Genomic DNA, 57,671 nt, shown 5'->3' with positions numbered 1-57,671 from the left:
CTGAACCATGAAAGTATCTCATCATGCATGGAGCTGTCCGCAGTAAAAGGAGCCTTAAGCGTGATATGAGGAACCACACTCAGGGATTTAGAACTTTCAAATTTGCCGGCTATGTATTGTTGAACGGCTCTCACCTTCTCGCTTACATGCCCGGGTAAAACGATAGCTATGAAGTAAAGATTGTTAATATTCGCCATATCCGTAGTCCATCATCACAGAAACTGAACCTACTATCTGTACTTCCTTTACCAATTTTACTTCATAGTATGCGGTCATCAAAAAATTTACTTGCTAGCCCCAAAAGCCATAAATCTGGCACGAAGCTTATTGGCCTCTTCTTTTGCTACCTTCTTAACAGATAGCACCTTTACCCCGCAAACATCATAAACATGCTCAAACTGCCTTTTCGCAACCTCAGTCGATAATATGGACTCTTCGGTCCACATTATAAAAGAAGATTCCTCCGTATACTTGGCAAAAGGACTTGTAGTTACCAGAAAGAAATTCATATGGGATAGAGGTATGTAGTGTTAATTGCCTCCAAGTTACAATAGAGCTTAGATTCGTATTACTAAAACCTCCATTTTTTTTCAAAAAAGTTATTAAACGGTTACATATTAGCAAATGCTGAGTACCCAGGAACTTTTTCGTAGCCTTGGAGGATGCCATTACCATTCTGTTTTCGCCGATTATTTGCCATTGATTATTCAACTAGTACCAGCAGGAAAAGTTTAACAAATCCTTAATCGCTAATGTCCCCTTTTAGATTATTTCTGAGCCAGCTTTGTATTTTCATTATTCAAGTAGCCAACAACCAGCCTGGTAGCAAGTCCTGACCATGTTCCGGTTGTCATTTAAGTATTCATGAGATCAATATTCTACTTAGGTATTTTCCTTACCGCTTGTCTTCCATCCTTTTCACAACAAATTTCCAGGTCTTTACCTGAGGCGCATTCTCACAATGATTACGAACAGAACATACCATTCTGGCGTGCCTATTATCAGAATTTCGGATCAATAGAGGCCGATATTATCCTTAGAAATGACACTTTGTTTACAGCCCATGACTTGCACGGAATCAGTCCGGCAAGAACATTTGAACAGCTGTACCTCAACCCGATCGTAGGACAAACTGTAAAACACGGCGGATCTGTCTATCCTGAAAAGCAACGCCAATTACAGTTATTGATTGATCTTAAAACTTCCGCCAAAGAAACCCTGACTGTTTTAATTCGCAAGCTTGATCCTTACAAGCAAATTCTTTTCCCAAGGGGCTCCGTTAAAATTGTCATCAGCGGGAACATGCCCGAACCAGGTGATTTCGATAAATATCCTGATTATATTTTTTTTGACGGCCGTCCTGAAATCCAATATACGACTGCCGAACTGGCACGTGTTGGTTTGATCAGCCAGGGGTTTTATACCTATTCCCGTTGGAACGGAAAGGGAATTCTCACGGAAAAAGAACAGGATGCTATTGATAAAGTAGTTTCAGAAACACACAGAAAAGGTAAAAAGCTTAGATTGTGGGCAACTCCTGATCATATCAACGCATGGAAGATGCTGCTCAACTACGGTGTTGATTACCTGAATACGGACCATGTTGAAGAGCTGGGCAACTATTTGAAAAACAGAAATCGCGCTGAGTATCAAGCTAATGATTTCCACATACCTTACAAACCGACTTACCGAAATAATGACAGCCGTTCGAAAGTTAAAAATGTGATTCTCCTTATCGGTGATGGAATGGGTCTTGCCCAGATTTACGCAGGGCTCACCGCCAACCGTGGAGAGCTGAATCTAACTCAGTTTCTCAACATCGGTTTTTCAAAAACAGCTGCATCAGATAGCTACATAACGGATTCGGCAGCAGGTGGTACAGCTATGGCTACTGGCAAAAAAACAAGAAACAGGGCCATCGGCGTGGATAGCAATCTGGTGGCCATTCCGAATCTGCCTGACAGACTTAAACCGCTGGGGATTCGCTCCGGTCTGATTTCTGCGGGAAGCATTACTGATGCTACCCCTGCTGCATTCTACGCTCACCAACCCGACCGAAGTTTTGAAACAGATATTGCTGGTGACTTTTTGACTTCACCGGTTGAGATTCTCATCGGAGGCGGCATTGACCACTTCAGGAAAAGTAAAGCAATTGATACACTTCAATCAAGAGGATTCCGGACTTCTGCCAAATGGGAAGATCTTGCCACCCTGAAAGCGCCGTTTATCTTGCTTGACGACAGTAAAACAGGCTCTGTTTTGAAAGGCCGTGGAAACTTTCTTACGGAAGCGTTCAATAAAACCATAACAGAACTGAACACGCCAAAAACCGGAATGTTTGTGATGGCAGAAGGGGCTCAGATTGATTATGGCGGACATGCTAACGAAGTGGCCTATGTCGCATCGGAAATGCAGGATTTTGATAAGCTGATCGGGGATGCCATGCGTTTTGCAGACGCTAATGGAGAAACACTTGTCATTGTCACTGCTGATCACGAAACAGGTGGACTTACCCTGCTGGATGGAAATCTGAAAACAGGATACGTTGACGGGCACTTCAGCACCAACGATCATACTGCTGTGATGGTACCCGTTTTTGCCTATGGTCCTCACTCTCTGGATTTCCGTGGAACGTTCGAAAACACAGCAATTTTTGAGAAAATTTACAATATCCTCAGTCTGTATAACAAAGATCAGTCAAAGGTTAAACCGGTAAAACGTTGATTTAAAAGTATACCGAATTTTAAAATGTCGGTATCGATTACAGATTAAACTAAATTACCAAACTTGGCTTACTTTTGCAGATTACCAATTTCCTTAACCAAATTATGAAGAGAATACTTTTTTATCTCATGCTTAGCTGTGGCATTGTTCAGGGTGTGAGCGCGCAAAAAAATGCAACCTTTAATGTTGCCAGCTACAACCTCAGATACAACAATCAGGGAGATGGGGTCAACGCATGGCCAAACCGCAAGGAAAATGTAAAGGCGCTGATCAAATACCACGAATTCGACATCTTCGGTGTACAGGAAGCATTGGCCGGACAATTGAAAGATGTTGCTGAACTGACTGAATTCGGCTATTTCGGCAAAGGACGTGACGACGGAAAAGAAGGCGGCGAGCATTCGGCCATTTTCTATAAAAAAGACCGTTTCAAACTTGTACAGTCCGGTGATTTCTGGCTGAGCGAAACTCCTGAAAAACCAGGCAAAGGATGGGATGCGACCTGCTGTAACAGAATTTGTTCATGGGGGAAATTCACTGATCTCCTCACCAAGAAAGATTTTTACTTCTTCAATGTACACTTTGATCATCAGGGAGTGGAAGCGCGTAAGCAATCGGGTATTTTAATGGTGAAAAAAATCAAAGAGATAGCCGGTAACTCCACTACATTCCTGACAGGGGATTTCAACTCAACACCCGATACTGAGCAGATCAAAATGGTCCAGACCCTGCTGAATGATTCGCATGCAACATCAAAGCAGGCGCCATACGGACCTGAAGGTACATTTAATGCCTTTAAATTTGATGCGCCTATGGACAGCAGAATAGATTACATCTTTACAAGTAAAAACGTGGATGTACTTAAATATGGCGTTTTGACCGACGCCAAAGAGCAGCGTTATCCTTCCGATCACCAGCCTGTTGTGATCAAAGCACAAATCAAATAATTCAGCAGTAAATGAGAAGGAAGATACGTGAACGGTGGATGTACTGTTCACGGATCTTTTTGTGTATAGCGTGCTATTGCGCTAAATATCCGCCGTCTACGGGGTAGTAAGACCCGGTGATGAAAGACGCTTTTTCTGAGCTCAGAAATAGAACAAGCTCAGCTACCTCTTCCGGTTTACCCAATCTTCCGACAGGATGTTTTGATTCAAGATATTTCATTGTCGCTTCGTCAAAATCTTTCAGCAACGGTGTAACTATAAACGCAGGGCCTACTGAATTTGCACGGATATTTTGGGTTCCGTATTCAAGTGCTACATTTTTGGTCATCCCTACCACACCATGTTTTGCAGCTACATAAGCTGCGCTGTTCGCAAAACCTACACTGCCAAGAATGGAAGCCATATTTACAATTGCCCCTCCTCCCGAGCCCAGCATGGCAGGAATCTGATAACGCATTCCATAAAAAACGCCTGACAAATTAACCGCTATTACTTTATCCCAACCCTCTACAGGATACTCTCCCACAGGTGCGGCCGGGCCGCCAATTCCGGCATTGTTACAAGCAATGTGAAGCGCTCCAAACTTAGCTACCGTGGCTTCTACCAGCCTTTCATTATCCGCAGCAATAGAAGAATCGGCCTTTATAAAGAAAGCATCTCCGCCCGCTGCCAGTATCAGGTCTACCGTTTCGGAACCCTGTGTTTCATTGATGTCGGAAACAACTACTTTCGCACCCTCGCGTGCATATATTTCTGCAACACTCCGACCAATGCCAGATCCTGCCCCCGTTACAATCGCTACCTTCCCTTCCAGTATTCCCATGATCAAATTTGTTTTAAGTTGAACATAAACACAGTAGTAAAATTGGCAACTTCAACAACGTTTGGAAATGACCCGTGTCAGCATTTAACATGACGTTGCAACCGACGGCTACAAATCAGCTATGTATTTCTGACCGCCCAATGCACGCATTTGCCTCGATATCTGACCGGTCCGTTTCACGACATAAGCCGAGGGATTTTTGATCGAAAAACGTATCGGATTTGGCAAAACCGCTGCAATACGGGCTGCCTCCGCTCTCCCCAGATTCTTCGCAGACTTATTGTAATAGCGCAGAGAAGCTGCCTCTACCCCAAAAGTCATTTTACCCATTTCTGCCACATTGAGGTATACTTCCAGAATTCGCTGTTTGCCCCAGACGATTTCAATAAGGACAGTAAAATAAGCTTCCAACCCCTTACGGATAAAGCTACGTCCATGCCACAGAAAAACATTCTTTGCCACTTGCTGGGATATGGTACTTGCTCCACGGGCACGTTTGCGGTCCTCGGTCATCGCATCGTAAATCTCGTTGAAATCAAACCCCCAGTGATTAGGAAAATTCTGATCTTCTGAAGCCACTACAGCTAGCGCAACTTCTTTCGAGATATTCTCATAAGGTTCCCAGTCGTGGTGTATTTCGGTATCCTCGTCAGCTTTAAAAGCATCAATTTTACAGGAGAGCATATAGGGCGTAAACCAGACCGGCAAAAACTTCAGGATAACTACCCAGACAATAGAGATTCCAAAAAACAGTATAAAGATTCTTAACGCGACGAACGATAAAAGGCGGAGCATAAATATTTTTTCTTCCTTACAGATACTTAAAGCATGAAACAGCGTACAAAGAACTGAAACTAATCAGGTTTAGACAAAGAAATATTAAGCAATATCTGTCCTATTTTTTCTTCTTACTCAGTGTCAGGTACTATGAATGAAGAAATACTTAGTTTTATCTGGCGCTATCAGTATTTTGAGCGCTCCGATCTGCGAACTGACGACGGATTACCTCTTACGATTATCCGGCCAGGCCTCAAAAATCTTCATTCCGGGCCCGATTTCTCCGGTGCCCGTATTACTATTGAAGGCGTAGAGTGGGCCGGCACCATTGAAATTCATACACAATCCTCTCATTGGTTAAAGCATCGCCACGAGAATGATCCGGTCTACCGAAGTGTGATTCTGCATGTGGTGTGGGAAAATGATATTCCGATGAAACATCAGGAAGGCTCTGTCATTCCAACACTGACGCTGAAAAGTCTGGTAAAATTGTCGGTATTGCAACGATACACCAGCCTGATAGAAGACAAGCATCCGATAGCCTGTTGCCAACAATTTTCTGAGGTGGATAAAATATATAAAATCACCATGCTGGACCGTGCTTTACTGAGCCGTATGGAATCCAAAGCCACACAAATCCTTACGCTGGCGGAAGAGAATCAGCAGGATTGGGCACAAACCGGTTATCAGTGGATCACAAAACATTTTGGTTTCAAACTTAATGATCCGGTATTTTTCAGACTTAGTCAGCTCCTGCCTCTCAAAACGCTACTCAAACACAGAAGCAACATTTTTCAGGTCGAGTCCCTTCTTTTCGGTTGCGCAGGTCTGATACCATCGGAAAGTGATGCACCGGCATCTGACGGAGCAGACGTATATGTAACAGCACTTCGCAGCGAATATCGCTTCTTAAAGGCGAAATATAATCTTGGTCAAATTCAGCCTCATGAGTGGAAGTTCATGAGACTTCGGCCTTCAGGGTTTCCTACAGTCCGGCTGGCGCAACTTGCCGCATTAATTTTTAATACAGGTAGTATTTTCTCTCAGTTGCTGGAATGCGATCACATTACTGAACTGCAACAGGTTTTTCATCTGAAACAGTCAGACTACTGGAGGCATCATTACACCTTTCACAAAAAGTCTGAAAAGACGGTACCGTTCATGGGAATGGATGCAGCTAATCTACTCATCATCAATGCAGTCATACCACTTCTGACAGCCTATGCCCGCCAAAGAGAAAAGCAGGATCTTTTCGACAAAGCGCTTGACTGGCTGTCAGATATTCCGTCAGAAGACAACCATATTATCAGAGAATGGAAATCGCTGGGAATCAACGTTCAGACTTCGGCTGACTCACAGGCTCTTATTCAACAATACAATGTATTCTGCCTGCAAAAGCAATGTTTGAACTGCGCCGTCGGAATGGAGTTAGTCCGAAAAAATTAAGACCGGCTTATCAGATTGACACCTGTAAGCAGAAATACCGAACCTACCAGAAAGGGAACTACTGACTCCCATTTGCTTACCGTCAGTCCCAGCACAGGTTTATCGGATAAAAAGGCAACGCATGAAAACAGTAATACTGCTATGCCAAGCAATGTAAGAAGAGCACCAAAAAAACGTCTGAAACGTGTAGCTTCCATGAGGGATAAAATGTGTCCGGTTAACTTTAAGGCTGCAAAAGTAAACAATCAGAGCTATCCGAACAACGGTGTTGGATTCTGATACAAATCAAACTACCGGGACCAGTCCCATTTTTTTCCCTTCTTCTATCATCAGAGCGAATGCTGGCTCGTATTCGTTGGGTACAATACCTTCCAATATTGCCTCTCTCACACTTTCTTTGATAATACCCACTTCCTTGGAGGGCTTAATTCCAAATGCCTCAATAATGATCTCTCCGGTAATAACAGGTTGAAAATTGCGCAGCGCATCCCTTTCTTCAAGGTCTTTCAACTTTTGCTCCACAATATCAAAGTTGTGCAGGAAACGTTTTACTTTTTCAGGATTCTTCGAAGTTATATCTGCTCTACAAAGTTTCATCAATGCCTCTATATCCTCTCCTGCTTCAACAAGAAGGCGCCGCATAGCAGAATCTGTGATTTCTTCTTTGGAAAGAACGATGGGTCTCAGGTGGAGTCTGACAAGCTTCTTCACAAACTTCATCTTCTCGTTCAGAGGCAGTTTCATTCTTCTGAAAATAGATGGGACCATTCTTGCCCCGATCTCTTCATGGTTATGAAACGACCAGCCTACTTTTTTGTCAAACTTTTTAGTCGCAGGCTTGGCGATGTCATGCAAAATAGCCGCCCACCGTAACCATAAATCATCTGTATGTTCCGAAACATTATCCAGAACCTGCAAAGTATGGTAAAAATTATCTTTGTGTCCCTTTCCGTCTCTGGTCTCCACACCTTGCAGTTCTACCAATTCAGGAAAAATAATGGAGAGAATACCCGCGTGATAGAGTAATTTAAATCCATAGGAAGGTGTCGGCGACAGGATTATCTTATTGAGCTCATCTGACACCCTTTCCATAGAAACAATGCTGATGCGGTCCTTCATGGCAATGATGGCATCAAATGTATCCGGCTCAATGTCAAAGTTGAGTTGGGAAGCAAAACGAATGGCCCTCATCATACGCAGAGGATCATCAGAAAAAGTAATATCAGGAGCTAGGGGCGTGCGGATGATTCTTTTACGCAGGCTTTTTACTCCTTCAAAAGGATCTACCAAATCTCCGAAAGTACTTTTATTCAGACTGATACCCATCGCATTGATGGTAAAATCACGCCTGTTCTGATCGTCCTGTAGTGTTCCGTCTTCAACAGCAGGCTTTCTGGAATCGGAACGATAAGATTCTTTTCTGGCACCTACAAACTCTACTTCCAGCTCTCCCTGCCTGATCTGGGCAGTTCCGAAAGTTTTATAAATACTGACGTGAACATCAGGCCCCAGTTCGGACGCCACCAGTTCAGCCAACTCGATTCCACTACCAACAGCTACAATATCAATATCCTTACTTCCCCGTTTCAATATCAGATCACGCACGAAACCTCCGATGATATAAACGTCAACACCAAGCCGTGATGCGGCCTGCGCTACTACTTCCAGTATGGGATATTGGACTAACTGTTCTTTAAAATTCATACGCGCAAAGGTATACATTTCTTAACCTTTACGGAATTGTTAAGCCATGATGCGATCGTAAAAATCCGTCAGCAATTGACAATATCAAGCGAAACCGCTCAATATCTGATATTTTGAGGCTGCCATATATGAGAGGACAACATCATCAGTATCTGAAAAGGAGCAAGAAGAATAGCTGTGAGGATCGCTGCGACAACCCAGATCAAACCCACTACAGCACGCAACAAGTAAACGATAAAATCATTCATCATAGCTTTTATTATCATATTTAATGACAAAATTATCATATTAGACCGACATACGTTTCATTTGTAACTTTAGATCATTAAAAAAATATTTTTTTGGAGGGAATAAGAGTCGGGGACAGGAAGAATTTTGTCCCCGGAAAGATCAGATCAGCTGTTGACCATGAAGAAAGCTGTTCTTGGGAAACGGTCGAACAACTCATCTTTTAATTCTTTTTCGATAGGCAACTCTCCCACTGCCGCAGACATACATTGCAGCCAGGCCACTGCGTCATCTTCGGTAATGGTATGTGGCATGTGCCGCGCCCGCATCATCGGATGACCGTGTACTTCTGAATAGAGTTGAGGACCTCCTAAAAACTGAGTGAGAAAAAGTCGCTGTTTTTCCTTAATTTCTTCTTTATCGCTTTTGAATAACCTTGATATCAGTTCGTGTTCAAAAACCAGATCATAAAAACGGTCTGTCAGCAATCTCAAGGCAGCTTCTCCACCGATCCGTTCGTAGAGTGTCAGATGTTCCATGTATTATTCAAAACGAAGGTGTTTAACTGATTCACCCGACTTGCGCAGTTCGGTAAGTGCTTCAATTCCGATTTCCAAATGTGTTTTCACATAATCATTGGTTACCTTCTTATCGCTTTCTTCCGTTTTTACGCCTTCCGGCACGAGAGGATTATCGGACACGAGCAATAAAGCCCCGTGAGGAATTGAATTTGCAAATCCGACAATAAAAATAGTCGCCGTTTCCATGTCTATGGCCATGGCACGGATCTGACGAAGGTATTCCTTAAAGGTGTCGTCGTGCTCCCAGATGCGCCTGTTGGTTGTATATACCGTGCCCGTCCAGTAATCCATTTTATGCTTGGCTATACTGGCTGAAACCGTGCTCTGCAAACGGAATGAGGGTAAGGCCGGTATCTCAGCCGGCATGTAATCGTCGCCGGTTCCTTCGCCTCTTATCGCCGCAATCGGAAGAATCAAATCACCGATCTGCGTCTTTTTGAGTCCACCACATTTTCCCAAAAACAAAACAGCCTTAGGACTTATAGCTGATAGCAAATCCATCACTGTAGCCGCCATAGGGCTACCCATGCCAAAGTTGATAATTGTTATATCATGCGCTGTAGCAGTTTGCATGGCACGTCCCTGCCCTTTCACCTCCACATCAAACTTCTCTGCAAACATGGTCACATAGTTGACAAAGTTGGTAAGCAGTATATAGCTTCCAAACTCTTCTATAGGAGTACCGGTATATCTGGGAAGCCAGTTCTCTACAATCTGTTCTTTCGTAGTCATGTATCCAAATGGTATAGTTTGTTGGCGCGGCACGCCCGGACCAATCATCCGTCATGTCAGTTCAATTCCGTTTCGCAGTCATACACTATATTTGTGCATGGAACCATTGAACCTTCCCGCATTCGAGTACAAAGTTAAACAGGTAAACGGGAAACCTCATATTTTTGACATAATCCGACGAAAATTCGTCCAACTTACACCCGAAGAATGGGTGCGTCAGCATTTCATACATTTGCTTATTAATCAGTATGGTTATCCCAAATCTCTGTTCGCCATTGAAACCGGAATGAAGTACAATAAACTGGCCAAGCGTACAGATATCATGATTTTATCGCAGGAAGGTACTCCGTTTTTACTCGTGGAATGTAAGGCTCCGTTTGTAAAGATAGGTGAAGCAACACTTGCTCAGATAGGACGTTACAATTTTACACTCAGGCCTACCTATCTGGCCACTACCAACGGCTTTTCACACTATTGCTTCCAGGCCGTTGACGGCCAGATCCATTATATGGACGATTTCCCGACTTACCGCAACCTGAATTCTGAATAATAAAAAATGGTTTGCCGGCACATATCCGACAAACCATTCCGTCTTACTTACTACTCTAAATTATTTGGTAGCAACCAATTTCACGTCGATAGAGAAATTGTCATCAATCACTTTATCACCCAGGTTATCAAAGAATGATTTTGAGCTGTATTTAATGTCATATTTTGAACGGTCAACAACCAATTTACCTGTTGCTTCTGCACCAGTAGCAGTTGATTTTACAGTTACAGGGAAAGTTACAGGCTTGGTAATTCCTTTGATAGTCAGGTTACCAGTAACATCATAAGCATCTGCACCTTTTGCAACAGCCTTGGTTACAACGAATGTAGCAGTAGGGTGTTTTTCAACAGAAAAGAAATCATCAGATCTAAGGTGACCGATCAGTTTACCATTGTATTCTTTGTCAGCGATATCAGTACAAGTGATTGTGTTCAGATCTGCAACGAATTTTCCTCCGGTCAATTTAGAACCATCCAGTGTCAATGTTCCTTCTTTCAGGCTGATTTTACCTGTGTGCTCACCAGCTACTTTTTTACCCAACCAGGTAAGTTCACTTTTTGCAGTGTTTACTTTCAGATTAGCTGCTTTTGCTTTTCCGCCGTCAGCTGCAGATACATTAGAAGATACAAAAAGGGCAACTGCAACTGATGCTACGAATGCTTTTACTGATTTCATTGTGGTTTTAATTTAAAAATTGAATTGATTGTTATTTACTCTTATTGGTTTTTATTGTTTGAATCTGATTCTCTCATTTTATCAAGCAGACTGCTTACCAGTTCAGCCTCCTCTTCTGTAATAGATGCGCTCAACCCATTCTCCCACTCTTCCAGAATAGGATCGATGCGTGAAAGCAGCTCCAGTCCTGTTTCCGTTATGACCACGTCTACAGCGCGGCGGTCACTTGGACAAGACGTTCTTTTTGCAAATCCCTTCACCAGCAATTTGTCGATCAGCCTGGACGTATTCGAGTTTTTATCCAGCATTCTGTCGGCAATATCACTTACCTTAATCGGATTGGACTGCTGTCCCCTCAAAATCCTCAGCACATTATATTGTTGCGAAGTAATATCGTGTTCCTTGAAGAGTTCCAGCTGCTTATAGCCCAACCAATTGCTTGTATAAGTAAGGTTAATGGCAAGACGTTGAAACGCACTTCGAAATTTTTTCTGCTTTATATCAGTTTCAATAGACATAGCCTGGTCGTTTATAAGATTCAATACCCATGTATGTACATTTAATGTAGTAACATGTATTTATCTCAAAATCGTTCATGCCCTGCAGAAATATTTTCGTATATTTTCACTATTCTCAGACAGATGACCTCACAATCAACTGACACACAATACATTGATTGAATAATTATTTTTAAATATTTTTATGTTTAAGCTGAACACGCCATTGGTTCTCGCATCCAATTCACCGAGAAGAAAACAATTACTACAGGAAGCCGGATTCGATTTTGAGGTAGAAGTAAGGTCTACCGACGAAACGTATCCTGCCGACACAAAGCCTGATCAGGTGGCCGCCTATATAGCTCAGCAAAAAGCAGAAGTATTCAGAGCTGATAAATACGACAAACTCATCCTGACTGCAGATACTGTAGTGGTATTTGAAGACCGTATATTAGGTAAACCGGCTGACCGCGAAGAGGCTTACACCATGCTTCAGGCATTATCCGGCAATACACATCAGGTGGTCACGGCCATTTCTCTTTTGGCACACGGCAAGCTTACCACTTACTCCGACATTGCTACAGTTTCCTTCAAAATATTGGAAGATTTCGAGATTAACTACTATATTGACCATTACAATCCATTTGACAAGGCAGGTTCCTATGGCATACAGGAATGGATTGGTATGATAGGCATAGATAGAATCCAGGGCTCGTTTTATACGATTATGGGTCTGCCGGTGCATCTGGTATATCAGATACTGAAGCCTTATCTGCTCCTTCCGGCCGAAAGCAAATGAAGATCTGCAGTCCATTTTAACAATCATATTAAAGAAGATCAAATTATCCCTCCATGATCACAGACCATCCCGAAAAAATTCCAGGAGTTTGTTACGAGATATTTGTCAGATCTTTTTGTGATTCAAATGGAGACGGTATTGGTGATATCAATGGCATCATTTCAAAGCTTGACTATCTGGCAGACCTGGGTATTGAAGCCATATGGCTCACCCCGATACACCCCTCGCCTAGTTATCATAAGTATGATGTTATTGATTTTTACGAAGTCGATCCGGAATATGGCAGTCTCGACGATTTCAGAGAGCTTCTCCGACAAGCGCATCAGAGAAACATAGCGGTATATCTTGATCTGATTGTCAACCACATCAGTACACTTCATCCCTGGTTTGTAGAAGCCAGCAAAGGCCCGGACAATCCTTACCGGGAATTTTTCTGGTGGATGACTCCCGAGAAAATTGAAGCAATGGGAATCGAAAAAAGGGAAACATCAGCCGATTCCGATGAGGTATATCCCTGGCACGAAAATCCCGGAGACGAAGAACTCTTTTATGGGATGTTCTGGAAAGGAATGCCTGATCTGAACTATGATTCAGAAAATCTTCGATTCGAACTTTCTAAAATTATTTACTTCTGGCTGATTGACATCGGTGTAGACGGATTCCGACTGGACGCTGCCCGCCACATTTATCCGCCCTGGGTTGAGTTCAATAACCAGAACTTCTGGTGGTATTTCGACTATTTCGTCAGGAACATTAAACCGGAAGCCTATACAGTAGGCGAAATATGGGCAACTACAGAAGAAGTCGCGCCCTATTTCAAAAACCTGAATGCAGCTTTCAACTTCGATCTCAGCTTCGCACTTCAGCGCATGCTGATCAATGAAAAAAATGAAGATCTGACCGCAAAACTCATAGCGAGTTATACTTTGTTTGAAAAGTACAATCCCAGGTTTATGGACGCCATTATGCTCACCAACCATGATCAAAGCCGTATTGGCAGTGTTGTTGGTGGAAATCCGGAAAAAATAAAGCTGGCCGCATCTATCCTGTTGACCCTGCCCGGCCAACCTTATATATACTATGGTGAGGAAATCGGCATGCTGGGCATGAAGCCGGATCCTAATATAAGGGAACCTTTTATGTGGAGTGAACGCTTTGCGGATCCCGAAAAAACCAATTGGATTGATCCTGTATTCTCCACGGCAGAAACCGTCGTGCCACTTTCCCGGCAACAGCATCATCCGGACTCGGTCTTCACGCATTATAAATCCTTGATCGCGCTAAGAAAAAGTCAGCCAGCATTGTCCCGTATACTTCATCCTAATATTGAAGAAGTAAGTATTACAGATAACAGACTACTGGCATTTTTACGTGATGATCCTCAGCATCCCGTGTTGGTTATTCATAATCTGAGCGAGACAGCTGTCAGTATAACACTTCCTGAGAAAGAAACAGGATTCACTACAGTGCTGTTTGCAACCAATATTCCTTCCGAACGTATTGAAAAGCAGTTTGTTCTTCCCGCATGGTCGTCCATTGTACTCGCTTCGCAGGACAGAATAAGTAAGTAGTCTGCTTACGTATCCTTTATTAGCAAATGACTCTTTTAAAACCACTATGAAAATAAATTTCCTTCTATGTACGGCATTATTTTCCTGCACATTAAACCTCAGTGCAATGGCTCAAAAAGTATATCCCACTATGGGGAAAGTAATTTATGAAGATGCTGAGTTTGAAAAGCTCTTACCAAAATCGTCCTCGGTTGAAGTCATAGCATCCGGTTTTACCTGGTCGGAAGGGCCTGTATGGAACCGTTCCGGAAACTATCTTCTGTTCTCCGATGTACCAGAAAACAAGATTTATAAATGGGACCAGAAATCTGGTTTATCTGTATTTCTTACTCCATCGGGATATACGGGTTTGGGTGAATACAGCGACGAACGGGGCAGCAATGGCCTGATCATTGATAACCAGGGAAGACTTATTTCATGTGAGCACGGTGACCGCAGAATATCGGCGATGCCGCTCACTACCGGTGGTAAAATCACTCTGAGTGCCGGGTATAACGGAAAAAGATTCAATAGCCCCAACGATATCGTGCAACATGCAGGCAATAGCGACTACTATTTCACCGATCCACCTTATGGACTACCTAAAAAACAGGATGATCCCTCTCGGGAACTGAAGGAATTTGGAGTTTACCGTATTGATAAAGCAGGAAAAACAAGTCTGCAAATTGCCGACCTGACCAGACCAAACGGCCTTGCTTTCTCCCCTGATGGTAAAACGCTGTACGTTGCCCAATCCGATCCTGATAGAGCAATCTGGATGTCTTATCCGGTAGACGACAAAGGGAATATCGGAAAAGGCACTTTACTTTTTGATGGAACGCCTATGGTGAAAGCCGGAAAAGCGGGCCTGCCGGATGGGTTAAAAGTTGACAAACAAGGTAATATCTGGTCTTCGGGGCCTGGTGGATTATTGGTCTTCTCTCCGAAGGGAAAATTACTGGGAAGAATTGAGATGGGTGAACTCACTTCCAACTGCGCCTGGGGCGACGACGGCTCGGTTCTTTATATGACCGTAAATGGTTACATCTGCAGAATTAAAACAGCAGTAACCGGCGCTGGCTGGTAAAAAGAAAGGGAGCAGATTTTAATCGTTTGCTCCCCTTTTAATGCTTTACAATTACTTATCTGTGACTCCCCTCAACCGCAATAATGTGCGGTCAACTTCAGCCTTTACCTTTGGCCAGTCCGCTTTGCCTTGTTTATAAATACTTACATAAGACTTATACAGAGTGGTCTGGTTGGTACTAAGCTTATCAAGTTCAGCGGAAATTGCTTCTCTGTCAGATGCACTGGCTGTCTTGAAATCTGAGAGAAGCTTATTATACCGTCTCTCAGTTATATCTATCTCATACAAAACCACATCAGCCAGTTTATCCATATCTTCATATAGCTTTACCAACTGACTGGTCTGCCCGGCACCTTCATTTGACAAAGCAGGCGACTTGTCTGATGCTCCATTAGTCAGTTTCGCATAGTCTTTTCTATATTCACTGTCCGATTTCCGAACATCTCCTGTACGGCTTGCTGCCAGAGCAGATGCTGTATCCGTCCGCGTTTGAGAAATATAGTTGGCATGTCTTGTATCTGAAGATGTTGCCTGGGTGTGACCATCCGACTTATTAAGTGTACTGGACATATTTTTCACACCAGTACACGACGAAATCACAAGAACGGCGAGAAACGCATAGCACGGTAAAATTTTATTTCTCATCAGGATTAGAGGTTAAAAGTTATGTCTTAAACCAATGTTCAGATTGGGATTGAAATAAAATATTTTTGGCAGTAGCTCAATGTACGCACCGGTTTCTACAAAAAATGAAGTGGGCTTATTGGCGAAGAAAAACTCCAGACCACCCGTTGCTGAAGGCCCGGTAGAGATATTGGTCGTATGAACACTCTTTACATTACGATCAGGATAATAACGACGGGAATTAAGCTGAACGCCCACCCCACCGTAAGCGATCATGCGCTCATTGAACATCGGTACATACCAGAGATAGGTTCCGTTGAAAGAAATCCCGATGGCTCCCAGATCATCATTCGAAGTTTTGTAGGTGGTCTTATTTTTTAAAAGCCCCGTATACGTCCCAACTGAAATATCCAATCCGTTGCGATCCCCATATTTACGAAGACTGACACCCGTTGGCTCTCCAAGTTTGAAGCCCAAAGCCCACTTTTGCGTTTGTGCATTTGCTGATAATACACTTAAAATCAATAAAGAAGCGAAATAGTACTTTTTCATAACTGATCATTTTTAACCAGGAGCAACAACTCCTGTCATTTCAATAACTGATAACCGGAATTCCGCAAACCTAAGAAAGATTTATTCAAACACAGTCAACGGCATTCATGATATTTTAAGACTTATAAGTAGCAATATGGTCACATCTAAATTTTTGTTCCAGAGAAACCACTTGCTCAACTTATCTTCAATAAATTGTTTCAGTACCATTTTATCTTTAATATTGCGCCAGAAACGCAATGTCACATACTAATTTTCCAAAACAGTGTCGGAAGGTAAAAAGAGCCAGATTTTCAATTCAAAAGACTTAATTGCCTATTTCCTCGTTGCAGGTACCGGCGCTGCAGTTCAGCTACTTTGCAGCAGTTTATTTCAGGATTGGTTCGGACTTACCTTTCAGGAATCCATCATGCCTGCCTATGCGGCCTCCTTCATTGTCGGCTTTGCTCTTACCAAACTTTTCGCCTTCGACGCACGCAAAACCAACCAGACACGCCGTGAAATGGTGAAATTTTTGATGGTTGCAGTGTTCTCCGGCTTTGTAACCTACATCTTTTCCAACGCTGCCTATTACATTTCGAACAACTATTTTGAAACATACCAATTCCTGCTTCCTTATTCAGAGAAAATGGTCAATTTCAATGAAATGGTCTGCTACACAGTAGGTATGGGATTCAGCTTTATCAGCAACTATATTCTGCACAAAACCTTTACATTTAAAAGCACAGGTTTCTACAACCGGTTGAAGGTATTGATCCGCTAATTTTACAGTTTTTCAATAATCACGGCTGAAGCTCCACCTCCCCCGTTACAAATCGAGGCAAGACCATAACGCCCACCTTTCTGTTGCAAGACAGACAACAGCGTAGTGATGATCCGCGCGCCTGAAGCACCAAGCGGATGACCCAGTGAAACGGCTCCGCCAAATACATTTACCTTATCCTGACTCAAATTCAGCTCGGAGATATAGGCGAGTGCGACAACAGCAAACGCTTCATTCACTTCAAAGTAATCAATATCAGAGACAGACAATCCTGCTTTTTTAAGTACCTTTTTGGTTGCCAGAACCGGGGTTGTCGTAAACCATGCAGGCTCCTGCTCAGCATCGGCATAAGCCACGATACGTGCAACAGGTTTCAAATTTTGCGACTGCACAACTTCTCCGGAGGCGACTATCAATGCAGCTGCACCATCATTGATAGTGGAAGCATTGGCAGCTGTTACCGTACCATCCTTTGAAAACACGGGCTTTAAAAAAGGGATCTTCTCAAATTTGACACGCTTGTATTCTTCGTCCTCATTGATAAAGGTACTTTCCGCTCCCTTTATCCCGGGTACTTCAACTGCCGTTATCTCATTTTTGAAATAATCATTTTCTGTGGCAAATGCACTTCTCTGATAGGATTGAATAGCAAATGCATCCTGCTGCTCCCTGGTAATCTGATATTTAACGGCTGTATTATCGCCACAAACACCCATCCCAACCTGATCGTACACATCTGTTAAACCGTCTTTGACCAAGCCATCCAGCATTTCGCCATGACCATAACCTTGTCCGTAACGCGCTTTGGGAAGATAATAGGGTATCTGCGACATATTCTCCATTCCACCGGCCACGATCACCGACGCATCTGCCAATTGAATGGACTGAGCCGCAAGTGTGACAGCTTTCATGCCCGAAGCACAAACTTTATTGACGGTTGTACATATTACGTCAGGTTTCAAACCTGCATAAATAGCCGCCTGCCGGGCAGGAGCCTGGCCGAGATTAGCCGAAATGGCATTTCCCATATATACCTCATCCACCAGCTCAGCCGCCAGATCCGTCTTAGACAATGCACCTTTAATGGCCGCAGCACCGAGATGAGCCGCATGGATGCCCGACAAACTTCCTCCAAAACTTCCGATTGGTGTACGTGCTGCTGACAGAATAAATACGTCTTGCTTCATGGTTTCCGATTTGATGATACTCAAAAATAGAAACTATTCTGAAAGTAACATCCTACAGGTACCGACAAGCACTGGAAAACTTATTTCAGTTCATCCGAAGTCGTTGGTAACTTATCATATTCTCCTTTGAAGCTGTAAAGTCCGAAAATGACAAGACCTGCACAAATCGGGATAAAAATCAGGATAATAATTCCCCATTGCAGGGAAGTGTTCAAACGGTCAATATCTGACTCCGCCACGCCTATTTTATCAATAGCCTGAGATATTAAAAACAGGATAATAACCGGGCCCAACACAATCCAGACAGCACCCAGTATTTTTTTTAATGCGTTCATAATTTAAGATCTTTTATAGATGACTTGTATTAATCCATGACATTCTCATCGCCCCTGTTATTGATATAGACAGCTCCTATCACAAAGGACAATGCGGCTACTCCTATGGGATACCACAATCCTGAAAGCGGTGTAGAACCCGGATAAGATGCAACCAGCGTGGCTATAAAAGGTACCAATCCGCCGAACACTCCATTGCCTATATGGTAAGGTAATGACATGGACGTATACCTGATCTGAGTCGGGAACAATTCTACTAAAAAAGCTGCTATCGGTCCGTACACCATCGTTACCAGTAATATTTGAAAAAATACCAGCGCTATAAAAACCAGGTAGGTATCTGACGGCAGGGTTACATCTGCAATGGTCGTTTTTGTTTCGATGGGCGCCAGCACATCATCCGGCACAACTCGGGTATTGATCTCGTTGAAAGACATTCCATTCTTCAATGTTTTATGAACAGCTACCGAAATCAACGAATCTTTTCCGCCGTTAACCATAGACGTTTTCACCGATGGTTCAGATGTTTTTTCGAGCTGAGATTGCTGAAGCTCCTTTACATTTGTTGCATCAAGAAAATACTGATAGATAGGCCTGTAGAAGACAATTCCAAGAAGCATGCCAGTGAGCATAATCCATTTACGACCCACCCTATCGCTCCAGGATCCGAAAACGACAAAGAAAGGCGTTGCCAATGCAATAGCCCAAAGCAGTATGTAACGTGACTCGTTGAAATCCAGTTTACAGGTGTTCTCCAAAAATGACTGCGCATAGAACTGCCCGGTGTACCAAATGACCCCCTGTCCCATTGTAGCTCCAAACAGGGCAAGTAGTACCATTTTAAAATTGGCCTTTTTCTGAAAGCTCTCTTTTAAAGGATTGGCAGAGACCTTGCCTTCTGCTTTCAGCTTTGTAAAAACGGGGGATTCGTGCATCTTCATTCTAATGTAAATAGATACACCAACCAAAAGAATAGATAAAAGAAATGGTATACGCCATCCCCAGTCAGCAAACTGATCGGCACCTATGATATTTTTTGTGAGTACAATAATGCCAAGTGACAAAAACAGTCCCAACGTGGCTGTGGTCTGAATCCAGCTGGTAAAAAAACCTCTCCGCCCTACAGGAGCATGTTCAGCCACGTACGTAGCCGCGCCGCCATATTCTCCTCCCAAAGCAAGTCCCTGCACGAGGCGTAGAATAAGCACGAGAATCGGAGCAGCATAACCAATCGTTTCATAGGAAGGTATCAGACCGATCAGAAAAGTGGAGCCTCCCATCAAAACCAGTGTAAGCAGAAAAGTATATTTTCTCCCGATCAAATCTCCCAAACGTCCAAATACCAAAGCTCCGAATGGGCGAACGATAAAGCCCGCAGCGAAAATAGCCAGTGTATTGATTAAAGCGGAAGCGCCGGCGTCACTGGGAAAAAGCTGTTGACCGATGATTACGGCAAGACTACCGAAGATGTAGAAATCATACCACTCAATGAGTGTACCCAAAGAAGAGGCGGCAATGACCTGAGTGATACTTTGTGTAACACTGTTTTTGTTTGAACTCATTAGCAAATTAAGATAGATGTAGAAGCAGATTCAGCTTTGATTCACACGGCTATTAAAACCCGGAATAATAAACTAATTTCTACGAAAGTCACAATCCACACTTCATTACTCATACTACCCTACAAAAACATGCATTTTCATGCTGCTGTAATCTGCTCAAAAGGTAATCTGCTTAGAATCAGGCCCTGATTGGTAATCCTAAACTCATCGCTGGAATCGATATTTGGTAATCTGCAGAAACCTCTGGAAATTGACCTTGCAGTCAGAAGTATCCTTTAACAACTATGCATAAAATACTTACGCTACTCTTACTTACAATTTGCCTTGTCTGTTTAAAAGCCCAGTCTCAGCCATTGCAAACGGACTCATCCATAGTTATCAAAAAAACTACAGATTTCGAGGTGGACGGTGAAGGAACAGCAGCGAACTGGTCTGCAACTGAATGGCTGAACCTTACTTTACAAAATGCTCCTCATCAAAAACAGCCAGACAGGCGCTATACTACCAGAACGAAGGTACTTTACTCCGAAAACGGAATCTATTTCCTCTTCGATTGTGAAGACAAAAGGCTTACTTCTACCTTGCTGGAAGATTTCGCGCCGCTATACAAGGAAGATGTAGTTGAGGTTTTTCTTTGGCCGGATACTGCAGTTCCTATCTATTTCGAATACGAAATTTCGCCACTCAATCATGAATTGGTACTCATTGTTCCTAACCTGAAGGGCGGAATGCAAGGCTGGTTGCCCTGGAATTACAAAGGTGACACGCGTGTGAGGCATGCTACGAGCGCGGTAGGTCCACAGAAAAAAAGTATGGCCGCAGTGGAAGGTTGGAAAGCTGAATTTTTCATTCCATTTAGTTTGATGAACCCTATGATTCCGCAAATCCCGGTATCAGGCACAAAGTGGAGGGGGAATTTTTACCGTATAGATTATGATCAGGATCCAGCCTATTATTCATGGAAAAAAACCAGCGGCAGCTTCCATGAGTTTCAGAAATTCGGTACTCTGATATTTGAGTAATTATCAAATCAGGTGGCTTTAACAAAAATAATCCCCGGCCGTGTGGCTCGGGGATTATACTCATAAGACTTTCCTGAGACAGTCCTATATCAGCCTTAATCCAGATCTTGCTCCTCTTCGTCTTTCGACTCATCCTCACTTTTCCGCAGTAAATCCGGATCATCGGCTGGTTTCCTTGTTGGCTGTGTATTCGTTGGCACATCCGGAAATACCGGTGGCTCTCCAATTGCTTTGCTTCTTTCTAATATTGCTGGTTCTCCTCGTTGACGTGCCATAATGATTGAAATTTAGTTAGTGATTACTACTTAATTACAGCTATTAAAGTCAAAGAATCATTCCAACATTGCTGACAAGTAAAATCTCTGAAAAATCGTAGACGAATAGCCCGGGGTGTTTCTTTTCTGACACCGTATAGTATTAATCTTCCTCCAGTATCAATTGCATAAACACCGCATCAAGCCACTGATCGAATTTAAATCCTACCTCCCGCAGATAGCCTTTTTCAATAAATCCGAATTTTTTGTGAAACTCGATACTTCCTCTGTTGGACGCGTCAATTACTCCTATCATGGTATGTATACCCGACTCACCTGCCCGCTGAATAAGGCTTTTTAACAATCTGCCTCCCACGCCCAATCCTCTCGACTTTTCATCAAGATATATCGAATGTTCGACACTGAATCTGTATCCGATTTTCGGTTTAAATATATTATAAGAGCCATAACCGATTACTTTCTTGTCATGCTCAGCAACGATTACAGGCATACCATCCTCGATCATTTTTTCGAACCATGCTGTCTGCTCCTCCAGCGTCCTGGCTTCGTAGTCGTAGATAGCGGTAGTGGTTAGAATCGCCTGATTGATGATGTCGAGAATAACGGGAAGGTCCTTTGGAGAGGCATTTCTTATGATCAGATCCATCAAAACTATATACTGTTGTTTTCGTGGTGTTAAAATTCAAAGTTAGTTCAAAATCCTAAAAGTCAAATTATTCGGACTGTCTGCACAGGAAGTTTGTACAATTTATTTTCTATTCCTGAATTTTTCCAATAGCTTTGTCCAAACTTTAGGGGTGTCCCGTATGCGGACTGAGATAATACCCTTTGAACCTGATGCAGTTAGTACTGCCGATAGGGAAAAGTCAGAGATACTATCACGGTATCCTTATGAATCTTTCGCAAGGTCCATTCCTGAAGTTTTATATACAAAACGTTATTCAGAATGGAAATCAGCATTAACCAGCAGCTTACGGAAATTGCAGAAAATGTATCAGTTCAAAAACTGTTGTCATCTCTGTTTAGCAATCCGTCAAAAGGAATTGCAATAGCGATCAATCAGAGCATTATTCCCAAATCTCAATGGGAAGAGCGTATCCTGCTACCTGACGATAAAGTCACATTGATCAGAGCTACCCAGGGTGGCTAGCATCTGGTTTACCCCAATATCCGCTTTTATTAATCAATCCTGCCAGCGCATCCGCGACCGGCTTTACAGCACATATCCATGAAAACAGAGAAAACACCGGGAGAAGGCGTTATCACACGAGTTCCATTTCCGGCTTCAAAGAAGATTTATGTAAAAGGAACGCTTCATAATATCGAAGTGGCTATGCGGGAAATCGAGCTTACGGACACGCGCATATATGGCAAAACCGGCATGACAGAGAGCAATGCTCCGGTTACTGTATATGATACGAGCGGTCCTTACACAGACCCAAATATTGAAATAGACGTAAGAAAAGGACTCAATCCGCTGAGAAAATCATGGATTGTGAATCGTGGTGACGTGGAGCAGCTTGATGTAATTTCTTCTGATTATGGCCTTCAAAGGCAGCTCGATAAGAGCCTGGATGCGTTGAGATTTACTTGCAACAACAAACCCTTCCGTGCGAAGAAAGGACAAAACGTTTCTCAACTGCACTATGCAAAAAAGGGCATTGTTACAGCTGAAATGGAATACATCGCGATTCGGGAAAATCAGCGGATTGCAGAGCAGATTGAACAACTTGATAGCAAGAACCGCTTTCTGGCACACCAGCATGCAGGTGAAAGTTTCGGAGCAAATACACCCAAAACCTGGATTACACCGGAGTTTGTGCGCGAAGAAGTTGCATCAGGAAGAGCAGTAATCCCGTCCAACATCAACCATCCGGAGAGCGAACCGATGATTATCGGTCGGAATTTTCTGGTAAAAATCAATGCAAACATCGGCAACTCTGCCGTCACTTCTAGCATTGAAGAAGAAGTTGAAAAGGCGGTTTGGGCGTGCCGGTGGGGTGCGGACACAATTATGGATCTTTCCACAGGAAAAAACATACATGAAACCCGCGAGTGGATTATCCGCAACTCCCCTGTTCCGATAGGCACTGTGCCCATTTATCAGGCACTCGAAAAGGTAAACGGTAAGGCTGAGGATCTGACCTGGGAATTGTTCCGGGATACATTGATTGAGCAAGCTGAACAGGGTGTCGATTATTTCACAATACATGCAGGAGTACTTCTCAGATACATTCCCCTTACTGCAAAACGCGTGACCGGAATTGTTTCCCGCGGAGGGTCCATCATGGCAAAATGGTGCCTTGCGCATCACAAGGAAAATTTTCTATACACACACTTTGAAGAAATATGTGAAATTATGAAGGCCTATGATGTGGCATTTTCACTGGGCGACGGTCTGCGCCCGGGTTCCATAGCCGATGCAAACGACGCGGCTCAATTTTCCGAACTCGAAACACTGGGCGAGCTGACAAAAATTGCATGGAAACATGATGTGCAAACCATTATTGAAGGTCCCGGACACGTGCCTATGCATATGATTAAGGACAATATGGAAAAGCAGCTGAAGCACTGTCATGAAGCTCCGTTTTATACACTCGGCCCATTAACGATGGATATTGCACCCGGATATGATCACATCACCTCGGCTATAGGCGCAGCCATGATCGGTTGGTTTGGAACGGCTATGCTTTGTTATGTTACCCCTAAAGAGCATTTAGGACTGCCCAACAAAAAGGATGTAAAAGATGGGGTGATTACTTATAAAATAGCTGCCCATGCGGCTGATTTGGCCAAAGGACATCCGGGAGCACAATACCGTGACAATGCGCTAAGCAAAGCACGCTTTGAGTTCCGCTGGGAAGATCAGTTTAATCTTGCTCTGGATCCGGATACCGCCAAAGAATTTCATGACGAAACCCTTCCAGCAGAGGGGGCCAAAGTTGCTCACTTCTGCTCTATGTGCGGGCCTAACTTCTGTTCGATGAAAATTACCCAGGATGTACGCAATTATGCTGAAGAAAACGGACTCTTGGAGCAGGATGTATTGCATGAAGGCATGCAGAAGAAAGCGCTTGAGTTCGCAGACAAAGGAAGCGAAATCTATTTATAATGAAACTATTAGCCATATCCAGCCCCGATTATATCCCTGACGAAGCCCGGATCATCAACGGACTTTTCAGGGAGGGGCTGGAATATATGCATATCAGAAAACCCGGAAGCAATGCAGATCAGTTGAAGACTTTACTTTCCGGAATAGAGGAAGAATTTGTCAGCCGGATTGCCATTCACCAACATCATGAGCTGGCATCTGGTTTTGGAATAAGAAGGCTGCATCTAACCGAATCAGCGCGAAAAACAATAGATCATTATGAACTTGAAAGTATGAAGAATCAGGGTATTGTCTTAAGCACTTCCATTCATCATCTGGATGAAATCGCAGATTTAAGCAGTCATTTTAGTTATACATTTTTCGGACCTGTATTTGACAGCATTTCAAAGCAAGGTTATAAAAGTGAGCTGAATCAGGATTTTTTTCTCGAAAAGAAATACAAAAGAATACCGGTAATGGCGCTTGGAGGAATTGACATTTCGAATATTCAACGGGTTAGAAACATGAATTTCGACGGAGCTGCGCTTCTGGGAACCTTATGGCACAATCCTTCGAAGGCAATCGGAGTTTTTAAATCGTTTAACACCATGGTTAATCATCCCATTCAAATGTAGACCCCACCAGACAGAATACAAATGAACACAATAGACAAATTACAATTTATATCCAATCAGTCGGGTGATCTGAGCCATCTCGACAGTATCCGCCTCGCACTGGACGCAGGATGCAGATGGATTCAGCTTAGAATGAAAGATGAGTCTGATGAAATCGTCGTACTGACAGCTACCGAAGCAAAGCAATTATGTGATCAATATGACGCTAAGTTGATAATAAACGACTTTGCTCATATTGCAGGACTGATAGACGCCTATGGCCTGCACCTTGGGCTGAACGACATGTCAATTACTGAAGCAAGAAAATTAACGGGATCAAAAATCATCATCGGCGGAACGGCCAACACTTTAGCAGACGTCCAAAAACGAATTGAGGAAGGAGCAGATTATATCGGACTTGGCCCTTACCGCTTCACGAATACAAAGCAAAATCTGAGTCCGATTCTGGGATTGAGAGGTTACCGAAATATTGTGGAAAATCTGGACCAGGAAGCCAGGCAAATTCCAATTATCGCCATTGGGGGTATTCAGGTTGACGACGTAGCCGATTTGGCCGAAATCGGAATACATGGTATTGCAGTTTCGAGTCTGGTTATCCAATCCAAGAATCCAAAGGAGCTCGTTTCACAAATTCAAAAAACATTATGTTAAAAATCGCAGATAAAACATTTTCTTCAAGATTATTCACGGGCACAGGTAAATTCAGTTCCTCGATCCTGATGGAAGAAGCGCTGATCGCATCAGGGTCTGAGCTCGTAACTGTAGCATTGCGAAGAGTAGACATGCACGACCGCCAGGATGATATTCTCAGTCATCTTAAAAATCCGGATATGCATCTGCTTCCCAATACATCTGGCGTGAGGACAGCTAAGGAAGCCGTTTTCGCTGCACAGCTCGCACGTGAGGCGCTTGAAACCAACTGGCTCAAACTGGAGATACATCCCGACCCAAAGTATCTGATGCCTGATCCCATAGAAACACTGATCGCTACCGAGGAACTGGCCAAACTTGGATTTGTAATACTTCCCTACATCCACGCTGACCCTGTTCTCTGTAAACGATTAGAAAATGCAGGCGCGGCAGCTGTTATGCCATTGGGCTCTCCTATTGGCAGCAATAAGGGTTTGAAAACGATCGATTTTTTAGAGATCATTATTGAACAAAGCCATATTCCGGTGATTGTGGATGCCGGCATAGGCGCTCCCTCGGATGCGGCAAAAGCCATGGAAATAGGTGCAGATGCTGTGCTTGTCAATACGGCTATTGCCGTAGCCGGTGATCCGGTACAAATGGCAATTGCGTTTAAACTGGCCGTAGAAGCCGGACGAATCGCATTTGAATCCCGCCTGGCCAGCCGGGGAAATTATGCCATTGCAAGCAGCCCTTTAACCGCATTTTTAGATGAGTAGTTTTAAAGACATATTCGAAACCTATGATTGGGATCTGGTTAAAGGCAGCATTTATTCGAAAACTAAGTCGGATGTTGAACATGCTTTAGCTACGACCAGACGCACGCTGGAAGATTTTAAAGCACTTATCTCACCTGCCGCCGCCGCTTACCTCGAACCTATGGCGCAACTCAGTAGGCAGCTGACCCAGAAAAGGTTTGGTAAAACCATTCAGCTTTACATTCCACTTTATTTATCCAACGAATGCACCAATATCTGCACATATTGCGGGTTCAGTCTGGATAATAAGGTGCGCCGCAAGACACTGACGGAAGAGGAGATTCTTCGGGAAGTTGAAATGATCAAAAGTCTGGGATATGACCATGTGTTGCTGGTTACCGGAGAAGCCAACCAGACTGTACATGTGGAGTATTTTAAAAAGGTATTATACCTGATTCGCCCGCATTTTGCTCATGTGTCTATGGAAGTGCAGCCTTTGGATACCGAAGAATACACAGAATTGATCCCGCTCGGACTTACCTCTGTTCTGGTCTATCAGGAAACCTACCATAAGGATGATTACCGTAAACATCATCCTAAGGGAAAAAAAGCAAACTTCAATTATCGCCTCGAAACCCCGGACAGATTGGGACAGGCAGGAATCCATAAAATGGGACTCGGTGTTCTGATTGGTTTGGAAGACTGGCGAACTGATAGTTTTTTCACTGCGTTACATCTGCAATACCTGGAAAAAACTTTCTGGCAAACCCGCTACAGCCTTTCCTTCCCACGCCTGAGGCCATTTTCAGGAGGGCTGGAGCCAAAGGTTGAAATGAATGATCGTGAACTCGTGCAACTGATCTGCGCCTACCGTTTGTTCAATGAGGACGTAGAACTGTCACTATCTACGAGGGAATCGGAAAGTTTCAGGAATCATTGTATACAATTGGGTATTACTTCCATTAGTGCAGGCTCCAAAACAAACCCTGGCGGATATGCTGTAGAGCCCGAATCACTGGAACAGTTTGAAATTTCTGATGAAAGAAGTCCTGAAATGATTGCTAACATGATCAGAAAGAATGGTTACGAGCCTGTTTGGAAGGATTGGGATAAAGTGATGCAATGTTAAATGATCGAATAGCGCTATGGAACCACTTGAAAGAAAACGATATATACGGCAGATCACGCTTCCAGAGATGGGGCTGGATGGCCAGCAAAAACTGAAGCAAGCCAGCGTGCTTGTAATCGGCGCGGGTGGATTAGGCTGTCCTTTGCTGCAATACCTGACCGCGGCAGGCGTGGGAACCATAGGCGTTGTTGACGACGACACAGTTGACGTTACCAATCTGCACAGACAGATACTGTATTCAGCTGCTGATGTTGGTAAAAGCAAGGCCATCACAGCGGTTGAAAAACTCTCGCAGATGAACCCGTTTGTGAAGTTGCACGCATTACCTGTCCGGCTTGATGAGCAGAATGCAGAAGAAATCCTGACCGGCTATGATATCGTTGTTGACGGTTCGGATAATTTTCCGACCCGTTATCTTGCCAATGATGTCTGCGTCCGGCTCAGCAAACCGCTGGTCTTCGGTTCCATTTTAAGATTTGAAGGACAAGTTTCAGTATTCAATTACAAGGGTGGGCCTACTTACAGGTGTCTTTTTCCCGAAGCTGAAGAAGGAGATAACTGTGAAGTAGCTGGCGTGCTGGGCATTCTGCCGGGTATCATCGGTTCATATATGGCTAATGAAGTGATTAAAATGATCTGCAATATTGGCGAGACATTATCAGGAAAACTATTGGTTATCAACACACTTTATAATACTACTAACATTTTTTCTTTCAACAGGGTTATACCCCAGGTATCGGATGTTCAGCCTACACCTTCTCCGAGAGCGGCATCCGACCCGAACCAGCTGGCTTTTTCCGAATATACAACTCGTCTTGCCGTCAATCCTGAACAATTCCTTTTTATTGATGTGCGTGAAGAATATGAGTTTGAAGAAGATTTTACGGCAGGCATAAACATTCCATTACCTGATCTTCCCGAAAAGATAGATAATTTACCCTCAGGAAAGACGATTGTATTCTACTGTCGAAGTGGTGTCCGGAGCAAAGTGGCAGCTAAATTGGCAACCGGAAGAAAATTCGGAGGCGAAATTTATTGGATGAAAGAGGAATAAGCGGACATTTTCGTTAATTCGTTGAATAAACTCAATGAATTTAGCTAAATTCGTTGAATAAACTCAATGAATTAACAGCTATGGCCTTTGATAGATACATATTTCCCCAACTCACTCAAAAGCTTTCCTCCAATAAGGTGCTTGTACTAACAGGGGCACGAAGGGTGGGTAAAACATATCTGCTGAATACTATAAAAGATGATTTTAAGAAAGAATCCCTATTTCTGAATGGAGAGGATTTAGACGTAAGGGATTTGCTGACTGATAGACGCGTAGCCTCTTACCGGCGCTGGGCCGAGAATCTGGATTTACTCATTATAGACGAGGCTCAGGCAATACCTGAGATCGGAAAATCGCTCAAATTACTAATCGATTCATTTTCTAAGCTCACTATTTTAGCAAGTGGCTCCTCAGCCTTCGAACTATCAAATCAGACAGGAGAACCATTAGTTGGACGCCAGATCAATTTTCAACTATTCCCGTTAGCACAAATTGAACTTTCCAAAACAGAAAATTACTTCGAAACCAAACAGCAACTCGAAACAAGGCTTGTTTTCGGATCTTATCCTGATATCCTTAAAATCTCTTCAGAAGAAGAGCGAATCAGTTACCTGAAAGAACTGGTTAATGCCTACCTGCTCAAAGACATACTGAGTTATGAGCAAGTACGTTACTCACATAAAATGCTTCAATTACTACAGCTTGTTGCCTATCAATCAGGACAGGAAGTTTCGTATGAAGAGCTTTCAAAGTCACTACAGATTGACCGTAACACTGTGGAAAGATACCTTGATTTATTTTCCAAGGTATTCATCATTTTCCGCATAGGAGGTTACAGTAAGAACCTGAGAAAAGAAGTTACTAAATCCTCTAAGTGGTATTTTTATGACAATGGTATCAGAAATGCCCTGATTAACGATTTTTCTCCAATAATCCAACGTAAAGACATTGGGCCTCTATGGGAGAATTATCTGGTGGCTGAACGAATGAAATTCAATGCCTATTCAGGGAAACACCCATACACCTATTTTTGGCGCACCTATGACCAGCAGGAAATGGACTGGCTTGAATTAAAGAATGAACAACTTGCAGGCTATGAATTCAAATGGAAAGATACACGTGTAAAATTCCCTAAGGCTTTCGTAGACGCATATCCCGATGCTGAAAAGCATTGGATCTCCCAGGACAACTACCTGGATTTCATAACCGGACAGATTTGAGGTTACCTGTACTTTTAGAAAATTATTCTTTAAATAATAACTCTATAAGTTTGGTAGATTAGATCGTTTTAGTAGTTTTGCATTCACTTGATATTTAGCACGCAACAAACAAAACTATCAATGTTACAAAAAGTCCTTTCCCTTAAACTGCCTTCACTTAATATTTGGGTTATTCTTCCTGTTGGTATTCTGGCTCTGGCTGCTGTCATCCTGCTGTTATCAAACGGGACGGTGACTATTGATCAGGAAAGTGTTCAGTCTTTTATTCAAAGTGACTTTGCATTGTATTTATTAGTAGGTCTGGGTGCGCAGCTCGTGGATGGGGCCCTTGGAATGGCCTACGGTGTTACCTGTACTTCCTTTCTGCTGAGCCTTGGTGTGACTCCCGCTGTCAGCAGCGCAAGTGTCCACGTAGCGGAAATGTTCACTACGGGCGCATCAGCAATTTCTCACTTCAGGTTTAAAAATATCAATAAAAAGCTTTTTAAAAGCCTGCTGATTCCGGGTGTATTGGGTGCGGTTATCGGTGCATACCTTTTGTCAGATGTTATCGATGGCGATATTATCAAGCCTTTTATCGCATTTTACATGCTCATTCTCGGACTGATCATTATCCGCAAAGCAGTTCAGAAAAATCGTGTTAAAAACAAGACCAAAAGAATTGGTCTGCTGGCTGCATCAGGCGGTTTTCTGGACTCCATCGGTGGCGGTGGCTGGGGACCAATCGTGACTTCCACCCTGCTCGGACAAGGCCGTGATCCTCGTTATACAATAGGTTCTGTCAACGCTGCTGAGTTCGCAATTACTTTTGCCAGCGGTATCACTTTCCTTTTATTCCATGGTGTTAACAGCTGGCAGGTCGTTCTTGGCCTTATCGTGGGTGGTGTCATCGCTGCGCCTTTTGGTGCTCTGGTCGTAGGAAAAATCAAACGTAAACCGTTGATGCTGACCGTGGGATGCCTTGTCATCTTCCTGAGCCTTCGCACTATTCTTAAAAGTACAGGCTTATTATAAGTTTTCGTTTTTGGGCATTGAAAGCAAAATCAGTAGATTTGTCCAAATCCGCTTCCTGTTATGACTTCTGATTTCGGCTATATATTACTTTTCATTATTGCGGCTATAGTTCTTATGGGACTCATGCTGACAATAGCCAAATTCCTACGTCCTCATCGCCCTAATGAAGAGAAGCTGACTACGTACGAATCCGGTGAAGACCCTTTGGGCAATGCCAATATCCGGTTCAATGTCAGATTTTATGTAATTGCGTTGATCTTCGTCCTATTTGAAATCGAACTTCTTTTCCTTTTTCCCTGGGCAGTTGTATTTGGAAATGAAAATCTGATTGAGCAGACGAATGGTCAATGGGGATGGTTTGCAATGATTGAAATGACAGTTTTTGTCGCCATTCTTATCCTCGGACTTGCCTACGCATGGGTTAAGGGATATCTTGATTGGGTCAGACCAGCTCCTTTGATTCCCGAAGTGAAATCCCCTGTACCTGCTGATCTTTACAAGAATGTAAATGAAAGGTATAAGTCCAGATAGGGTCTGATAATCCCCTATCTGTGCATTCCGCGCCATACCTTTCTGCTTCCTTTGGGAAAGAAAACCAAACCAAGCTGAGCGTACAACTGATTTGCTCTGAAAGAAGGCAGGTCGTTAACCGTCACATCCTCACCTCTCCAAAGTCCTCTGCGCAACACAGGCAGATGATACGTTGCCTTTGCACTGATGTAAACCTTATCGTGTATGCGGGGAAGAAAATTCATTTTATAGTCTACCCCTACCCCGCCATGCAAATTCAGGCTACCGTTGTACAATCTCATTGATTTAAACTGACCAGGATTCTGAATTACCTGCGACAGACTCGCAGACTGGTCATTTTTAATTCGAAGCTGATACAGCATCAGATCCCAGCCCAACGGAACCAGTACATTCCACCTTTTCGTATTTACAAATTTAGGGCTCGCGTCCACACCAATACCGATTCCCCTGAACATGCTCCGTGGCATATCTTTATCCCGGTTATATTTTGTGCTGTTGGCCAGAATCAGCCTGTGCTCCATGTAGAACTTATCGGTTTCCCTCCTTTTTGCCAGTACAATTGAAGTCATCACAGACTCAAATGGACGAATATTGAGCTCCCTCATGCGGTCCCGGATACCGCTAAAACTATTATTGCGCAGAACACCTATCTCTGCATAGACGGCAAAGCCACTATTATATGTCTTTGAAGTCGTAGTATCTGCAACATCCTGTGCCTGAATGCCAACGTGGGCAAACGCCAATGTAAAGCAAAGAAGTAATTTATTTTTCATAGATTATGTTGATATGTTACTGTGAATGATGAGCCGGTTGTGACATCGTTTATAGGCGATAATGATTACATTTGTAATAATCGGGTACTGGTTGACTTAAAAATTTTATACCAGCATTACCTCACAAAAGTGCTTTCAAAATGAGTGACAGAATAAAAAACGGTGACGGAGGAATCATTCTGACAAATGCAGAAGATTTGATGAACTGGGCGCGATTATCTTCGCTGTGGCCGATGGGTTTCGGATTAGCATGTTGCGCCATTGAAATGATGGCTACATATGCTTCTCACTATGATCTGGAACGCTTTGGCATCATGCCCCGCCCTTCCCCCCGGCAATCGGACGTAATGATAGTTGCCGGCACTGTAACCTTTAAAATGGCCGATCGTATCCGACGTTTGTATGAACAAATGCCTGAACCACGCTATGTTATTTCGATGGGAAGCTGCTCAAATTGTGGCGGTCCCTACTGGGAACATGGTTATCATGTGGTGAAAGGTGTGGATAGAATTATCCCCGTGGACGTATATGTTCCCGGCTGCCCTCCCCGTCCGGAAGCGCTGATCGGAGGATTTATGAAATTACAGGAAAAAATCCGCGGAGAGCACCCTCTGGCACCGGAATTGTTTCTGGAAGTGGAAGAGAAGTTCGCAGTAGTTTCTTAAGGCTGCAGACACCTTCGGTAAAGTACCTCTTCAGATTAAATATTTAGTAAGAATGACATTTCAGGAAATAACAGAAGTAATAACAAACCATTTTCCTCAGACAAAAATAGACGGAGACCTGAAAGGGCCTCAGCCTATACTGATTCTGCCATCCGATGCAATTGCTGACGTTTGTCAATTCCTGCACAATGATGACAGGCTTTTTTTTGACTACCTGGCTTGCATTACCGGAATCGATAACGGCCCCGGCCTGAATACGATGGAGCTGGTTTATAACCTGACTTCAATTCCCTACGGTCACGACCTGATGATCAAAATTGTTTTTCCACGTAATACGGAGTGTGAACCCCTGCCTGCCGTACCTACCGTGAGCCACATATGGAGAACTGCAGACTGGCATGAGCGCGAAATTTTTGATCTCGTGGGTATCCATTTTGAAGGACATCCTGACCAGCGTCGTATTTTGCTTCCGGAGGACTGGGAAGGTCATCCGCTCAGAAAAGATTATGCGGCACAGGACAGATACCATGGCATTTATGTCAAATATGAAGATGGGCCGCGACTGGCAGAATAGCTCACCTTACCCCTAATCATTTCGTCCAAGTAATCGTCAATACAGAATAAAATGCGCTTCGTCATCTCACTTGCCATCCTTGTTTGCCTGTCCGCATCAGCATTTGCTGCGACAGACTCCCTGATCATTCAAGGGCGTATTCTGAATCTGAATGGCCGCCTTTACAGACAGGCTCCTTCCATCACCTTTTCCCGAAACAATATACTTCAGCCACAATCAGAACTGAGCAAACAGGCGCCATTAGCCCCGGACGGAAGCTTCCGTGTTTCATTACCAATGCTCTACGGAAAAGAGGAAATCTATCTGGACTATAGCGGTAAGGCTTTCGCTACATTTCTGGGATCTCCCGGCACAATTGAGATTACATTCAACGGAGACTCTCTTGCTAGCAAAAATCGCTTGTTTTACTTCGCAGGTGTAAATGCTGAAGCCAATAACCAGAACTACACGCTGGTCAACGAAGAAGCAAAACGCATCAGGGCTAATTCAGTTCTGGGAACGCGTTTCTATGAAACCTTTTGGGCAAAAAGTCCGACAGAAGCACAAAGTCTTTCCAGCAAAAGAGCTGAGCTTAAGCTTTCTGCATTACAGGCAGTAGCAGCAACCGGTATAGTTGACCCAACTTTAAAGAATTGGGCACAGGCGCTGGCCAACGACGAAATGCTTCAGAATTTGTATGAATATGCCCTCACAAACCAGTATGCGCTCGGCAAAGATTTGCTCGACAGTTTGAATCGCCTTGCCCAGTCGCCATTGACAACGCAACGAGTTACCTGGGCCAGCCGCTTCGGTACCTTCGCGGACAGGCAAATTGATGAGAAAAAAGCGACAATTCCCTCGCGCAACAACTCGTTGCCGGTCAGGAGAATGGCATATCTGATTCGCTCAAATTCATCCAAACTTACTGCATCAGAAAGAGAAAGACTTGATGAAATCATTTCAAAAGGAACAGCCGAAAAAGTGGAACTCGATTTCCTGAGTAATATGTATGCGAAAAATGAAATGCTGCTTAATCTGTTGTTCAGTTATGAAAGAGAAAGCAGGTTTTATGGTGAAATGTTTGACAGTACCGCAAGAGAATTTCTTAAGGCAAGGTTCCTGCCCCGCAACTTCCATAAATATACCTATAGTCAGCAGTTAAGATTGAGCCAGCATATCAAAAGCACGCTGACTATTCCTCAGTTTCGTAATTCTCTGGATGAAATCGTCAAAATGGAAGTGAGGGACAGTATCAATATTGAGAAGTTTATTGCTTTTAAAGATGTGCGGACAGAACCTACCGAGGCGCTGCCGGGCTATTTTATCAGCGCTTCCAATGAAAGAGGTACGACATGGCTCAACCGCATGACGGATCTTTACAAAGGAAAAACGATTTATGTGGTCAAATGGAGTTTTGACGACCCTAAAAGCCGCGATGATCTTGCCTTCATTGCCGCTATGCAAGCACAGCTTCCGACAGATGTAGTCTTTTTGTTCCTTCACCTTCCAGCCGATGAAGTATTTGTTTCGGGTGATCTGGTAAAACAATATATCATAAGGCATCGTTTGAAAGGAGTACATATGTTTTTGTCCAGCGGGCAGGCGATAGATTTACTCTTCAAGCTTAACCCTATTGAGTCGGGAACCTATGCTATCATCAGGCCAAACGGAAAATTTGCCCAGAAAAATGCGCCTGCACCTGCAGAACTTGACAAAACCATTCAGGCCATTTGGCAGGCAAGAGGCAAATAGTAATTTAAATGCTTCTGTTTTTGTATATTAACCAACCCTTAACTTTCCACATCTATCATACATAACATTTATTATACAGCCTGAGGTTTTGCCCTGTTGATCCTATGTATAGATATTTGATTCTTTTTTTATTTGTAACTACGATAGCTACTGCCCAAAATCCGGACAGTCTGAAAAGGGTTACACATGAAAAGGACAGTATCAGATATACGAATCTGAAGATGCGTATGTCCAAAACCAAGTTCTCCAAGGCTGTATACAGACTGCTTTTCAGGGATGTGTATAACCAGGGCAAGGTGAGTGAGGTAAAGGAAATTGAAAAAAATCCTTTTACTCCCTACGAGGGGATGGTGATCAGAAACATCGTTATTCACCAGCTTAATATGCTTGGTGAATCTGTATATGATACAACCCGAAAAGGGAACAGGCTCGAAAGATTTCTCAGCAAGAACTTCCATACAAATACCAGAGAGGGCATTATCAGAAAGTCTTTTCTGCTCTTCTCCGAAGGCGACGATATCCGTGCTCAGGTTTTGAAGGACAATGAACGTCTGCTGCGATCTAATAAACTGATTACTGATGCGAGGATACTGGTGATCCCCAGACAGGATGTAACCTGGATGGCCGATGTCGTGGTTTTGATTCAGGATGCCTGGTCGCTTAACTTCTCAGGCGGATTCAGTTCTTTTAATAAATTCCACATAGGGCTCAATAATATCAACGCCAACGGAACCACGCATTCCCAACTTACAGCAATCCGCTGGGATGGCCGCGACACGCTTCAAAAGTTTCAGTTCAGAACGATTTACACTGTTCCCTATATCGGAAAGACATTCATTACCGGCCAGGCAAGTTTCATCTATGAACGTGACCTGAAAGAGCAATCTATAAGGTTTTTCCGGCCATTTCTTACCACTGAGACAAAATATGCCGGTGCTGCTGAAGCAGGGAGTTTGAGACAGAGGCACTATAAACGTAATATTCTGGATGCTAAACAGCCCATCCCCCTTTTTGAAACTAAATATAATTATTACGACATGTGGTTGGGACGTTCTTTCAAGTTCCCTTTCAAAAATACCATTTTATCGGAAAATTCGCGGTTGGTCACCGCGGTACGTTACAACAATTACAAATATCTTGACAGACCTCCGGTGTCGGCGGACTCTAATAAAATTTACTGGAACAGAAGCGCTCTGCTTTTCAGTTTAGGTTACTCAAACAGGAATTATAAACGGGACGTATTGATCTATGGTTTCGGACGGACGGAAGATGTTCCTGTAGGAAACCTGTTTTCACTTACAATTGGAAAAGAAAAAACGGAATACGGTCAGCGTGGTTATGCCGGTTTGCAATATGCGACTGGCAATTATCTGCCACACAATCTGGGCTATATGTACCTCTTGTTTAATACAGGAAGCTATTACCAGAGTGGTGAAGCAAGGCAGGGCGTTATCAGCGGACAAATGAACTACATTAGTAACCTGATACCCTTTCGGTACAGCTTTTTTCGTCAGTTTCTTACGCTCCGTTATACCCATGGGATAGACCGCGATGCGTATGATTACTTGAATATAAGCAGAGACCAGGGAATCAGAGGTATATACAGTGATCAGCTGATAGGCACCAAAAGATTTACGATCGGAACAGAAACAGTTTTTTTCTCTGATAAAAGTTTACTCGGATTTCGTATTGCCTACTTTGTTTTTGCGGACCTTGGACTGGTCAATGGCGTGGGGCGACTCAGAGACAGTCCGCTTTACCAGGGCTATGGTTTAGGGTTGAGACTCAGAAATGAAAACCTGACATTCAATACATTTCAGATTCATTTTGGCTACTATCCTAATATTCCCGGCAACAGCAGCACGATGCGTTTCGGAGCCGCCGGCAATGTTCCGCTCCGGCTGCGCGACTTTGATATTTCAGCTCCTTCCATTGTACCTCTTCAATAAAAGAAGGTATCAGCTCTGTTTAGAAAATATTTCTGCTATAAGCTCATCTGTCAAAAGCCGGGAGCCTGTCTGCTTCCATACACCTTTGTTTTCGGGAAAGTTATTTCTGCAAAAACCCGCTCTCTGCGAAAAATCAAATACCGCCTGACAATATCCATTGATCAGCAAAGAAGCAATTTGTCCATCTTCCGTCCACATAATCTGAATTTTACATGGCTTATCTCTATGAATAACATCGCCTACGTTGTAGATATGCAAAGCGTCAAGAATTGTGATTTGCTCTCCTACAGCTACAGAATAGAAATAGCCTGTTTCTGTATCATCTTCAAAAGATACTACAAAAGAGCTTACAGGGGCTACACTTGTAAAGTAGGCATCCTGACCAATCTGGAATGTTTGTTCAAACCCTACTACCTGCGATTTATAAATACTCATTTAACTCATTATGATTTAGTTAGCAATTAAAAAGGGTTGACGACAAATCATTTTCTTCTCTTTCAAACGGCAAGAAACACAGATTTTCCTCGAAGTGAAAACAAAGCTTTCAAAAACAGTTTTCTTAAAAAGTTAACATTAAATATGCTCTGCCAGTGGTCTTTTTCAGATATACGAATTAACTTTGTGGAATTTTTGGACCTACACCTACTTATACAGGCTGGAGGCATCACCGAAAGTTGCTAAAAAGTTTTTTCTACATTTCTACAAATTACCAATTACTGTGCCCAAAAATACGAATATCAAGTCCGTTCTAATTATCGGTTCAGGTCCAATTATCATCGGTCAGGCGTGCGAGTTTGACTATGCCGGTTCTCAGGCCGCCCGTTCTCTTCGCGAGGAAGGTGTTGAGGTAGTATTGATCAATTCCAACCCTGCAACGATCATGACCGACCCCATCAGTGCGGATCATGTTTACCTGCTTCCATTGGAAAAGAAATCCATAGTTAAAATTCTGGAACAGCACATTGCGATGGGTAAGCCTATTGATGCTGTACTTCCGACTATGGGTGGACAAACTGCATTGAACCTTGCCATTGACTGTGACAAAGCAGGTGTATGGAAAAAGTATAATGTGGAGATCATTGGTGTTGATATTAAGGCAATTGAAACTACCGAAGACAGGGAAAAATTCAGGCTTAAAATGCTTGAACTGGATGTGAACGTTTGTAAAGGACGTACTGCCCGTTCATTTTTGGAAGGAAAAGAAATTGCTCAGGAAATAGGTTTTCCACTTGTTATCCGCCCTTCATTCACCCTGGGAGGTACAGGTGGCGGTATTGTTGAAAAAGAAGAGGACTTCGATCAGGCTTTGAACAACGGGCTTCATGCTTCTCCGGTACATGAGGTGTTGGTTGAACAAAGTGTGACGGGATGGAAGGAGTATGAACTTGAGTTACTTCGTGATAATAAAGGAAACTTTATCATCATTTGCTCCATCGAGAACTTTGATCCGATGGGTGTCCACACTGGCGACAGTATCACTGTAGCTCCGGCGATGACATTGCCTGATACACTTTATCAGCAAATGCGCGATCTGGCTATCAAAATGATGGATGGAATCGGAAAATTTGCAGGAGGTTGTAATGTTCAGTTTTCAGTAAATCCTGAAGATGACATGATTATTGCTATTGAAATTAACCCTCGTGTATCGCGCTCTTCAGCACTTGCTTCAAAAGCAACGGGTTATCCAATTGCGAAAATCGCCGCCAAAATGGCAATCGGATACAATCTGGATGAACTTACCAACCCGATTACAGGAAGCACTTCTGCTTTCTTCGAGCCATCAATTGACTATGTAATTGTAAAAGTTCCACGTTGGAATTTCGATAAATTTAAAGGTGCAGACCGTTCACTTGGTCTTCAGATGAAATCTGTTGGTGAAGCGATGGGTATTGGACGTAACTTCCAGGAAGCACTTCAAAAAGCATGTCAGTCTCTTGAAATACGTCGTAACGGATTAGGAGCTGACGGACGTGAACTACGTGACCAGGAAGCAATCAAGCACAGTCTGAAGCATCCGAGCTGGGATCGTTTGTTTCATATCTACGATGCATTCAAAATTGGTTTGTCGTTCAAAACCATCCAAAATCTTACCAAAATCGATCCATGGTTCCTTCGCCAGATTGAAGAACTGATCGAACTAGAACACGAGATCGGAAAATTTGATCTTGAAGATCTGCCGAAAGAGCTTCTGCTTAATGCAAAACAAAAAGGATATGCGGATCGCCAGATCGCTCACCTTTTGAATACGAAAGAAAGTAAGGTTTACGACAGAAGAAAAGATCTTGGCATACAGCGTGTATACAAATGTGTGGATACCTGCGCTGCTGAGTTTGAAGCGAAAACACCTTACTACTACTCTACTTTCAATTCTTCTCAGGAAATGCCTGATAACGAATCGATAGTGAGTGATAAAAAGAAAGTGGTTGTATTAGGTTCTGGTCCTAACCGTATCGGTCAGGGTATCGAATTTGATTACTCATGTGTTCACGGCGTATTGGCAGCGAAAGAAGCTGGTTATGAAACAATCATGATCAACTGTAATCCTGAAACTGTGTCAACAGATCCGGATATTGCCGACAAACTATATTTTGAGCCTGTTTTCTGGGAGCACGTCTATGACATCATACAGCATGAAAAACCAGAAGGTGTGATTGTACAGCTTGGTGGACAAACTGCTTTGAAAATGGCAGAAAAGCTGGAAAAATATGGTATCAAAATTATCGGAACCAGCTACAATTCGTTAGACTGGGCTGAAGACCGCGGCCGCTTCTCTCCACTGCTTGAAGAACTTGGCATTCCTTATCCTAAATTCGGAACAGTAAGAACTGCTGATGCTGCCGTTGAGCTCTCCCGCACACTTGGATTCCCGCTACTGGTTCGTCCGAGTTATGTATTGGGTGGACAGAACATGAAAATTGTTCTTAACGAGAAAGAACTGGAACAACACGTAGTGAAAATCCTTCATGACATTCCTGATAACAATATTCTTCTTGACCACTTCCTGGAAGGTGCTCTTGAAGCTGAAGCTGATGCGATCTGCGACGGTGAAGATTCCTACATCATTGGTGTAATGGAGCATATTGAGCCTGCCGGAATTCACTCAGGTGACTCCCATGCAACACTTCCTCACTTTGCCCTTTCGGATGATGAGGTAAGACAAATTGAAGATCATACACGCAAAATTGCCAAAGCAATGAATGTGAAAGGTCTGATCAACGTACAGTTTGCGGTAAAGAACGGAATTGTATATGTAATTGAAGCCAATCCAAGAGCTTCACGTACGGTTCCATTTATATGTAAAGCATACCAGGAACCATACGTAAACTATGCTACAAAGTTGATGCTTGGAGACAAGAAGGTTTCTGACTTCACTTTCAACCCAGTGAAAAAAGGATGGGCAATTAAAATCCCTGTATTCTCTTTCAACAAATTCCCGAATGTAAATAAGGAACTTGGGCCTGAGATGAAATCTACGGGTGAAGGGATCTATTTCATTGATGATCTTGAAGACGAGTTCTTCCAAAAGGTTTACAGCGAAAGGAATTTATATCTGAGCCGATAGGTTCTAATGATAGTATTTGAAAGCCTGGTGTTGAGCCGGGCTTTTTGTTTTATATATGCATAGGTAAACTATTGTTACACATTTCACTCTTTACTAATGGCTTCGTTGTTATTCTCACCTCTTACAATAAAAAGAATTACACTTAAAAACCGGATCGTGGTATCTCCTATGTGCCAGTATTCCTCGGTAGATGGCTTTGCTACTGACTGGCATCTGGTGCATTTGGGCAGCCGTGCTGTGGGTGGAGCAGGACTCATTATTTCTGAAGCGACGGCTGTGTCGCCCGAGGGACGAATTTCTCCGGACGATCTGGGGATTTATCGTGATGAGCATATTGACAAACTGAAACAAATCACCACTTTCATCAAACAGCAGGGTTCTGTGGCTGGAATTCAGCTTGCGCATGCAGGCCGCAAAGCAAGCACCAATGCCGCCTGGAAAGGACGCGGGCAGGTACCAAAAGATCAGGGAGGCTGGCAAACCCTGAGCGCCTCTGCTGTCCCTTTCAATCAGGCAGATGAAGCGCCACTTGAAATGTCACAATCTGACATCAATCAGCTCATTACAGACTTTGCGAAAGCTACAGAAAGAGCATTGCAGGCTGGTTTTGAAGTGATAGAGTTACACGCAGCACATGGCTATCTGATCCACCAGTTTCTTTCTCCGCTAAGTAATCATAGAAACGACAATTATGGAGGCTCATTCGAAAACCGCATCCGCCTTCTTCTTGAAATTATTGAAGAGGTTCAGAAAGTATGGCCTTCGGATCTGCCATTAATCGTTCGTATCTCAGCTACAGACTGGGCAGAGAATGGCTGGAATCCGGAACAATCCGTTGAATTGTCGAAAATTCTCAGAGACAAGGGCGTTGACATCATAGATGTTTCAACCGGCGGACTGGTTCCACATACCAAAATACCTATTGGTCCGCTGTATCAGGTTCCTTTTGCCGCACAGGTGAAAAAGGAAGCGAATATTTCGACGGGTGCAGTGGGGTTAATCACCACAAGTGAACAAGCTGAAGGTATCTTACAGAACGGAGAAGCTGATCTAATTTTTCTGGCACGTGAGGTACTGAGAAATCCCTATTTCCCTATTAATGCAGCAGCAGAGCTTCATGATGATATTGCGTGGCCGGTGCAGTATGAAAGAGCCAAACTCTGATTCCTACCTTCCATCAAAAAGAATCGCCTGTGAAAGAACTTCTCTCACAGGCGATTCTTGATATAGCCTCATCCGAAGATTTCAAAATCAATCTTTCGGCTTATCAGGCAATGTTAGTAATGATATCTTAAATTATCAGTAACCGGCACCCAACTATGAGTACTCCAATCGATATCAAGAATCTGACGGATGGCCTGTTTGAGTTTAGGGAATGATCCCGGTTTACGGATAAAATAATTGGCTCCCTGATCATGTACTTTTCGGATCATATCTTCCTGACCACTTGTAGAAAAAATAACCACAGGTATATCTTTCCATTTTAGCGTAGCCCGGATCTGCTCCAGACACTCAAAACCATTCTTTCTGGGCATATTCAAATCCAGAAAAATCACATCCGGTGGCGGTGGTACAGTCGTCTCCATCAGATCCAAAAGCTCGACGCCATCATTTGCCATGGTGAGTTCTGTGGTATCACAAACTTCTCTCAGCGCATCCTCGAAGAGCATGCAGTCGTCTGCATCATCGTCGGCCAGATAGATTGATTTATTTGATTTTATCATCATAATATCTTCATTTTCTGAACTCCCTGGTATACACCAGATAAGTGCAGGTTCATTAAATCATGTTGGAATTTTGAAACACACTACCGATATAAAGCACCCATTTTCGGGATCTGGAAATGCCCGTTATTTGCGAAATGCAGGTATACTTTATCTGTTTTTTAACAGATAAATACGTAGAAGAACAGTGCAGTACTAAAATAAATTCTACATAAATATAACGAATCAAACTGCAGGGAACAAGTTCTTCGATCTTTTTTATTCGAACTGAAAGCAATACCAGGCTTGCTGAGAGCTACATAAAAAATCTCACAAACCAACAAAGCGCTGAAATTCAATCAATTAAAATTCACCATCCAAACCTTCTTTGGGTTTCTTTTTGGCCTGATGCAAACGATAATTTAATGTTAAGTTAATCTGGCGTAGCCTTCCTTGTGAATTAGTACGTGCATAGAAATTCGGTCCTTCAGTGATAGATCTGAATTTTCTGGAATTAAAAACATCAATTACACTAAGTGTTAGTGTACCGTTTCCTTTGAGAATATCCTTTGTTGCAGCCAGGTCCAGGGTTGCCAGTGCTTTCCTTCTACCCTGCGGGGTCTGCTGAGGAGCTTCATAATTACCACGCAACTGAACATCAGCTGATTGCCATAAAGTAAACCGTGACATCATTCGCACAAACCAGCTATAAGTATCACTTTGAAAAGTCTGATCTACGTCTGTCCCGTCGGTAACGGCACGAAAAAAGTTCACGCTTCCATCCAGTTTCCACCACTTATAAGGAACAAGCGAGCCGGTAAACTCTGCACCGTAGGAATCTTCGGTTCCCAGGTTTTCCGGCCGGGTGTAAGAATTGCCGTTATCCTCTACACGCCGGATACTTGTTATTTTGCCGGTAGTATGTCGGTAATAGATTGATGAGGTAACCGAGCCTTTTTCAAGGTACTTGATATGCCCTGCTTCAAATACATTTGTAAATTCAGGATTCAAATCCGGATTTCCACTCCAATAATTTCTGTTGTCACTAAATGTTGCAAAAGGCGTGAGATCATTATATTGAGGCCTTCTCACCCTTCTGCTGAAGCTGAGCTGTAATGCATTTTGCTTTGCCAGATCATAGGTGATATGCGCGCTCGGGAATAAGTTGGCATAGTTCCTGTCGTTAACTTCTTTTGTAGTCCGCAGCTCAGTGGTAACACCCGTCCATTCCGCACGAAGACCAGCCTGATAAGAGAACTTACCTGTCTTATTACCGATAATGGCGTAGGCCGCATGGATATCTTCTTCATAAAGGAAATCATTGGTCAGATTTGGCAGTTCGAACCAGCCTCCCGATTCGTCTCTTTGCGTTACTGAGTAATCGTTGGTCATGTCACGCGAGCTGCTGCGAAGTCCTGCTTCCATTTTTCCGTCTTTACCAAAAGGGTGGACATAATCAATCTGAAAAAGTAATTGCTTTTCTGTTTCGAAGTTAAGGGCACGCTGAAGAATAGAGGGAATCCCACTTGGAGTACCATTGGGTTTAAAAATATGCTCATTGTAATACTGATCCGAATTCTCCCAATTATCAAGATAGCGAACATCAGCAGTAAATTCACGTCCTTTTCTGTCAAAAGTTTTTCTGTAGGTAATCGCATATTCGGAATTAGGCTCCGTCTCAGTTTCATCCTGGGTTCTGGTTGTGATCCCGGTCGGATTATTGGTGGAAAAAAGATAATCCCTGTAAGTAAGCGTTGAATATCTCTTTCCCTTGCTGGTACGCCAGGTATATGCCCCGGTAAGAATATTTTTAGCATTAAAATAGTAATCGATTCCGCCCCGTGCACTGTTGTTCATGCCTTTCAGCTTACTGGACATATCCCGCTGCATAATAATCGTTGAGTCATTTCTGTAAGTTTCCTGATACACATTATTACGTCCCGGTGTATTTCGGAACGATAAGGTATAATTGATAAAAAAGTTGAGTTTGTTTTTACGGTAGTTTACATTTGCAGCCGCTCCATAATTCGTTGGATGACCAGTAATAATATCAAAAGATCCATTAAAGCCCTCTTTCCGCTCCTTTTTAAGCACAATATTGATAATCCCTCCCATTCCTTCAGCTTCATATCGCGCCGATGGATTTGTGATAATCTCCACTCTTTCTATTATACTTCCCTGCAATTGTTGTAACCCCGCTCCCCCTTTCAGACTTACCAGGCCTGATGGTTTTCCGTCAATCAGAATCCTTACGTTACCCGATCCACGCAAACTCACATTTCCCTCTACGTCCACCGCTACGGAAGGCACATTGGTAAGAATATCCACCGCTGTTCCACCAGAGTTAGCAAGATCCTTCCCTACATTGAAAATCTTTTTGTCAAGTGAAAGCTCCATACTACTCTTTTCGGCCTGCACAGTTACTTCGTCCAGGTTTCTTGCAGAGGCAGTCAGTTTAATATCCGGCAAATTCAACACTTTCGCCCCCTGCTGCACACGAACACCTGAGGAAAAGTGTGGTTTATAGCCTATGAACTCTGATAATGCATAGTAGTTACCGGCAACAACTTCAATCACAAATCCACCGGTCTCGTCGGTAATAGCTCCTGCAACAAAGGAACTGTCAACGGATTTAAATAAACGTACACTGGCGTAACCCAGAGGAGCACCGTTGGAAGTGTCGGCAATTTTGCCGGTAACTTTGGATTTTTCGCCTTGTGCCTGTACCCCGGCAGATACAAAAAACGCTGATATCAATGATAACAGGAACAGGTAGCGGCCGGCACCAAATTGTCCGGATGTATTCAATACGCTGGTAAAGATTAATTTCATTTTTAACGACCGTCAGGCAGCCAATGTGCTATGTTAAATGCTTTCTATAAAAACCCTGTATTCTTTTATTTTACTCTATAAAGTTTATAGTCAGACGATGATATTGACCGTAAACCTGCACAAGTGATCTATGTTACGTCAGCAATATCTTTCCTGCATCGGCTGCTGCTTGATTTAAACTTCCGTACCTTTGCAGACTTTTTGATTACTGATTCACACAAGCTATGAAGAACGAAGCATCACAAACGATCCGTCTTGCACTTCCTATTATAATCGGAGAACTGGCACAAATGGCGCTCCATTTGATCGACAGCGCCATGGTTGGTGCTATCAGCTACAAGCAACTGGCAGCAGCGGCACTGGTTATCAATACGATGAATATCCCTTTTGTAATAGGAATAGGTATGACCATTTCCGTATCTCAAATGGTGTCCATGGCGCATGGCCGACGCGATTCACAACTCGTATCTCATTATTTGTTCAACGGATTTATCCTTTGTGCGCTCACGGCTCTGGCCATCTCCTTCACATTGGTGTTCGGGAAAGATATTCTTCACCATTTGGGACAAGACCCGGAAGTGGCAGAGCTTGCCATGCCTTTTATGAGACTCATGGGTTTGTCGATCATTCCAATGTTGCTGTTTATGACGTTGAAGCAATTTGCCGACGGACTTGAATATACCCGAACGGCAATGATACTGTCTTTGGCTGGTATGCCACTGAACATATTACTGAACTGGCTTCTGATTTATGGCAATTGGGGATTTCCAAGACTGGAACTTGCCGGTGCAGGCTGGGCCACGTTAATTACCAGGACCTGTATGTTTCTGGCATTGTTGCTTGTTATTCTCAGACATAAAACTTTCAGCAAATACATTGCTGTAAGCCGTAGTCAATGGAAACTGAAAATGACTACAATCAAAGAACTATTGCATATCGGCGTGCCGAGCAGTTTGCAGATTGGTATGGAAGCAGGTGCTTTTGCGGTTTCCGGAATCATCATTGGTACGCTGGGTGCTGTTGCACAAGCTTCCCATCAAATCGCACTCAGCTGTGCATCTTTTACATTTATGGTATCAATGGGCCTTGCCCAAGCCGGTTCCATACGTGTAAGTAATGCATTCGGACGTAATGACTGGGGAAAAATATTTGTGATCGGCAAAAGCACCATTATCACTGCGCTGGGATATGGTATTGTTTGCGCGATAGGATTTGCGGTATTCAGAAACTATCTTCCCATCGCCTTCAACAACAACACAATGGTTGTGGAAATGGCAGCACTTTTGTTATTGTTCGCTGCGGTATTTCAGATCTCAGACAGCACGCAGGCAATCAGTGCCGGACTGCTGCGCGGCATTAAAGATGTAAAAACACCAACAATCCTGATTGGAATTGCTTATTGGGTAGTCGGTATACCTTTCGGTTATTTGCTCGCATTCCACTTCAATATGGGAGCTCCCGGTATGTGGCTGGGGTTGATTATGGGACTTACACTTGCTTCGGTATTTCTGATCACACGTTTTTTCAAAATGACGAAAACAAACACGCAACCAAATAAGTAACAAACTACTATCTATAAGATTGTTAGTAAAACTGCGGATCACGATTCGCAGTTTTTTTTATTTTAAAACACTTTTGAATCAGGTTAAAATGTAACTCATTTCGTCTCTTGCGTATAACTATTTATTTATTCAAGAAGTAAATTGACACCATTTTCGACTTATTCAAACTGAGATTACCCATCCAGCTCAAACGGATAGTCCGGTAGTACCTGATTTTAAACCATTTCCCACTCATTCTTATAGCCTATGCTTATATAAAATACTAAAAAAGTGCCCATTAAAATAATTGTCTTTGTGACATATAATATCCAATTTATTATTTAAGAATAACACGTTAGCACTAAAATGGATTTTAACTCCACCTTACAAAACATTTTCCCGCAGGCAGATCAGATCCCTGCTGAATATCAGCTGGACGCACCAGTACACCAGCGGGAATACCTGAGCAATGGCGAAATGAAATCCTGGGAAGGCCAGGTACATGAAGTTTTTTCCCCTATCTGCACACAGACAGAGCAGGGTTTGCAAAGAGTATTAATCGGAAGCTATCCGGTTTGCTCGGAAAAAGAAGCGCAGTTGTCACTGGATGCAGCTGTTGCTGCTTACAATAACGGTCGCGGTGAATGGCCGACGATGGGTGTTGCAGAGCGTATTCACTGTGTTGAGCAGTTCACCGGAAAGATGATTGAGCAAAAAGAGATTATTGTCAAATTAATCATGTGGGAGATCGGCAAGTCATTTGCCGACTCCGTAAAGGAGTTTGACCGTACCGTTGAATACATTTATGCAACCATTGATTCATTGAAAAATCTGGACAGGGATTCGTCCGGTTTTGACATTGTTGATGGCATCGCAGCGCAGGTACGCCGTTCACCGCTGGGTGTAGTACTGTGCATGGGACCATTCAATTACCCTTTGAATGAAACCTTCACTACCCTGATCCCGGCACTGATCATGGGAAACACCATTCTTTTCAAACCTCCGAAATTCGGTACACTTCTGCACTATCCATTGCAGGAAGCATTCAGAGATTGTTTTCCTAAAGGAGTAGTTAATATCATCTACGGACGTGGCAACACAATTGTACCTGGTTTGATGCAGTCTGGCAAGATCAACGTACTGACTTTGATCGGATCCAGTAAAGTAGCCAATGAGCTTAAAAAACAACATCCGAAAGTGAACCGCCTGCGTGCTGTATTAGGACTGGATGCAAAAAATGCTGCGATAGTTACGGCCAATGCCGATATTGAACTTGCAGTAAAAGAAACACTAACCGGTTCACTGTCTTTCAACGGACAGCGTTGCACCGCCCTGAAAATCGTTTGGGTGCACAGAAGCATTGCGGATGAATTCATCAGCCAATTCAATCAGGCTGTAGCGGGCCTCAAATTTGGTATGCCATGGGAAAAAGGAGTATCGCTTACTCCGCTACCGGAACCTAACAAAATTGAATACCTGAACGCCTGTATTGAAGACGCAAAAGCGCATGGTGCAAGTGTAATGAATGAGAATGGTGGTAGCTCGGCAGGTTCCTTCTTTTATCCGGCTGTTGTTTATCCTGTAAACAAAAACATGAAACTGTACCACGAAGAGCAGTTTGGTCCAATAGTGCCGGTAGTATCTTTTGATGATCTGGAAGAAACGATTGAATACCTGATCGAAGCTACGCATGGACAACAGGTGAGTATTTTCAGTAATAATTCTTCAGAGGTTGCAGCGCTGATCGACCCGCTGGTTAACCAGGTAAGCCGTGTGAATATCAACACGCAATGCCAGCGCGGACCGGATGTATTTCCTTTTACAGGCCGGAAAGACAGTGCCGAGGGAACGCTTTCAGTAGCTGACGCCATCCGTGCTTTTTCCATCCGCTCTTTGGTTGCTTTCAAGATGAACAGTGCCAATAAGCAACTGATCAATGAAATCGTGCATCAGGATACATCGAACTTCCTGAGTACCAAATTTATATTTTAAAAAAGAAAGAGGCTGTGTCGCTAAGTGACACAGCCTCTGCTTCTAATCCCCTATCCTCCTAAGCTGTCAATTACTTACGGAGCGCCTTATCAACTTCCGGTTTTACCTTTGTTCCGAGTAGCTCAATCGTCCGCATTAAATCCTTGTGCGAAGGCGCGCCTACGTCTACATGGAGTAAGAATCTGGTAAGTCCGAACAGCTCCTGATGATAAAGAATTTTATCGGTTACCTGAGCAGTATCCCCTACAAATAAGGCGCCTTCTTTTTCTCTTCCTCCTTCAAACTGAGCTTTACTGTATGGAGCCCATCCGCGGTCTTTTCCTATCCGGTTCATCTGATCCGCATAATGAGGGAAATACCGATCCGACGTTTCCTGTGCCTGATCACCTATTAATCCGTGTGAATGCGTAGCCAGTTGCATCTTTTCCGGATCATGTCCGGCCTTGAGATACTCATCTTTGTAAAGCTGGAAAAACGGCTGAAACTGCCTTGGCATTCCTCCGATGATCGCAACGATAAGTGGCAACCCCAATCGGGCAGCTCTTACAACTGACTCAGGTGTTCCACCTACAGCGATCCATATATCCAGATGATTATCTACTGCACGTGGCAGTACCTGCTGCTCCACAAGCGGAGCACGGTATTTCCCTTTCCAGGTAATCGTATCATTTTTATTAATTGCCAAAAGTAACTCCAGTTTCTCCGTAAAGAGTCCGGCATAATCATTCAGATTATATCCAAAGAGCGGAAAAGATTCGATGAAACTTCCTCTTCCCACAGTAATTTCAGCCCGGCCATTTGACACAAGGTCCAGAGAAGAAAAATTTTGATAGACACGCACCGGATCCGTTGAACTCAGAACAGTAACCGAACTTGTAAGTTTAATATTTTTAGTAATTCCCGCCGCTGCAGCAAGAATGATTTCAGGGCTTGATACAGAGAAATCCGGGCGATGGTGCTCGCCTATTCCAAACACATCAAGCCCTACCTCATCTGCGAGTTTTATTTCTTCCAGTATTTCCTGAATACGCTGCTGTGCAGGTTGAAAAGAATTTGTGGAGCGGTTAAATGCCAGATCTCCAAACATACTTATTCCAATTTCCATAGGACCTTTGCTATTAATTCGATTTTATTTAACAGGATCTTGATTCCCTGCTCTTCTAAGTAAGGACAATATTTTTCATGTATGAATTCCCGCCAGCTGGAGTTTAACCTCCATCGTTACATCATTTCAATTGGATAACAACCGCGTAACATGCCCGTAAAATTGTCAAAATAGTTCAAACACCTTTTCAAAAAACAAGAAATTACTCGATCTCATATATTTATTTAATCAACTTTTAATTAATAAATTAATAATTATCGCGAATAAATTAACTACAATTTACACAGTAATGACCATTATCCCCTGCAATTAGTATTAGCGGGCAAACACACTAAACATATGTTGTCTTCAACTTACAGCAAGCTATAAAAGTTGTCAGGCATCATTTTTATAGTATTTCCTTTGAACTAAACTACCAGAATCATGGAAAATATAACAATGCCGGCTGACCATAAGCAGGTAATTTTTACCGATAAGAATGGCACCAGAAGAGAGGGGATTTACAGAGAAATTTTAAAGTCCTTTGTTGACACTTCTAATGGAAAAGGAACGGATGATCTGGCAAATATTTTCCCGCAACATCAAATTACACATTGGGAATATGTCGACCACGATAAAAACCCCAATGCTGACATCATGGTAATTTTATAGCTTTTCAAATCCTGTTTTGGTATGAAACATGATATTTTGTTAACTATAGTTTTATTACAAATGTAACTATCAGTTTAAAAGTTATAATATTCCGAAATATCAGATCGTTTTGTTTAATTATGGAATTAAAAATCAAATTAAATTGACTAATAAATAATAAACTTAAAAATAGTGGCTAAATTTGCATCAAATGATCCACATAGAACTATCTTAAAAAATGAAAAGTAAAACCATCAAGTTTTTCACTCCTCAGGAAAATGCTCCTGAAGTTGCTAAGTCAAAAGCTAAATCGAAAGAAGCTCCAACAGGTTACATTTCGGCTGCCGGTAAGTTGGTATTTCCAACTGCATCTCTTGCTGAACTTGAAATAACTGCAGAATCTGCTCATTTCAAAATTGGTACTCAGGAAGGAAAAAGAAAATTGAAATCTCTTTATCTTCTTCCATCTGAAGAACAAAATGACACCTTTGCTTTTGAAAAAGCGGGAAGAGGTTATGTTATTCCATTGGCATTTATTTTAAAGAAAGGTGGTATTGATTTCGATAACACTAAATATACTTTTAGTATAGATTCGTTTACTTACGAAGAAGGTGTGAACGGCTTCGAGCTTACTTTGATCAGCTCTGCTCCAAAACCGGAATATACAGGAAAGCCACGTGGCCGTAAAAAGGCAGTTGTTGCTACTGAGCAATAATAATGACGGGAACTGTGAATTAGTCGCATTTCCCTGATTCCTTTTAGAGACGATATCTTCGTGAATAATGCTCTGAATCTATTTCAGAATTCAGGATATTATCATTCCCACGATACAGTCAGTTACTAATTGAAAAGAGCAAGTAAAATGTTACTGGTAACATTTTACTTGCTCTTTTATCTTCTTTGAATCAGGCAGGTTTTATCCTGCGACTTCGTGCTAATCGTTGCGACGTCGTTCGCCTGATCTTCTTTGTTCCATTTCCTTTTTGTAAACTTCCTGCTGTTCCGGAGTGAGTACTTTATTTACCGCCGTATTATAGGCTTCCATGGATGCTCTCATTTTCTCCCTATCCGGTGTACCGCTCTCCCTCATCTCAGTCATTTGCTTCACCCTTTCCAGATTAAGCGTATAAATCTGCTTTTGCTGATCATCATTAAGCTTAAGACTTTCTGTCAATGATTTCGTTTGCGCTTCTGCCCGCTGCTCTGGTGTCCTGTTGTCATTAGGGCGCTGCGCGTAGGAGGTTAATCCAGCAAAAGTTAAAACAGTTGCAATCAATACTTTCTTCATGGTTCTAAAATTTAGGTACTGTGCTTAGAGCTGAAATAAATACGAAGGTTTAATGGCAGCAAATGATTATTAAGTTATCTTAAAATTAAACTATGAATAAAACATTTTGGCAGCCATAGCAATGACAATAGCACAGGTATAACTCATTAGTGTTCCGACCAGTACGTATTCGGATTTCTTGCTGATGTATGCTGGCGGGATATCGCCACTTGCATTTTTGTCATTGTAACGCAGTAAAGATTTGGCTGCAATCAGAAAACCAATTGCCGAAAATTGACCAACGATTACAAAAATGAATATCAGCAGCCGTTCAGTAATTCCGATCCATCGGCCTGCATTTGCCAGATTATCGTTTGCATCTGGCATCAATATACTCAGTTCGTCCCTCCATGGTTTGGTCAGAATTCCAACCAGAAAGGAGACCGGACTCAGACACAACAAAGCTCCTGACAATTGCGCCAGTACTTTGGGTGAGTACAGCCATGCTCCAAATAAATCTGAACTTACTGTGAATGTACTGGTGAGTAAAACTGCTACCAAAGCAATTGTAAGAATATGAGCAATTTGATCAACCACAAACCCGACTGCAGACCCTTTCTTATCTAATTCAATTTTAGCAATATCAACAATGGTATGTATCACACCAACTACCAAAGCTGGCAGCGGATTGGACCAATGACCTAAAAATACATACGAAGAGATTGTTACAACTCCTGCATGCATATATAGGTACGGCGACCGAAATGACCTGTCTCTTTTGTCCTGTACCCATTTTGTAGGTTGCCAGTAAAAGTCAGATAATATATGGGCCAACAGTAACAGCAGGAATTCTTTCATTGTTCTTCTTTAAGATATAAATCTATTTGCTCCGGGAATGCTTCAAGTACGCTTTTTACCGCCCACCATTTTGCAGATGAAAGCCTTTGACTTACAGCCGATTGACTTATAGACAACTGCCCTGCAATTTCGGTTACATTTCCTGTCCGAAGGATGGCTGCAACTACCTCACTTTGCGCTACAGTCCAGTCCTCAATAATTGCTTCCAGTAAATTCAGTGTTGCATCAAGAACAACGGACGATACCGGAAGGGCGATGCCAATTCTGGCCTTATGCTCCCGGATATGATCCGCCAAATGCCCCGACAAACGGAAGGCTTCACCATCCGAAGTACCCGCGCGTGTTGTCATTTCTTCCCCATCCCCGATACCGATTGCAATTCGCAAATCCGTATTTTTATGATTTTTGCGAAAAAGTGCCCTGGCCAGTATAGCCATTTCCAAAGCATCTGCCGGCGACTGCAATACAGCCTGAAAGCTGTCCCCTCTGTAAATTTCAGGCGGCAGAATCCAGTTAAAACCAGGATGTAAGCTTAGATCTGCCACCAGGTCATATAGCCATCTGATCACATCAGGTCGCGGAAACCTGGTGGAATTCACCATATCGGCAATAACAACTGCAATCATGTTCAACAGGTTTATATCTTGCGGATAAATATAAGATAAAAACCTTATAATTGATACATATAAGCAAAAAGACTTATATAAAAATCAAATAAGCTTAATAACTTATAATTCTTTACCTGCCAACAACTCGTGAACCAGTTCAGTCCACTCCTCTTTTAATGAGCCTCTGAAAACTTTTGCTCCCGCACGACGGTACCAATAACCAGCATTCCACTCATCCCCTTCCACCCGATGAAGATATGCATGCAAACGATCATACCCCCTTGTGCCTTCACGGCTTTGTGCAATATTATGAGCTGCTTCCCAATCGCCCTTTCCATCATACCATAAAGCCTGAAGCAAAACCGGCAGCTCCGCCGGCAGTGTATCCAAAGAAAGGGATTGAGTAAATTGTTCGAAAGTCATCATTAAATCAAATAATACAGTTAAAAGAAGCTGCACAAGATGCAAAAAAACCAAGATACATAAAAATTCCACGGGGCAATTGTATGTTCTCCCGAATGGCTGCATCAACACGGATTCTTTATATTTTTCATTGTATATTGTAACACTGATTATATTTATAAACCAACACCATATGATAAGACGACTATCAACGGTAATGGCTTTTCTAACAGTAAGTGTACTGTCTTACGGGCAGGAAACTTTCCCAAGAAACGGAGCTTACGATGAGCGCTCCGGCCGTTACGCATTCACCAACGCCAACATTGTAGTAGACTCAAAAACTACAATCCAAAATGGAACACTTCTCATTGAAAACGGGCTGATCAAAGAAGTAAACAAACAAGTAAAAATCCCTTCCGGAACCGTTGTTATTGACCTGAAAGGCAAGTACATCTATCCTTCTCTGATTGATCTTGATTCAGATTACGGTATGCCAGATGTAAAAACCGAACGCAGAGCAGGCGGCGGCAGAGCTACTCCGCAGCTGGAATCAAATAAAAAAGGAGCCTTTGGCTGGAATCAGGCCATTCAACCTGAAAACGAGGCTGCTACTCTTTTCACACCGGATGCAAGAAAAGCAGAAGACCTTCGTAAAATCGGGTTTGGTACTGTACTGAGTCACTCCCACGACGGTATCGTAAGAGGAAGCGGCGCACTTCTGACGCTCACAGATGAATCCGCCAACAAGGCAATCATTAATGGAAAAGCATCTTCGCACTTCTCTTTCAGCAAAGGAACCTCAACGCAGACATATCCTTCTTCAGGAATGGGCATTGTGGCTTTGCTTCGTCAGAATTATTATGATGCAGACTGGTATGGCAAAAGCGGAAAAACACAAGAAAAAAATCTTTCGCTTGATGCATTCAATAGCCTGAAAGGCTTGCCATCGATTTTTGAAACGAATGATAAGTATAGTGTACTTCGTGCCGACAAAATCGGTGACGAATTCGGAATACAATATATTATTCGCGGTGGCGGAGATGAATACCAGCGACTGGATGAAATCAAAGCAACAAAAGCGCCATTGATTCTGCCTTTGCAATTCCCCGAAGCTTATGACGTAGCTGATCCATGGGATGCCGATCTGGTAAGTATCACGCAACTTAAGCATTGGGAACTTGCACCTAAAAATGCTTCAGAAGTAGCTAAGGCTTCCATACCATTTGCTTTCACGATAGCAGGCATCAAAAACAAAGGTGATTTCTGGAAAAACCTGAGAACAGCCATTGAATATGGATTGCCAAAGGAGAAAGCACTGGAAGCATTGACCAGCGTTCCTGCAAGTTTAATCAAAGCTGAAGGACAGGTAGGAAGTCTGAAAGCCGGATTACTTGCTAACTTCCTGATTACGTCAACCGATCTTTTCAGCAAGGATAATATCATCTATGAAAACTGGGTACAAGGCAAAAAATTCATTGTTGCTCCTCTGAATGCTACAGATATTCGCGGAACTTACGCTTTGTCTATCAACAATCAGCCGACTGGTAAAATCCAGATCTCAGGAACTGTAGAAAAACCAGAGTATAAGGTGATTCTTCAGGATACTGTAAAAATTACTCTTAAAGCTGTATTGACAAATGAACTGCTGACAATCACTTATCAGCCTGATAAGAAACGTCAGGAAAATGTTCGTCTGACAGGCTGGTTTACAGGGAAAGGTCTTACCGGTGAGGGCGTGCTTCCTAATGGAAACGTAGTTCCCTGGTCAGCATCACTTTCTGAAAAATATACCGCAACAGCACCTAAAGATTCCGCTGCTAAAAAACTGGCAGAAACAGGCAAAATCGTCTATCCGTTCACCGGATTCGGAAACGAGGAGCTTCCAAAAGCTGAAACTGTACTGATCAAAAATGCAACGGTTTGGACCAACGAAAAAGAAGGTATCCTGCAAGGCACCGACGTATTGGTACAAAACGGTAAAATCGCTAAAATCGGCAAATCGCTTTCGGCACCATCAGGCGCTAAAACAGTAGACGGTACAGGCAAACACCTTACAACTGGTATCATTGACGAACACTCACATATCGCATTGTTTACCATCAATGAAGGCGGACAAACCAGCTCTGCGGAGGTAAGAATGAGTGATGTGATCAACCCTGATGACGTCAATATTTACCGTCAGCTTGCTGGTGGTGTTACCACTTCCCATCTGCTTCACGGATCTGCCAACTCAATTGGAGGACAAAGCGCATTGATCAAATTGAAATGGGGAGCTAACCAGTCAGAAATGCTGATTCCTCAGGCAAAAACGATCAAATTTGCACTTGGAGAAAACGTAAAACAATCCAACTGGGGTGACGTGGCACGCGTACGTTTCCCGCAAACCCGAATGGGTGTGGAGCAGGTATTCTATGATCATTTTATCAGAGCAAAAGAATACGCGCAAAACTGGAAAACTTTCAACGCTAAAAAAACTGGCACAGCACCAAGAAGAGACCTGGAACTGGATGCATTGGCTGAAATTCTTGCCAGTGAAAGATTCATTACCTGCCACTCTTATGTACAGTCGGAGATCAATATGCTGATGAGCGTTGCAGATTCTTTGAAATTTAAGATCAACACATTTACCCACATTCTGGAAGGTTACAAGCTGGCTGACAAAATGCAGGAAAGAGGTATCGGCGGATCAACCTTTGCCGACTGGTGGGCATATAAAATGGAGGTGAAAGAAGCCATTCCTTACAATGCTGCGCTGATGTACCATGAAGGCGTAACGGTTGCCATCAACTCGGATGATGCTGAAATGGCGCGCAGATTAAACCAGGAAGCAGCTAAAACCGTCACTTACGGAGGTGTCCCTGAAGAAGATGCATGGAAAATGGTAACACTTAACCCTGCAAAATTGCTTCGTGTAGACGACAAACTGGGAAGTGTGAAAGCTGGAAAAGACGCCGACCTTGTTTTATGGAATGCGAATCCGCTTTCGGTTTATGCACGTCCTGAATTTACAATGATCGAAGGTACAGTTTACTTTGATCGCAAAAAGGATGAAGATAAGCAGAAAACAATGGCTGTAGAGCGCGAAAGACTGATTCAGAAAATGCTCAGTGATAAGGCAGAAGGCAAACCTACACAACGCCCGCAGGGAGCACAACCAAGAATGTGGCATTGCGAGGATATCGTAGGAGTTCATGCTGAACATGCAGAGGAAAAATAAGCAATGGATCAGGAACAGGTTTTTCAAAAAATCTTCCCGTTAATTTCAAAACAATGACAAAAAAGAAAAACAATATATTCAACCGGGCGGTTTTGGCGGCAATGGTGGCTGTAACAGCACATTTTGCCCATGCTCAGAACCCGGCTCCGGCAGCACCACAGACCAAACCGATCGTACTGACCGGCGCGACGATCCACACCGGCAACGGACAGGTGATCGAAAATGGTGTGATCGCTTTTGACAAAGGGATCATTACACAGGTAGGACCTGCAGGTTCGGGAAATACTTCAGGTGCGGAGGTAATTGATGTTAAAGGAAAGCACATTTTCCCCGGTATCATTTCACTCAACACTACAGTTGGTATTCAGGAGATTGCATCGGTACGCGCCACGCTGGATTTCAATGAAATAGGTGAGATAAATCCACATATCAGATCTCTTGTAGCCTATAATACAGATTCAGAAGTGATTCCAACGCTGAGAGGCAATGGAATTTTGCTCTCTCAGGCTGTTCCACAGGGAGGTATTGTTTCAGGCTCATCTTCTGTTTTTTATACAGATGGATGGAATTGGGAAGATGCTGTGCTGAAAAAAGATGATGGTATCTGGATCAACTGGCCTTCATTTCTGGCAAGAAGCTTCAACTTTGAAGATTTCTCTGTAACCATGAAACGCAACGAGAAGCGCCAGGAAGTGATCGACAAATTCAGTGGTGTATTCGCTGATGCAAAAGCGTATGCTGACCTGAAAGATCCTTCACC

58 protein-coding genes and 1 riboswitch (2 of these 59 cut by a window edge) are annotated in these 57,671 nt (G+C 43.0%); of the genes, 31 read left to right on the top strand and 27 right to left on the bottom strand.

Features of this window, described 5'->3' with window-relative positions:
* Both DSL64_RS07490 and DSL64_RS28815 read right to left on the bottom strand, forming a co-directional pair.
* Positions 1-197: the start of a 2'-5' RNA ligase family protein gene (locus DSL64_RS07490; RefSeq protein ID WP_115830054.1), read on the bottom strand. Its footprint begins 364 nt before the window's first position; only the first 197 of its 561 coding nucleotides appear in the window; the start codon lies at positions 195-197; its stop codon lies beyond the left edge, outside the window.
* A gap of 87 nt (positions 198-284) precedes the next feature.
* The gene (locus DSL64_RS28815; RefSeq protein ID WP_147300343.1) at positions 285-509 is read right to left on the bottom strand and encodes a hypothetical protein; all 225 of its coding nucleotides are present in this window, start codon (positions 507-509) and stop codon (positions 285-287) included.
* 355 nt (positions 510-864) lie between these two features.
* On the opposite strand from DSL64_RS28815, the gene DSL64_RS07485 reads away from it, so the two are divergent.
* The gene (locus DSL64_RS07485) at positions 865-2,724 is read left to right on the top strand and encodes an alkaline phosphatase (protein WP_115830053.1); all 1,860 of its coding nucleotides are present in this window, start codon (positions 865-867) and stop codon (positions 2,722-2,724) included.
* Between the two features lie 104 nt (positions 2,725-2,828).
* Positions 2,829-3,671: an endonuclease/exonuclease/phosphatase family protein gene (locus DSL64_RS07480; protein WP_115830052.1), complete on the top strand. Its 843-nt coding sequence runs from the start codon at positions 2,829-2,831 to the stop codon at positions 3,669-3,671.
* A gap of 73 nt (positions 3,672-3,744) precedes the next feature.
* Here DSL64_RS07480 and DSL64_RS07475 read toward each other — a convergent pair whose 3' ends face one another.
* Together DSL64_RS07475 and mtgA are read right to left on the bottom strand one after the other, a co-directional pair.
* Complete coding sequence (locus DSL64_RS07475) at positions 3,745-4,494, bottom strand: SDR family NAD(P)-dependent oxidoreductase (RefSeq protein ID WP_199539344.1); 750 nt, start codon at positions 4,492-4,494, stop codon at positions 3,745-3,747.
* 108 nt (positions 4,495-4,602) lie between these two features.
* Positions 4,603-5,289 carry a monofunctional biosynthetic peptidoglycan transglycosylase gene (mtgA, locus tag DSL64_RS07470; protein WP_115830051.1) on the bottom strand — a complete coding sequence of 229 codons (687 nt, stop codon included), beginning with the start codon at positions 5,287-5,289 and terminating at the stop codon, positions 4,603-4,605.
* A gap of 132 nt (positions 5,290-5,421) precedes the next feature.
* Between mtgA and DSL64_RS07465 the strand changes: the two genes are divergently transcribed.
* Positions 5,422-6,717 (top strand): DUF2851 family protein, encoded by a 1,296-nt coding sequence (locus tag DSL64_RS07465; protein ID WP_115830050.1) that lies wholly within the window; start codon positions 5,422-5,424, stop codon positions 6,715-6,717.
* Here DSL64_RS07465 and DSL64_RS07460 read toward each other — a convergent pair.
* From DSL64_RS07460 to DSL64_RS07445, 5 genes are all read right to left on the bottom strand, one after another.
* Positions 6,714-6,914, bottom strand: a complete 201-nt coding sequence (locus tag DSL64_RS07460) for a hypothetical protein (protein ID WP_115830049.1) — start codon at positions 6,912-6,914, stop codon at positions 6,714-6,716. The two genes, DSL64_RS07465 and DSL64_RS07460, sit on opposite strands and share 4 nt — an antisense overlap.
* A gap of 88 nt (positions 6,915-7,002) precedes the next feature.
* Entirely contained in the window at positions 7,003-8,421 is a 1,419-nt protein-coding gene (locus DSL64_RS07455; protein WP_115830247.1) for a CCA tRNA nucleotidyltransferase, read from the bottom strand.
* A 98-nt stretch (positions 8,422-8,519) separates the two neighbouring features.
* A complete protein-coding gene (locus DSL64_RS28935) occupies positions 8,520-8,687 on the bottom strand; it encodes a hypothetical protein (protein ID WP_158547893.1) in 168 nt (55 codons plus the stop codon).
* 129 nt (positions 8,688-8,816) lie between these two features.
* Positions 8,817-9,188: a globin domain-containing protein gene (locus tag DSL64_RS07450; RefSeq protein ID WP_115830048.1), complete on the bottom strand. Its 372-nt coding sequence runs from the start codon at positions 9,186-9,188 to the stop codon at positions 8,817-8,819.
* A gap of 3 nt (positions 9,189-9,191) precedes the next feature.
* Positions 9,192-9,962, bottom strand: coding sequence for an AMP nucleosidase (locus DSL64_RS07445; protein WP_115830245.1), 771 nt, complete (start codon positions 9,960-9,962; stop codon positions 9,192-9,194).
* Between the two features lie 97 nt (positions 9,963-10,059).
* Here DSL64_RS07445 and DSL64_RS07440 point away from each other — a divergent pair, with 97 nt between their 5' ends.
* Positions 10,060-10,512: a type I restriction enzyme HsdR N-terminal domain-containing protein gene (locus DSL64_RS07440; RefSeq protein WP_115830047.1), complete on the top strand. Its 453-nt coding sequence runs from the start codon at positions 10,060-10,062 to the stop codon at positions 10,510-10,512.
* A gap of 60 nt (positions 10,513-10,572) precedes the next feature.
* Here the strand turns inward: DSL64_RS07440 and DSL64_RS07435 are convergent, their stop codons facing one another.
* Both DSL64_RS07435 and DSL64_RS07430 read right to left on the bottom strand, forming a co-directional pair.
* The gene (locus DSL64_RS07435; RefSeq protein WP_115830046.1) at positions 10,573-11,187 is read right to left on the bottom strand and encodes a YceI family protein; all 615 of its coding nucleotides are present in this window, start codon (positions 11,185-11,187) and stop codon (positions 10,573-10,575) included.
* 41 nt (positions 11,188-11,228) lie between these two features.
* On the bottom strand, positions 11,229-11,705 hold the full coding sequence (locus DSL64_RS07430; RefSeq protein WP_115830045.1) for a MarR family winged helix-turn-helix transcriptional regulator: 477 nt from the start codon (positions 11,703-11,705) through the stop codon (positions 11,229-11,231).
* 184 nt (positions 11,706-11,889) lie between these two features.
* On the opposite strand from DSL64_RS07430, the gene DSL64_RS07425 reads away from it, so the two are divergent.
* The 3 genes from DSL64_RS07425 to DSL64_RS07415 all read left to right on the top strand — a co-directional run bounded on the left by DSL64_RS07425 (position 11,890) and on the right by DSL64_RS07415 (position 15,120).
* Entirely contained in the window at positions 11,890-12,483 is a 594-nt protein-coding gene (locus DSL64_RS07425) for a Maf family nucleotide pyrophosphatase (protein ID WP_115830044.1), read from the top strand.
* A 53-nt stretch (positions 12,484-12,536) separates the two neighbouring features.
* The gene (locus DSL64_RS07420; protein ID WP_115830043.1) at positions 12,537-14,054 is read left to right on the top strand and encodes an alpha-amylase family glycosyl hydrolase; all 1,518 of its coding nucleotides are present in this window, start codon (positions 12,537-12,539) and stop codon (positions 14,052-14,054) included.
* Between the two features lie 106 nt (positions 14,055-14,160).
* A complete protein-coding gene (locus DSL64_RS07415; RefSeq protein WP_115830042.1) occupies positions 14,161-15,120 on the top strand; it encodes an SMP-30/gluconolactonase/LRE family protein in 960 nt (319 codons plus the stop codon).
* A 51-nt stretch (positions 15,121-15,171) separates the two neighbouring features.
* On the opposite strand, the gene DSL64_RS07410 is transcribed toward DSL64_RS07415, so the two are convergent.
* Together DSL64_RS07410 and DSL64_RS07405 are read right to left on the bottom strand one after the other, a co-directional pair.
* Entirely contained in the window at positions 15,172-15,765 is a 594-nt protein-coding gene (locus tag DSL64_RS07410; protein ID WP_115830041.1) for a hypothetical protein, read from the bottom strand.
* A 12-nt stretch (positions 15,766-15,777) separates the two neighbouring features.
* A complete protein-coding gene (locus DSL64_RS07405) occupies positions 15,778-16,296 on the bottom strand; it encodes a hypothetical protein (protein WP_115830040.1) in 519 nt (172 codons plus the stop codon).
* A 265-nt stretch (positions 16,297-16,561) separates the two neighbouring features.
* Here DSL64_RS07405 and DSL64_RS07400 point away from each other — a divergent pair, with 265 nt between their 5' ends.
* Entirely contained in the window at positions 16,562-17,059 is a 498-nt protein-coding gene (locus tag DSL64_RS07400) for a GtrA family protein (protein ID WP_115830039.1), read from the top strand.
* Positions 17,060-17,061: 2 nt separating this feature from the next.
* Here the strand turns inward: DSL64_RS07400 and DSL64_RS07395 are convergent, their stop codons facing one another.
* The 3 genes from DSL64_RS07395 to DSL64_RS07385 form a co-directional block, all read right to left on the bottom strand.
* Positions 17,062-18,246, bottom strand: coding sequence for an acetyl-CoA C-acyltransferase (locus DSL64_RS07395; RefSeq protein WP_115830038.1), 1,185 nt, complete (start codon positions 18,244-18,246; stop codon positions 17,062-17,064).
* A gap of 80 nt (positions 18,247-18,326) precedes the next feature.
* Positions 18,327-18,581, bottom strand: coding sequence for a DUF6814 family protein (locus DSL64_RS07390; RefSeq protein ID WP_115830037.1), 255 nt, complete (start codon positions 18,579-18,581; stop codon positions 18,327-18,329).
* Between the two features lie 29 nt (positions 18,582-18,610).
* On the bottom strand, positions 18,611-20,143 hold the full coding sequence (locus DSL64_RS07385) for an MFS transporter (RefSeq protein ID WP_115830036.1): 1,533 nt from the start codon (positions 20,141-20,143) through the stop codon (positions 18,611-18,613).
* Positions 20,144-20,427: 284 nt separating this feature from the next.
* Between DSL64_RS07385 and DSL64_RS07380 the strand changes: the two genes are divergently transcribed.
* Positions 20,428-21,165 (top strand): carbohydrate-binding family 9-like protein, encoded by a 738-nt coding sequence (locus DSL64_RS07380; protein ID WP_115830035.1) that lies wholly within the window; start codon positions 20,428-20,430, stop codon positions 21,163-21,165.
* A gap of 95 nt (positions 21,166-21,260) precedes the next feature.
* On the opposite strand, the gene DSL64_RS07375 is transcribed toward DSL64_RS07380, so the two are convergent.
* Both DSL64_RS07375 and DSL64_RS07370 read right to left on the bottom strand, forming a co-directional pair.
* On the bottom strand, positions 21,261-21,440 hold the full coding sequence (locus tag DSL64_RS07375) for a hypothetical protein (protein ID WP_115830034.1): 180 nt from the start codon (positions 21,438-21,440) through the stop codon (positions 21,261-21,263).
* Between the two features lie 142 nt (positions 21,441-21,582).
* Positions 21,583-22,086 (bottom strand): GNAT family N-acetyltransferase, encoded by a 504-nt coding sequence (locus tag DSL64_RS07370; RefSeq protein WP_115830033.1) that lies wholly within the window; start codon positions 22,084-22,086, stop codon positions 21,583-21,585.
* 137 nt (positions 22,087-22,223) lie between these two features.
* A riboswitch (TPP riboswitch) is annotated at positions 22,224-22,319 on the top strand.
* A gap of 67 nt (positions 22,320-22,386) precedes the next feature.
* Here DSL64_RS07370 and thiS point away from each other — a divergent pair.
* The 10 genes from thiS to DSL64_RS07320 all read left to right on the top strand — a co-directional run bounded on the left by thiS (position 22,387) and on the right by DSL64_RS07320 (position 31,502).
* Positions 22,387-22,590, top strand: coding sequence for a sulfur carrier protein ThiS (gene thiS / locus DSL64_RS07365; RefSeq protein WP_115830032.1), 204 nt, complete (start codon positions 22,387-22,389; stop codon positions 22,588-22,590).
* A 78-nt stretch (positions 22,591-22,668) separates the two neighbouring features.
* Complete coding sequence (gene thiC / locus DSL64_RS07360; RefSeq protein WP_115830031.1) at positions 22,669-24,552, top strand: phosphomethylpyrimidine synthase ThiC; 1,884 nt, start codon at positions 22,669-22,671, stop codon at positions 24,550-24,552.
* Positions 24,552-25,166 (top strand): thiamine phosphate synthase, encoded by a 615-nt coding sequence (locus DSL64_RS07355; RefSeq protein ID WP_115830030.1) that lies wholly within the window; start codon positions 24,552-24,554, stop codon positions 25,164-25,166. The genes thiC and DSL64_RS07355 overlap by 1 nt, the downstream gene beginning before the upstream one ends.
* A gap of 21 nt (positions 25,167-25,187) precedes the next feature.
* Complete coding sequence (locus tag DSL64_RS07350; RefSeq protein WP_115830029.1) at positions 25,188-25,817, top strand: thiamine phosphate synthase; 630 nt, start codon at positions 25,188-25,190, stop codon at positions 25,815-25,817.
* Positions 25,811-26,575, top strand: a complete 765-nt coding sequence (locus DSL64_RS07345) for a thiazole synthase (RefSeq protein ID WP_115830028.1) — start codon at positions 25,811-25,813, stop codon at positions 26,573-26,575. The genes DSL64_RS07350 and DSL64_RS07345 overlap by 7 nt, the downstream gene beginning before the upstream one ends.
* Positions 26,568-27,683, top strand: coding sequence for a 2-iminoacetate synthase ThiH (gene thiH, locus DSL64_RS07340; RefSeq protein WP_115830027.1), 1,116 nt, complete (start codon positions 26,568-26,570; stop codon positions 27,681-27,683). Before DSL64_RS07345 ends, thiH begins: the two co-directional genes overlap by 8 nt.
* A gap of 16 nt (positions 27,684-27,699) precedes the next feature.
* Positions 27,700-28,737: a HesA/MoeB/ThiF family protein gene (gene moeB, locus DSL64_RS07335; protein ID WP_115830026.1), complete on the top strand. Its 1,038-nt coding sequence runs from the start codon at positions 27,700-27,702 to the stop codon at positions 28,735-28,737.
* An 80-nt stretch (positions 28,738-28,817) separates the two neighbouring features.
* Complete coding sequence (locus DSL64_RS07330; RefSeq protein ID WP_115830025.1) at positions 28,818-29,957, top strand: ATP-binding protein; 1,140 nt, start codon at positions 28,818-28,820, stop codon at positions 29,955-29,957.
* A gap of 120 nt (positions 29,958-30,077) precedes the next feature.
* Positions 30,078-30,971 carry a sulfite exporter TauE/SafE family protein gene (locus tag DSL64_RS07325; RefSeq protein WP_115830024.1) on the top strand — a complete coding sequence of 298 codons (894 nt, stop codon included), beginning with the start codon at positions 30,078-30,080 and terminating at the stop codon, positions 30,969-30,971.
* Positions 30,972-31,031: 60 nt separating this feature from the next.
* Positions 31,032-31,502 carry an NADH-quinone oxidoreductase subunit A gene (locus tag DSL64_RS07320; RefSeq protein ID WP_115830023.1) on the top strand — a complete coding sequence of 157 codons (471 nt, stop codon included), beginning with the start codon at positions 31,032-31,034 and terminating at the stop codon, positions 31,500-31,502.
* Positions 31,503-31,516: 14 nt separating this feature from the next.
* Here the strand turns inward: DSL64_RS07320 and DSL64_RS07315 are convergent, their stop codons facing one another.
* Complete coding sequence (locus DSL64_RS07315) at positions 31,517-32,275, bottom strand: hypothetical protein (protein WP_115830022.1); 759 nt, start codon at positions 32,273-32,275, stop codon at positions 31,517-31,519.
* A 140-nt stretch (positions 32,276-32,415) separates the two neighbouring features.
* Between DSL64_RS07315 and nuoB the strand changes: the two genes are divergently transcribed.
* The 4 genes from nuoB (at position 32,416) to DSL64_RS07295 (ending at position 37,194) form a co-directional block, all read left to right on the top strand.
* Positions 32,416-32,940 (top strand): NADH-quinone oxidoreductase subunit NuoB, encoded by a 525-nt coding sequence (nuoB, locus tag DSL64_RS07310; RefSeq protein ID WP_115830021.1) that lies wholly within the window; start codon positions 32,416-32,418, stop codon positions 32,938-32,940.
* A gap of 52 nt (positions 32,941-32,992) precedes the next feature.
* Positions 32,993-33,514, top strand: a complete 522-nt coding sequence (locus DSL64_RS07305) for an NADH-quinone oxidoreductase subunit C (RefSeq protein ID WP_115830020.1) — start codon at positions 32,993-32,995, stop codon at positions 33,512-33,514.
* Between the two features lie 51 nt (positions 33,515-33,565).
* The gene (locus DSL64_RS07300) at positions 33,566-35,245 is read left to right on the top strand and encodes a hypothetical protein (RefSeq protein WP_115830019.1); all 1,680 of its coding nucleotides are present in this window, start codon (positions 33,566-33,568) and stop codon (positions 35,243-35,245) included.
* A 104-nt stretch (positions 35,246-35,349) separates the two neighbouring features.
* Positions 35,350-37,194 carry a BamA/TamA family outer membrane protein gene (locus DSL64_RS07295; protein WP_115830018.1) on the top strand — a complete coding sequence of 615 codons (1,845 nt, stop codon included), beginning with the start codon at positions 35,350-35,352 and terminating at the stop codon, positions 37,192-37,194.
* Positions 37,195-37,203: 9 nt separating this feature from the next.
* On the opposite strand, the gene DSL64_RS07290 is transcribed toward DSL64_RS07295, so the two are convergent.
* Positions 37,204-37,629, bottom strand: a complete 426-nt coding sequence (locus tag DSL64_RS07290; protein ID WP_115830017.1) for a DUF2251 domain-containing protein — start codon at positions 37,627-37,629, stop codon at positions 37,204-37,206.
* Positions 37,630-37,912: 283 nt separating this feature from the next.
* Here DSL64_RS07290 and carB point away from each other — a divergent pair, with 283 nt between their 5' ends.
* Both carB and namA read left to right on the top strand, forming a co-directional pair.
* A complete protein-coding gene (gene carB / locus DSL64_RS07285; protein ID WP_115830243.1) occupies positions 37,913-40,756 on the top strand; it encodes a carbamoyl-phosphate synthase large subunit in 2,844 nt (947 codons plus the stop codon).
* 96 nt (positions 40,757-40,852) lie between these two features.
* On the top strand, positions 40,853-41,920 hold the full coding sequence (namA, locus tag DSL64_RS07280; RefSeq protein ID WP_115830016.1) for an NADPH dehydrogenase NamA: 1,068 nt from the start codon (positions 40,853-40,855) through the stop codon (positions 41,918-41,920).
* A 113-nt stretch (positions 41,921-42,033) separates the two neighbouring features.
* On the opposite strand, the gene DSL64_RS07275 is transcribed toward namA, so the two are convergent.
* Positions 42,034-42,483, bottom strand: coding sequence for a response regulator (locus DSL64_RS07275; protein ID WP_115830015.1), 450 nt, complete (start codon positions 42,481-42,483; stop codon positions 42,034-42,036).
* A 339-nt stretch (positions 42,484-42,822) separates the two neighbouring features.
* A complete protein-coding gene (locus tag DSL64_RS07270) occupies positions 42,823-45,291 on the bottom strand; it encodes a TonB-dependent receptor (protein ID WP_115830014.1) in 2,469 nt (822 codons plus the stop codon).
* Between the two features lie 224 nt (positions 45,292-45,515).
* Between DSL64_RS07270 and DSL64_RS07265 the strand changes: the two genes are divergently transcribed.
* Together DSL64_RS07265 and DSL64_RS07260 are read left to right on the top strand one after the other, a co-directional pair.
* Positions 45,516-46,853 (top strand): MATE family efflux transporter, encoded by a 1,338-nt coding sequence (locus DSL64_RS07265; RefSeq protein ID WP_115830013.1) that lies wholly within the window; start codon positions 45,516-45,518, stop codon positions 46,851-46,853.
* A 345-nt stretch (positions 46,854-47,198) separates the two neighbouring features.
* Positions 47,199-48,824, top strand: a complete 1,626-nt coding sequence (locus tag DSL64_RS07260) for an NADP-dependent glyceraldehyde-3-phosphate dehydrogenase (RefSeq protein WP_115830012.1) — start codon at positions 47,199-47,201, stop codon at positions 48,822-48,824.
* A 70-nt stretch (positions 48,825-48,894) separates the two neighbouring features.
* Here the strand turns inward: DSL64_RS07260 and DSL64_RS07255 are convergent, their stop codons facing one another.
* A complete protein-coding gene (locus DSL64_RS07255) occupies positions 48,895-49,929 on the bottom strand; it encodes an LLM class flavin-dependent oxidoreductase (RefSeq protein WP_115830011.1) in 1,035 nt (344 codons plus the stop codon).
* 423 nt (positions 49,930-50,352) lie between these two features.
* Between DSL64_RS07255 and DSL64_RS07250 the strand changes: the two genes are divergently transcribed.
* Both DSL64_RS07250 and DSL64_RS07245 read left to right on the top strand, forming a co-directional pair.
* Positions 50,353-50,580, top strand: a complete 228-nt coding sequence (locus DSL64_RS07250) for a hypothetical protein (RefSeq protein WP_115830010.1) — start codon at positions 50,353-50,355, stop codon at positions 50,578-50,580.
* 217 nt (positions 50,581-50,797) lie between these two features.
* The gene (locus DSL64_RS07245; RefSeq protein WP_115830009.1) at positions 50,798-51,274 is read left to right on the top strand and encodes a hypothetical protein; all 477 of its coding nucleotides are present in this window, start codon (positions 50,798-50,800) and stop codon (positions 51,272-51,274) included.
* Positions 51,275-51,493: 219 nt separating this feature from the next.
* On the opposite strand, the gene DSL64_RS07240 is transcribed toward DSL64_RS07245, so the two are convergent.
* The 4 genes from DSL64_RS07240 to DSL64_RS07225 form a co-directional block, all read right to left on the bottom strand.
* Positions 51,494-51,847 carry a DUF4890 domain-containing protein gene (locus tag DSL64_RS07240; RefSeq protein WP_115830008.1) on the bottom strand — a complete coding sequence of 118 codons (354 nt, stop codon included), beginning with the start codon at positions 51,845-51,847 and terminating at the stop codon, positions 51,494-51,496.
* A gap of 90 nt (positions 51,848-51,937) precedes the next feature.
* A complete protein-coding gene (locus tag DSL64_RS07235; protein WP_115830007.1) occupies positions 51,938-52,684 on the bottom strand; it encodes a DUF3307 domain-containing protein in 747 nt (248 codons plus the stop codon).
* A complete protein-coding gene (locus tag DSL64_RS07230; RefSeq protein WP_115830006.1) occupies positions 52,681-53,310 on the bottom strand; it encodes a hypothetical protein in 630 nt (209 codons plus the stop codon). Before DSL64_RS07230 ends, DSL64_RS07235 begins: the two co-directional genes overlap by 4 nt.
* Positions 53,311-53,412: 102 nt before the next feature.
* The gene (locus DSL64_RS07225; RefSeq protein ID WP_115830005.1) at positions 53,413-53,715 is read right to left on the bottom strand and encodes a hypothetical protein; all 303 of its coding nucleotides are present in this window, start codon (positions 53,713-53,715) and stop codon (positions 53,413-53,415) included.
* A gap of 172 nt (positions 53,716-53,887) precedes the next feature.
* Here DSL64_RS07225 and DSL64_RS07220 point away from each other — a divergent pair, with 172 nt between their 5' ends.
* Together DSL64_RS07220 and DSL64_RS07215 are read left to right on the top strand one after the other, a co-directional pair.
* Positions 53,888-56,911, top strand: a complete 3,024-nt coding sequence (locus DSL64_RS07220) for an amidohydrolase family protein (RefSeq protein WP_115830004.1) — start codon at positions 53,888-53,890, stop codon at positions 56,909-56,911.
* Between the two features lie 53 nt (positions 56,912-56,964).
* Positions 56,965-57,671: the 5' portion of an amidohydrolase family protein gene (locus tag DSL64_RS07215; RefSeq protein WP_115830003.1), read on the top strand. Its footprint extends 616 nt past the window's final position; the window shows 707 of its 1,323 coding nt (coding positions 1-707); it begins with the start codon at positions 56,965-56,967; the stop codon falls past the right edge of the window.

The organism is Dyadobacter luteus, assembly GCF_003383615.1.
Taxonomy (GTDB): domain Bacteria; phylum Bacteroidota; class Bacteroidia; order Cytophagales; family Spirosomataceae; genus Dyadobacter; species Dyadobacter luteus.
The sequence above is the reverse complement of the archived record's forward strand: the minus strand, read 5'-3'. Positions and strand labels throughout refer to the sequence as shown.

Coding starts and splice junctions, on each gene's coding strand:
- DSL64_RS07465 (WP_115830050.1), top strand. CDS start 5,422: ATGAATGAAGAAATACTTAGTTTTATCTGGCGCTATCAGTATTTTGAG.
- DSL64_RS07460 (WP_115830049.1), bottom strand. CDS start 6,914: ATGGAAGCTACACGTTTCAGACGTTTTTTTGGTGCTCTTCTTACATTG.
- DSL64_RS07385 (WP_115830036.1), bottom strand. CDS start 20,143: ATGAGTTCAAACAAAAACAGTGTTACACAAAGTATCACTCAGGTCATT.
- DSL64_RS07405 (WP_115830040.1), bottom strand. CDS start 16,296: ATGAAAAAGTACTATTTCGCTTCTTTATTGATTTTAAGTGTATTATCA.
- DSL64_RS07290 (WP_115830017.1), bottom strand. CDS start 37,629: ATGAGTATTTATAAATCGCAGGTAGTAGGGTTTGAACAAACATTCCAG.
- DSL64_RS07235 (WP_115830007.1), bottom strand. CDS start 52,684: ATGAAAGAATTCCTGCTGTTACTGTTGGCCCATATATTATCTGACTTT.
- moeB (WP_115830026.1), top strand. CDS start 27,700: ATGGAACCACTTGAAAGAAAACGATATATACGGCAGATCACGCTTCCA.
- DSL64_RS07240 (WP_115830008.1), bottom strand. CDS start 51,847: ATGAAGAAAGTATTGATTGCAACTGTTTTAACTTTTGCTGGATTAACC.
- DSL64_RS07320 (WP_115830023.1), top strand. CDS start 31,032: ATGACTTCTGATTTCGGCTATATATTACTTTTCATTATTGCGGCTATA.
- DSL64_RS07330 (WP_115830025.1), top strand. CDS start 28,818: ATGGCCTTTGATAGATACATATTTCCCCAACTCACTCAAAAGCTTTCC.
- DSL64_RS07270 (WP_115830014.1), bottom strand. CDS start 45,291: ATGAAATTAATCTTTACCAGCGTATTGAATACATCCGGACAATTTGGT.
- DSL64_RS07430 (WP_115830045.1), bottom strand. CDS start 11,705: ATGTCTATTGAAACTGATATAAAGCAGAAAAAATTTCGAAGTGCGTTT.
- DSL64_RS07355 (WP_115830030.1), top strand. CDS start 24,552: ATGAAACTATTAGCCATATCCAGCCCCGATTATATCCCTGACGAAGCC.
- DSL64_RS07370 (WP_115830033.1), bottom strand. CDS start 22,086: ATGGATCTGATCATAAGAAATGCCTCTCCAAAGGACCTTCCCGTTATT.
- DSL64_RS07395 (WP_115830038.1), bottom strand. CDS start 18,246: ATGAAGCAAGACGTATTTATTCTGTCAGCAGCACGTACACCAATCGGA.
- DSL64_RS07440 (WP_115830047.1), top strand. CDS start 10,060: ATGGAACCATTGAACCTTCCCGCATTCGAGTACAAAGTTAAACAGGTA.
- thiH (WP_115830027.1), top strand. CDS start 26,568: ATGAGTAGTTTTAAAGACATATTCGAAACCTATGATTGGGATCTGGTT.
- DSL64_RS28935 (WP_158547893.1), bottom strand. CDS start 8,687: ATGATAATAAAAGCTATGATGAATGATTTTATCGTTTACTTGTTGCGT.
- DSL64_RS28815 (WP_147300343.1), bottom strand. CDS start 509: ATGAATTTCTTTCTGGTAACTACAAGTCCTTTTGCCAAGTATACGGAG.
- DSL64_RS07475 (WP_199539344.1), bottom strand. CDS start 4,494: ATGGGAATACTGGAAGGGAAGGTAGCGATTGTAACGGGGGCAGGATCT.
- thiC (WP_115830031.1), top strand. CDS start 22,669: ATGAAAACAGAGAAAACACCGGGAGAAGGCGTTATCACACGAGTTCCA.
- mtgA (WP_115830051.1), bottom strand. CDS start 5,289: ATGCTCCGCCTTTTATCGTTCGTCGCGTTAAGAATCTTTATACTGTTT.
- DSL64_RS07325 (WP_115830024.1), top strand. CDS start 30,078: ATGTTACAAAAAGTCCTTTCCCTTAAACTGCCTTCACTTAATATTTGG.
- DSL64_RS07420 (WP_115830043.1), top strand. CDS start 12,537: ATGATCACAGACCATCCCGAAAAAATTCCAGGAGTTTGTTACGAGATA.
- DSL64_RS07220 (WP_115830004.1), top strand. CDS start 53,888: ATGATAAGACGACTATCAACGGTAATGGCTTTTCTAACAGTAAGTGTA.
- thiS (WP_115830032.1), top strand. CDS start 22,387: ATGGAAATCAGCATTAACCAGCAGCTTACGGAAATTGCAGAAAATGTA.
- namA (WP_115830016.1), top strand. CDS start 40,853: ATGGCTTCGTTGTTATTCTCACCTCTTACAATAAAAAGAATTACACTT.
- DSL64_RS07480 (WP_115830052.1), top strand. CDS start 2,829: ATGAAGAGAATACTTTTTTATCTCATGCTTAGCTGTGGCATTGTTCAG.
- DSL64_RS07230 (WP_115830006.1), bottom strand. CDS start 53,310: ATGATTGCAGTTGTTATTGCCGATATGGTGAATTCCACCAGGTTTCCG.
- DSL64_RS07380 (WP_115830035.1), top strand. CDS start 20,428: ATGCATAAAATACTTACGCTACTCTTACTTACAATTTGCCTTGTCTGT.
- DSL64_RS07415 (WP_115830042.1), top strand. CDS start 14,161: ATGGCTCAAAAAGTATATCCCACTATGGGGAAAGTAATTTATGAAGAT.
- DSL64_RS07350 (WP_115830029.1), top strand. CDS start 25,188: ATGAACACAATAGACAAATTACAATTTATATCCAATCAGTCGGGTGAT.
- DSL64_RS07255 (WP_115830011.1), bottom strand. CDS start 49,929: ATGGAAATTGGAATAAGTATGTTTGGAGATCTGGCATTTAACCGCTCC.
- DSL64_RS07485 (WP_115830053.1), top strand. CDS start 865: ATGAGATCAATATTCTACTTAGGTATTTTCCTTACCGCTTGTCTTCCA.
- DSL64_RS07345 (WP_115830028.1), top strand. CDS start 25,811: ATGTTAAAAATCGCAGATAAAACATTTTCTTCAAGATTATTCACGGGC.
- DSL64_RS07225 (WP_115830005.1), bottom strand. CDS start 53,715: ATGACTTTCGAACAATTTACTCAATCCCTTTCTTTGGATACACTGCCG.
- DSL64_RS07275 (WP_115830015.1), bottom strand. CDS start 42,483: ATGATGATAAAATCAAATAAATCAATCTATCTGGCCGACGATGATGCA.
- DSL64_RS07455 (WP_115830247.1), bottom strand. CDS start 8,421: ATGAATTTTAAAGAACAGTTAGTCCAATATCCCATACTGGAAGTAGTA.
- DSL64_RS07445 (WP_115830245.1), bottom strand. CDS start 9,962: ATGACTACGAAAGAACAGATTGTAGAGAACTGGCTTCCCAGATATACC.
- DSL64_RS07250 (WP_115830010.1), top strand. CDS start 50,353: ATGGAAAATATAACAATGCCGGCTGACCATAAGCAGGTAATTTTTACC.
- DSL64_RS07450 (WP_115830048.1), bottom strand. CDS start 9,188: ATGGAACATCTGACACTCTACGAACGGATCGGTGGAGAAGCTGCCTTG.
- DSL64_RS07315 (WP_115830022.1), bottom strand. CDS start 32,275: ATGAAAAATAAATTACTTCTTTGCTTTACATTGGCGTTTGCCCACGTT.
- DSL64_RS07425 (WP_115830044.1), top strand. CDS start 11,890: ATGTTTAAGCTGAACACGCCATTGGTTCTCGCATCCAATTCACCGAGA.
- DSL64_RS07305 (WP_115830020.1), top strand. CDS start 32,993: ATGACATTTCAGGAAATAACAGAAGTAATAACAAACCATTTTCCTCAG.
- DSL64_RS07435 (WP_115830046.1), bottom strand. CDS start 11,187: ATGAAATCAGTAAAAGCATTCGTAGCATCAGTTGCAGTTGCCCTTTTT.
- DSL64_RS07410 (WP_115830041.1), bottom strand. CDS start 15,765: ATGAGAAATAAAATTTTACCGTGCTATGCGTTTCTCGCCGTTCTTGTG.
- DSL64_RS07265 (WP_115830013.1), top strand. CDS start 45,516: ATGAAGAACGAAGCATCACAAACGATCCGTCTTGCACTTCCTATTATA.
- DSL64_RS07245 (WP_115830009.1), top strand. CDS start 50,798: ATGAAAAGTAAAACCATCAAGTTTTTCACTCCTCAGGAAAATGCTCCT.
- nuoB (WP_115830021.1), top strand. CDS start 32,416: ATGAGTGACAGAATAAAAAACGGTGACGGAGGAATCATTCTGACAAAT.
- DSL64_RS07260 (WP_115830012.1), top strand. CDS start 47,199: ATGGATTTTAACTCCACCTTACAAAACATTTTCCCGCAGGCAGATCAG.
- DSL64_RS07295 (WP_115830018.1), top strand. CDS start 35,350: ATGTATAGATATTTGATTCTTTTTTTATTTGTAACTACGATAGCTACT.
- DSL64_RS07375 (WP_115830034.1), bottom strand. CDS start 21,440: ATGGCACGTCAACGAGGAGAACCAGCAATATTAGAAAGAAGCAAAGCA.
- DSL64_RS07300 (WP_115830019.1), top strand. CDS start 33,566: ATGCGCTTCGTCATCTCACTTGCCATCCTTGTTTGCCTGTCCGCATCA.
- DSL64_RS07390 (WP_115830037.1), bottom strand. CDS start 18,581: ATGAACGCATTAAAAAAAATACTGGGTGCTGTCTGGATTGTGTTGGGC.